We start from the raw sequence: 57,671 nt of genomic DNA on the forward strand, positions 1-57,671 counted from the left end.
TTTTTCTACTTTTTTTGCAACAATATGTATTCGCAGCAAAGGCTGATGTCATAGATATTATTGCAAAGAATTTTCAAAGTGTAGGAAATGTTACAACGATTACAGGTGATGTGAGAATCAAAAAAGGGAATGACTTACTTTATTCTGATAAAGTTGTTGTATTTACAGATAATAATCGCAAACCATTTTCTTACGAGGCAACTGGTAATGTGAAATTTACTATTATAACAACTGATAAGCGAGAATTAAAGGGAAGTGGCAATAGGCTTGTTTATGATGTGAAAAAAAATCAATATACGCTCTATGATAATGCCATAATTCAAGAAACTGGTAAAGCAAATTTGCTCAAGGGAGACGAAATAGTTTTATCTGCTGATGGTGAATATGCAAATATTGTCGGAAAGACAACGAAACCAGCGAGAGTGATATTCTCACTTGAAACCACAGAATAATAGCCCAATATAAAGTAAGGAGTTAGTATGCTAAAAACTTTTCGTGCCAAAGTTTTATTTACATTACTCTTGTTTATTGCAATTGGTTGTGGTGGTTTATATATAATTATTTCCAATGGCTATAAGAATATGGCGGCGAGAGAAGGAGAAGATGTTGCCAAAATGCTTGGGGCTTCTATTTTCCAAACAATTCGCATGAGTATGAATTTTGGTGATAGAGAAATTATGGATGCGAGTATGGAAGAAGCCAGACAGATTCAAGGAATTAAAGATGCTACAATCTTTCGTTCTGATATTGTAAATGAAATATATAGCCCCACAGAGAAACAAACGCAACGAGAGGATATTGGTAAAATATTTAAATCCAAAGAGCAAAGTCTATTGCCCGATAAATCAATTGATGGTTTTATATTGCACAAACCATTAATTGCAAATGAAAGTTGTTTGCAATGTCATGCAAATGCAAATAATGGCGATGTGCTTGGAGTGTTGGAGTTAAAGCTTTCAATGAGCAATATTTATGAGCAAATTGATGAAACACAAAATTATCTTTTATTTACGATGATTGGAGCTGGGATATTAGCAATTGTCGGGCTTTATTTTTTCTTTGATAGAGAATTGGTAAAACCATTGAATCGTCTAAAAGATATGGCACGGGATCTTACTGAAGGTGGTAGCGGTGATTTAACAAAAAGAATATCAATTAAAAGTCATGATGAAGTTGGTGTAGCTTCTTCATATGTTAATCGCTTTATTGAAACAATACAAAATACGATCTCACTAAGTAAGGGGGTAAGTGAAGAAAATACACGAACCTGTTTGCAGCTTTCGCAAATATCAACAACTTTGTCAAAAAATTCAGATGAGCAATTCAGTGCTGTTGATAAAGTAAATCAATTAACACAAAATATCGATAATCAGATTATCGTTGTCGAAACTACAACCAGTCAAACACTTAATGATATTGTAGAAACTGAAAATACTTTGGAAGATTTTGTTAAAAATCTACAAGATTCTATTGCACTAATTACAGAATCTGCAGAACAACAAGAGCAAGTTGTTCATTATGTCCAAGATCTTACTGAACATGCCAATAATATTCGTGCAATTCTCGCCTTAATTCATGATATTTCTGAACAAACAAATGTTTTAGCTCTTAATGCCTCAATAGAGGCAGCAAGAGCAGGAGAACATGGGAGGAGTTTTGCTATTGTGGCAGATCATGTAAAACAACTTGCACAACGCACACAAAAATCATTAGGTGAAATTGAAAGTAATATTGGTCTTGTTTCGCAGAGTATATCTGATGTCCAACAAACTATTACTGATGTAACAACACGAATGCATAAAATTACAGATAATACTACTCCTCTTATCACACATGCAAATAGCACAAAAGACAAGTTGCAAGTTACAAAAGATAATTCTTTAAAGCTAAAAGATATTAGTAGCACAATTGCTTATCATATTCGAGAACTTAATGAGATGATGGAAACAATTATACATTTTAGTAGTAGCACACAAGATGTAGGTCATAATGTTCAAGTTGTTATCAATGATATGACAAAAAAAGCTCAATCTTTGGAAAAATCTATTTCAAAATTTAAAACCTGACTATTAAAAAATATTAGAAGTATTAATAAATTTATTCTTATTAATACGAAGTTAATGTATTATCAGAATTGTAAAAGTTAAAACTTCTTGCATATTCTAATATGATATGAATATGCTACCCTCTTTTGAGAAATTATGTGGCTTTTCGTGTTTTGTAGATTCTGATATTTCTAATATAATTGGATTGTGTATTGGAAAACAAAATCTTTTTAGCTTTTTATTTTCGATTTATTATACTTAAGGACGAAAACTAATGTAGTAATCTATAATGCATTGATTCTTGATTGGGTGTGTCATCAATGATGAGATTATTTTTTACTTGTGTTTCAAATTTTCCAAGCACAGCATATATACATTCGCGATGTCGTTTGCTTGTTTCACAGACAGCAATATCGTGTTGCATGGTTTTGTAATCTTTGTAGATTTGATCTGGCACATGAAAGGATTGCGGTTCTTGAGTAGCAAGAAATATAAAAAATTGCCCAAAACTATAAGTATCACTTAAGAAAGGTTCGACACAAATTTGAGATTCACTAAACTTTTTACGACCGAGACAATCTAGATTAATAGGATAATTAAAATGTGCTTGAAATACACTATCTTTTAAAGTAAGTTCATAATTTGGAGATATTTCTTGAGTTTGTTGCATCTGCACTTTGCGTAGATTATTAGCAATTTTATAAGATTCACATTCAAACTCTATTGTACCATAAATATGAATCTTATCTTCTTGAATACGTATAAGTGCACTACCTATTTTACCATGTTGTGAGTCTATAATAAGAAGTTTATTTGCACTTTTACACTCTGGAACTGGTGCAAAATTTTGTTTAAAATTTGTATAGTCGTTGTAGCTCACATCACAGAGATTTGTTTTGCAATTTGAAATATGAATTCCAGTTTTAGGATTATTTGGATTATTAAAAAAACCACTAAATTTAAGAATAGGAAATTTCTCAATAAATATCATAAAATAATAATCTAATTGTTTTTGTGTTAATCCCGTAGTATATGCAGATTGAAATCCTAAAAAAGAAACAAGAAAGAAAATATATATACTTTTTTTCATATTCTAACTTTTTGTATTTGTTCGCATATTTGCACTTTTTTGAATTAAAATTGTAGCAGATTTCTCTCTGTTTGTATAAATTCCTCTTTAATTTTTATAATTTATTGAGGTTTGTTAGAATATTATTTATGCTAATTAATATTTAACGCTCCAATGAATTATTTATTAAATTAAAAAATAAGGAATGAGGGGCTAAATTGCCATTCTGATTGCATCTGAAAATGCCTCTGTATCTGTTGCAACAACAAAATATTCTATCCCTAATCCCTTACCTTCTTCGATAAGACTATATTCAAGTTTATTTGGTGTAATTACAATAAATGTTGGATTCTTCGCATGTGGGTTTTCATTATATTCACGAATAAAATCAAAAGCTAACAACCCACTATTTTTGTAATCAAGTATAACAATATCTTGTGGAGTTGTATTAAGTTTAGTTAATGCTTCGAATGGATTGTGTTCAACAGTTATTTTTAGTGTTGCATCCACCCTCTCAATCAATTGTCGTGATTTAAATGACTTAGTATCATTCTCTTGTATAATAAAAACATTACGTTTACTTGTTGTCTCAAGAGTTTTTAATAAGCTAAAAAGCTCTTTTGTTCTTGGGGAAGTAATTTTATTTTTATCAATTCCTTTGAGGAAGTATCGTAAATAGGTAACAGAATTATAACCACCATGAATATCCGCATCGCGGAAAAATTTCTTAACATATTGATTTATTTTTGCTCTCGCCCACATTTCTTTATCAAGATCATAGCCTTTTGTATTCAGAAGTTTTACAAAACGCTCCTTAATTTCCTCGGTCATAGGTGCAAACACATCTGAAAATTCTTGTAAATGTTTTTCTCTAAAAGCTTTGAGACGTTCTGTTTCTTTTGCAATGACTTCTTTTTGTCGAGCAATATAATCGATAAGATCAACAAAGCGACGACGCAAAAGTTTAACTTCTTTTTCAAATTCTAAATATTCACGACTCTTTTTGTCAGACATAAGTTTCAATGTACGTTCTTCTTCTTCAAGTCTTCTTCCAAGAGGTTCGCATTCAGCTTTTGCTCCATTCATACCAATTTTTACATCTTCAATATATTGTTCTAAATGTGTAAAGGCAACTTGTCGCACTAAGAAAATTTTTTCAAAACAATAGGGTAGGGGATATTGAATCTTTTTATTGTATTCTTCAAAATCTCGATATAGTGATGATACCTCATGTTTTACCATACGTAATTCTTTGTTTTCAAGCATAGAATCTAAATCACAAAGATCATTGTATGCTGTAAATAAAAATCTTCTCATTTTCATAAAATCGATTTCTGGGTGACCATCAATAAATTCTTGATGATTTTCTAAAATAGATTTTTCACGTGCAAAAAACTCATTAATACATTCACCTGCAGATTTTGTGACAGGTATAGCTTCTTCATCTTCGACTGAAATTTTAGCTTGAATCTTGATGACAATGCGATTTTCAACCACAAATTCAACATCTATATTGTTTGCAATCTCCTTTTCTTCTCCTTGCCATGCACTAAATGGAAATGGAAACACTCGATTGTTAAGTGTTTGTTCAACTTTTCCTTCCTTTTTTTCAACATCTATACTGATGATTTGCCCTTCTAACATAACTCACCTTTCCTTAAAATACCGAAATTAAGATTCGTAAAGTTTAGTATTATAACAAAAAACATAAACTTTTATTCAAATAAATTAGTGCATAGAGCCTAATAAATATTATTTTTCATTTTATTTTATATTTTTGAATACCTTAATTGCTTGAAATATAATTGTAAGAAGTAAGAGAACTGATTTAATTATTAAAGAATAAAAGATTGGAATGAACCTTAAAGTTGGTAAGCGAGGTTTTTGTGGTAATTCTGAAGCTATATTAGATTCTATAAAATATTAAATGATTAAAATTTTATGAGTTTAGAACAATAAAAAATAATTAGTTGAAATAAACTTCAAGTAGTGTAGTATATTAAATCCTCATTGTAAAATATACACAAAGAGTATTTATAGGTGATATTTATCATAATATTTTCTTGTTTGGTAGCTTTACAAAAGTTTGTTTTAAGATTTTTAACTTTAACTGGACAAAAGAGTAACTTAATTGATGGCTATTTCATACATTTTGCAAAGCAGATTATTGAGGCAAGAAAATTTACGCATACTCCCGAATCGAAATTCTAAAAAATGAATAAATTACTTTGTGATGCTTGAAGTTTTTAGTATTAATACTTGAAGAATTTCATATAGTTTGGAGAATATTTATCAAGAATTCTTTGAGTGATTTAGTTAGATACACTATGAAGCATCGATACTAAAATTAACTTAATGATGTAGTTTGGTAGAGTTGCATGAGTTTAAGGTAAAATTCTTCCTCACCATTATTTTGTATAATACCACTTGATGGTAAAATATCATAATATAGTCTATCTAAATCTTTAAATCTATTTGGAAATAAAGTTGAGAGCATAATTGCAGAAATTTGACGCCTTACAAGCATTGCTGGTGGCAAAAGCCCTAATCGAAAAAATTCAATTAGTGATTCTGTATTATAGTTAATATGATGATGGTTTCCATGTGGGCAGATTCTTATTGATACAAGTGTTCTACAAATATCACAATATACATATTCTGGTAAAATAGAAACATGTAAATGAATGCCCCGCAGTGAATCAAAAATTGAATGGACTTCATTGTTTAAATAATATACTGATAATCCACGATTTTTCTCACCAACAAGAATCTTTGTGCAACCAAAATTACGCATTACAATCGCGTCCATAATCATTTTGTTTTGCCCTGCGTAGAGATAGGTATCATCATGTGGAATGATAATAACTTTTTCTCTCATAAGATAATTATCAACAATAAATTCCATACATTTTAAACGCAATTCATAGGAAATAAGATCATTTCTATGTGGTTTTAAAAGAAATATCACGAGTAAATCACACTGCTCTAAAGCTTTTCGCATAATTTCTTCGTGTACACGATGCAATGGGGATGCACTCATGACAATTCCGGTAATCTGTTGTGCATTCAAGGTTTCGATTTTGTCGCTAACTTGCTGTTTAGAATAAGCAACTTCATTATGTTCTAGCTCATATTCTCCACAAATACAAAGCTCTCCAATTCGATTTTGAATTTCTTGAATATGTTTATTGGAAAAATCACCGCCCATGATTTTATGTATTCGTTCTTGTTTATTAACTCTAAAGACAGAATCTACAACAATGCTTCCAGATTTTTTCCCATCAGTAATGAAATCAAGCACTTCGCCTTTTGTTACACTCGATAAGACTTCATTATTTCTTTTTCCGCTTGGTGTCAAGAGAAATGGACATGGATAAGTTTGCTGTAGAAAAAGCCCACTTTGATTTACCGCTTTCATTTGTTCTTCATCCATGAGTTTATGTGCGGGATAAAGTAGACCTTCTTTGGCAAGATTTAGGACAGATATTGCTTCTTTATCAATGTAAAGTTGTTTATTTTTTTCTTGTGATTCCATATTTTTTCCTTTTTTCCCACAAGCTTTTTCTACTCATACCAAGCTTCTTTGCCAACTCAACATCAGGATACCTCCCTTCAAATTTTGAAATAACAATCCTTTCATAATCACGGATAGAGAGAATTTCGCTACCAATTTCTAAGTTATTTGCCATATTTGTAATATCTACGATATTTGAAAAAACAACTTTATCATCTGCAATCATCGAAATGATTATATTATAATGTACCGCTTTTTCAAGAAATTCTTTTTTTTCATGTTTTTTTAAATTCTCACAATCTATTACATAATAAGTTTTATGTTTATCAAACTCAAATTTTTCCCATGAAATATTTTTAAGACTTAAAAAGTCAAAACGCAACCCTCGTTCGATTGCATATTTCATTGCATAAATGTCGGCACTTCTTTGTGAACTTGCTTTAATAAGAAGAGGTGGGTTATATTGTGGTAAAGTTGGGGTTTGTAATTCATTTTGTATGAAAGCAAAGTAATTCTTAAAAAATTCTATATCATTTTCTAAGTCTTTAAAGGCTAAGTAGTGTTCAATTTTCCGCACAAGTTCATCCATCATAAAAGGTTTAATAATATAATCTTTCGCTCCGAGTTTGAGTGGTTTCGACACTGTATCATCACTCACATAAGATACCATAAGAATAATAATAGAATTTTTATGATATTCAATCATATCTATATAATGTATTCCAGCAGTATTTGTTGATAACAATACAATATCAAAACCATTTTTATTCATAATTTCTTCAAATGATGATGTAATGCAAGATGTATGCCCATTATCGGCAAGCTTTGTTGCAATACTCTGTGCTAAATAAGTTTCATTTTCAATAATTAATACATTCATGTTAGTCCTTTTTTAAAAAGTTAAAATGTTGCATATTTAAATGGCGTGTTATTTCTCTTGGTCGCAAAAGAACAACACATTGTGCAAATACCCCTTCTTTTCGTCCCACAAATCCAAGTTTTTCTGCTGTGCTTGCTTTAATACTAATTTGTGATTTATTGAGGTATAAGATATTTGCGAGACATTCTTGCATTTGTTGTTTATATGGTGTAATATGTGGTGTTTGTGCAATGATTGTTATATCAATATTGCCGATTTCAAGCCCAGTGCTAAGGCAATAATCATATACTTCTTGTAATAATATTTTAGAATCCATATTTTTAAATTGAGAATCTGTATCCGGGAACATTTCTCCAATGTCACCATGATTCATTGCGCCGAGCAAAGAATCAATCAGGGCATGAATTCCAACATCACCATCACTATGGGCTTTAAAACCATAAGGAGATTCTATCCTGACGCCACATAACCACATTTCTTTAGAATCTTCAAACGCATGAATATCGCTTCCCTGTCCTATTAAGATATTAGAAGTGCTTAATATATTTTTATGCGTAAAATTTAAAGAAACTACTTTTGATGATAAGAGATTCTGTCGAGGTAGTTGAAGTGTATAGGGATTTTGACTTTCTATAATCTCTTTGTAGATTGCATCAAGTAAATGTATGTCATTCATGTAAGTTAGCTTTGCCATGTCCCTATCTCCCTGAACAAGTTCTAAATGCGTATTGGGTAATGCACAAATCGCACTTGTTTCATCAGTGAAATCTTTATTTAGATGAAAAGACTCTAAAAGACAAGAAGTCCTTGAAATTTGTGGTGTTTGAATAAGTCTCAATAATTCTCTTGGAACATGTGTGTGTGTTGGTTGTTTAAATTGCAATATATCAGAATCTTTATTATGGCTCTGTATATCTTGACATAGCATAACTGTATCGGAAACATTGAGGCAAGGAGCAACACAATCACAATTTGTATGTTCTAAAACTTGTAGCATGTTATACAAGGCTTTTGTTTTTGTGTTAAATCTAGCACAATCATTAACAAGTACAAAATCAGAATCTACTTCTTGCAGAGCATTTTTTAATGACTGAAAACGTGTGTTGCCCCCCGTAACAATCAGTAGGGGAATGTGTTCTAAACATATCTGATTACAAGTTTCTGCATTAAAGCAAGAATCCTCATTTGATATAAGAAAATCTAGAGATTCTGGAGAAAGCTTTTTCATATATGATATATCTTTTGGTGATGCAGTAATAATAATTTTTTTAAGAGAAAAACAAGAATGATGCTCTGTTTGATTTAATGACTTAAAATCAGGATTAAAAGGATGTTCATTTTGTTGTGTGGGGAAAGAAGCGATACATTCGAGTGTTTTTTGTGCTAGAGATTGTGCAACATAAAGCCATAGTGGTGTTGTGTTGATTCGTATCCATTGTTTTTTTACATGAGGTTTTTGCATGGCATGAGGAATGGGATAATCATAACTCTTGCAGAAAGAATTAGAGAGAACTAAATCAGCATCATTGAAATTGTTACAAAATCGCAAGGAATCTCCCGCTGCCATTATTATGAGCGTTAAACTTTTCATCATGTTAATCTTTCTGTAAATGTTACAATTGAAATTTTACTTCTGTTTTTGGGATATTCTCTAAATTTTAGAGTGTTCCTAAGCTATCTCAATTTTGAATATTTTTTTTACAATTATATAATAAATCATCAAAATTTGTTACTAATTTATACAATATTATTGTATTTTTCTTTTTATGCCATTGAAAAACAAAGAATTTTAGTATGAATTTTACAATATTTTCTAATCTTCAATTATTCTTATTATAATTCGAATAATATTAATTAAAAATAAAGGATTTTTATGAGTGAAAATATTCGCAATACATGGGTGCAAAATAGATTAAACGATACAATACGTACACAACTTTATTATGCAAAAAATGGTATTATTACTGAAGAAATGCGATATGTAGCCAATGTTGAAAATTTGAGTCCGGAATTAATACGTAAAGAGGTTGCAAGAGGGAGGCTTATAATTCCTGCCAATATTAATCATAAAAATCTTGAGCCAATGGGGATAGGGTTAGCTTTAAAAACAAAAATTAACTCAAATATAGGTTCTTCCCAACTTGTTGAAGATATAGAAGATGAGGTAAAAAAACTAAAAACTTCAATTAAATATGGTGCAGATACGGTTATGGATCTTTCCACAGGTGGTGATTTGGATAAAATTCGTAATGCTATTATTGAAGCCTCAAGTGTGCCTATTGGCACTGTACCTATGTATCAAATTCTCCATGATGTACACAATGATATTTTGAAACTTGATATTGAAACAATGCTTAATGTATTGCGTAAACAAGCACAACAAGGGGTAAGTTATTTTACCATACATTGTGGTTTTTTGCTTGAGCACATGCCAGCAGTTTCTAAAAGGAAAATGGGGATAGTATCCCGTGGTGGTAGCCTTATGGCAAGTTGGATGTTGCATTATCATAAACAGAATCCTTTTTATGAATATTATGATGAGATTTTAAAAATCTGTCAAGAATACGATGTTTCGTTGTCGCTTGGGGATTCGCTACGACCAGGTTGCTTAGCTGATGCGAGTGATGAGGCACAATTTTCAGAATTGCGTGTATTAGGAGATTTAGCAAAACGTGCATATGAAGCGAATGTGCAAGTAATGATTGAGGGACCAGGGCATGTTCCATTAAATCAAATTGAACGCAATGTTGAGCTACAAAAAGAATATTGCAATGAAGCACCTTTTTATGTGCTTGGACCGCTTGTAACAGATATTGCTGCTGGTTATGATCATATTGCAAGTGCTATTGGTGCATGTGTTGCTGCATGGAAGGGTGTCGCAATGTTATGTTATGTAACACCAAAGGAGCATTTGGGTTTGCCAAATGCAAAAGATGTGCGTGAAGGTATCATTGCATATAAAATAGCTGCTCATGCTGCAGATATTGCACGAGGCAGGATTGGTGCACGCGATAGAGATGATGCCATGAGCGATGCAAGATACGCGTTTGATTGGAATAAACAATTTGAGTTAGCTCTTGATGGAGATAGAGCAAGAGAGTATCATGATGAGACTTTACCTCAAGAAGTATTTAAAGACGCTGAATTTTGTTCTATGTGTGGTCCGAAATTTTGTAGTTACAAAATTACTCAAGAAATTTTTAAAAATTATGTAGAAAACGAATAGATTTTGCAGTTTGCGAGAATCTAAATATTTTTAAGCAATATGCAATAATAAGCTTGTCTGTATTGAGAAAAGATTGTTTGGTTTTTCAAGAAAGCTTTATTAAGGTAAAGTATGATTAGACGCATTTTAATCAATAAGTCCCCAGCATTTTCACACCTTGAACTTTATGTGCAAAATGGTTTTAATGTGATTAGTGGTGTGAGTGGTAGTGGTAAGTCAGTTTTTTTAAATTCAATTTTAAGTGCATTTGGACTTAAAGAACCTAATGCAGATTTGATTGAAATAAGCTTAGAAATAGATTACAATAAACTAGGTATTAATCTTGAGGACTGGGGAATCTCAAATGCACTTGATGAGGATAATCAAGCAGTTGTTTCAATTTTAAAAAAACAAAATACTCGTTATTTTTTTAATCACCAATCAATTCCAAAAAAGAAACTAAGTGAGATTTCAACACATTTTATTAAGTATATTAGTATCAAAGATGGAAATGAACTGCAAAGTAATTTTTTACTTAAGATTCTTGATACTTTTATTGGTGCAAAAGATGTAAAATTTTTTCTATTGTTGGAAGAATATAAACAAATATTTTTAGAATATAAAAATTGTGGAAATGAGTTGGAAAATCTTAAACGAATGCAGAAAAATCTTGAGAATCTTAAGGATTTTGCACAATTTGAAATTGATAAAATCACAAGAATTGACCCACAGATTGGTGAGTATGAAAGACTTTTAAATGAGAAAAAACTTCTTAGTAAAAAAGAAAAAGTTTTGCAATCTTGTAGTCTTGCACTCCAAAGTATAGATTCTATGGATTCTGTAAATCGAGCACTTCAATTATTGGGACTTGATAATAGCAATTTGCAATCTTGTTTGCTTGAGGTTCGCGGTAATCTCGAAAATGCTATTGATGATTTTGAGAATCTTGATATGGAACCAGAAGAATTGCTTAATCGTATTGGTGAATTAGCAGATATTCAACGCCGTTATGGAAGTGAAGAAGAGGCACTAAAACATTTGGCAATTCAAAGAGAAAAATTAAAAGAATATGAAAATATTGAATTTGATAAAACACAATTAGAAAAAAAATATATCGAACTTGAGCGAACAATCCAAGAACTTAGCAAGAAAATTACACAAAAACGAATCGCAAATATCAAAAACTTTGAAGCACGACTTAATAATTTTGCACAGCAACTTAAGTTACAGGTTCTTTCGATCAAAAGAAGCTCTTGTTTGTTTGATGAGTTTGGGGTGGATAACTTAGAAATATTACTCGATGAAAAGTCAAAGAATATAGTTTCTTCTGGGGAGTATAACCGCATGAGATTGTGTGTGCTTTGCACAATGGTAGAAGCAAATGAAGTGAAAAATATCAATAACACAACACAGCGGAGTATAATAAAAAAAACAAAAGCAATAGAGAAAAAAAAGATGAATGTGCGAGATCAACAAAATATATTCAATAATGAATCTTTAGCGAATTTGCACTTCACAAATCAATATAATGCTCTCAATACAGAATGTGGGATACTCATTCTTGATGAAATTGATGCAAATTTAAGTGGTGAAGAAAGTGAGGGTGTGGCAAAACTCTTACATTTTTTGTCGCGAAGTTATCAAATTTTTGCCATTTCTCATCAACCATTTATGCCGTTAATGAGTGATTATCATTATCTTGTGAGTAGGGATGATGAAAATAAAGGATATATTCAGCTACTTGATAATGAGGGAAAAATTCAAGAAATTGCACGTATGATTAGTGGCTCTAATCTTGATTCTCATGCAATAAATTATGCAAAAACACTTTTAGAACAAAAAAAGCAAGAGAGAAGTAATTTATAAAGTTTATTGTTAATAACTTGAGATAATGAAGTTTTGCAGAAGATAAAATATTCTTTGTAATGTAAGATTTTTTTTTGATAAAATCGTGTGATTGTTTTTGTTGCTATGCTAGAATAATGTTTATTTACTTCCATATAAGGAGCTTTTATGCAGGTATTGCAGTTGGGTTTAATTTTTGTTATTTTAGTCGCTATTGTTGTGATTGTTGTTGAGCTACTTTGTTTTCTCATTCCTATCATATTGGGGTTAGTAGGCTTTATTGCCATAGCTGGTTTGATTGGTGTGTTCCTTTTTATTTTTTATAATAAATTGCAAGATTATTTACAGAATAGAAAATAATGATTGTTGATGATTAAGAGTGCAATTTTTAATTTTTCAGGTTGAAATCCCGATTTGTAATGCAAGAAAATAGTTACAGTCTCAACCATTGATAAGTGGATAAGGTTTCAAACTTTTAATATTTGTCTCAAAATATTTTAATATGACTTCATGTTGGTGATTCTATCTGATTAATATAAGATAAAGTTGATTAAATTTTATAAAATCTCTGCAACCTTTAAGCTATAATTACACAAAACTTAAGCAAGGAAATTCATGGGAAAAGTATGGAAATTTGGAGATAATATTGATACTGATTTAATTATTGCTGCTCGTTATCTCAATACAAGTGATGGTAAAGAATTGGCAAAAAAAGTATTTGAAGATGCAAGATTGGGTATAGCACAAGAAATTCAAAAAGGCGATATAGTTGTGGCTGGAGAAAATTTTGGTTGCGGAAGTAGTCGTGAGCATGCTCCATTGGCATTAAGAGAAGCTGGAATCAAAGCTGTTTTAGCCCCATATTTTGCACGAATATTTTATCGTAATGCTTTTAATACTGGACTTTTAATACTTGAGCTTGAAAAAAAAGATATTGAATCTATACAAGAAGGTGATAATTTGGAGGTTGATTTAGATTCTAAAAAAATTATAAATACCACTCAAAATACCCATTATCAGTTCAAGGAGATTCCTGTATTTATGCAAGAACTTTTGCAATGTGGCGGTTTAATGGAATATGCAAAAACAAAAATTTCAGTGTAGTTATAAAGGGATACTATGAAAACTTATAATATTGCTGTGCTTAAAGGTGATGGTATTGGTATTGAAGTAACAAATCAATCATTAAAAGTATTAGATTCTGTGCGTAAAAAATTTAATCTTGATATTCAAACACAAGAGTATCTTGTGGGCGGAAGTGCACTTGATAATTGCAATCAATCTTTACCAGAAGCTACTATTGAAGGTTGTAAAAGTGCTGATGCCGTGTTGTTTGGTGCAATTGGTGGTCCAAAATGGGATAATCTTAAACATGATAGCCCAGAAAAAGGTTTATTGGAATTACGTAAAACATTGCAAGTTTTTGTAAACATACGTCCTGCTTTTGTGTTTGATTCCCTTGTGATGGCAAGCACTCTTAAACCAGAAGTCATTTCGGGAGTAGATTTAGTTGTTGTTCGTGAGCTTATTAGTGGAATTTATTTTGGAGAACCACGCGGTATAGAAATACGCGATGGAGAAAAAGTTGGTTTTAATACGATGTTTTATACCGAAAGTGAGATTTCACGTATCGCACATTATGCTTTTAAACTTGCAAATACAAGACAAAAAAAACTCTGTGTTGTTGATAAGGCAAATGTATTAGAAGTGAGCAAGTTATGGCGTGAAGTTGTTGGCAGAATCGCAAAACAATATAATCACATTGATGTCTCTTATCAGTATGTTGATAATGCAAGTATGCAACTTATCCGTAATCCAAAAGATTTTGATGTGATTCTTACAAGCAATCTTTTTGGTGATATTTTGAGTGATGAAGCAAGTCAATTAACAGGTTCAATTGGCTTGTTGCCGAGTGCGAGTATCGGTGATAAATATGCACTTTATGAACCCATACATGGAAGTGCACCAGACATTGCTGGGCAAGACATCGCAAATCCAATGGCAAGTATTTTAAGTCTTGCAATGATGTTCGAAAATACTTTTGAAGAACAATGTATTGCCAAAACTATTAAAGATTGTGTTTCAAATGTGCTTGAAGAAGGTGTGAGGAGTAAGGACATTGCACAATTTGGGGTAAAAAAAGTGTTAGGCTGTAATGCAATTGGTGATTTAATTGCAACGAAAATATTAGAATATTAAAATTTGAAATTCAATAAGAAAAAGAAAGATGAGGAAAAATATGAGTAGGAAGCTACTTAATTTGGGTTATATCTATGAAATGGTAAATAAGCACAATGAGGCTTTAGTGTGTTTTGAACAAGTTTTAGAAAAGGATTCTAGAAGTCTTAATACAGAAATTATTAAGGAAGCAAGACTTGGAATAAAAGCAAATCATATGGCACTGAAATATCAGGAAAATCCGGAATTACTCACAAAAAATCTTGATATGGAAAAAATGCAAAGAAAAATTCAACAATTTAGACAAGATCCAAGAAAATTAATAGGGTGGTTTAGTCAATGGAGTTAAAAGATGTTGTATTACAAACGCTTAATGAAATTGAAAATAGCGTTGATGAAAAAGGTTTTAAAGATATTACAATTGGAATTAATACTGGTGAAGTAGAATTCTTGCAGAGCTTTAAAGAAAGAATTTTTGTGCTTTTTGAAGGATTAAAGCAAGATGATTTGTTTACTGAAGACGAGAGTGCAAAAATGCAAATTGAAGCAAAACTTGATTTAATTCTTGGTTTTTTACAATTTCAATTAGCTCTTATTGATGCGAGATTGGAGGTGCTGGATAAACGCACATTTGATTTGGTGTGATTAGTATCAATGATAATCTATATGGTGCGTTATATATTTTATATTTAAATGGGCTTATTAATTTTACTATATAGCAAGATAACTATATGGTTTGATAAAAGTTTTTCCTTTTATTGTGTAAAGAAAACTCTATGCTTTGTTTTACACAATAAAAAATATCTTAAAATAACTGAGATAGAGATTGTTTATTAACTAATCTATAATTTCTATTTGTTGAAGTATTTTTAAAATCTTTCCCTCATTTTTTATTATGTATTTTTAGTTCAAAAGATAAAAAAATACATAAGATTTAGTAATTATTATTATTTTAATTTTACTTTAAGTTTTTTTATGGTAGTATTCTATTTGTAATCAATTTACGCATTGATTATTGTTCTTATCAAAGGATATTCCTTTGATAGTTTTTGGGTTAAGTTAAGAACATTCTTTCGCATTATCTTCCTTTAGCAACTAAGGTAAGATTTTCTTCCTTAGTGTTTTGCTAGATTTCTCGCAGTCTTTAATTTTGCTTTTATCAAAGAATAAATTTTCTATATTCATTTTTATTAAAAATAATTTAAGATACTGATTTTTAGATTCTATCATTTATAAAATTATTCCTAGATGTATAAATATTATCTTGCATAAAGTAAATCAACTATATTCAATAAAACACTCATAAACTAGGTGATTGTCGTAGTTCATTATAAGAGATTTGTGATTTGAATTATATTGAACTTTTGTAAAATTGCTATTATAAGCATAATACTTAAACCACTTAATATCCCATTTAGCAATCCACTGAAAATATAACCCCCCTCGAGATTTGGTTTAAAATTATAGAATCTTCTTATAAAACTTGGTTTATAGTAGTCATAAATTCTTATAAATACACAAGCACATACTGCTTCTAAAGCATAAGTTTCTGTATTATTGAATACTAAAAAACATGCACAAAAGAGACTCGCAATAAATTGATCTATAACAAAATAGTTGCCATAATTCTTACGGATTTGTGGGATATTTTTTTTATCTACAACAAGGGTTTGTGCTGTATAACTATTTTGAGAATCTTGTTGCGACTGATTATTTTGTATTGTATCTTGGTGTGATACACAATCATTTTTAGCTATGCCTGTTCCCACATTTTTTATAGAATTTATTACTTCATAGAAAGGTTGGTTGCTTTTGTCATTAAAATTCTGTTGATCAGTACGCAAATTACGATATATAACAGCACTAATTAATAAGGATAACATAAATGCAGTTTCACGATTAAATATGATGAGAATATAAATAAATGCAAAACCAATAAGGCTTGCTAAAATTTTCCGAAGCCATAGGGGTTTAATAATATGCAATATGGCAAGATTATAGAGATTCATATTTTTATACCTCTATTTTCTCGAGCAATTTGAGATTAAATCCACTTAATGCAGTATATTCGGATTTTTTTGAACTAAGCAACTTGAAATCTTCAATCTCTAATAATCGCAAGATTTGTGCTCCAACACCAAAGTCCTTTATGGTTTCACTTTGTGTAGGATCGCTTTGTAAAAATACCATATATCCACCATCTGTCTGCAGTTTTTTAATACTTCGCATAAGATCTTCAAACTCATCATTTTGTTCAAATAATGCAATATCAGTTTTGATTGTATGAAATTTTACAAGAGGGGTTTTATTTGTATTGTTTGTTGTTGTGAATTTAAAAATTGTATGGTTACGATCCAAGTGGTCACAAAAAATATTTTTTTCACATGTAACACCTAAAAAATTTGTCTTACATGAGGATATTTTATGCACAAGATTCTCATAATTAAGACGATATTGGATAATATCAGAAACATAAAGAATATTTAGATTATTCTCATGTGCAAAATCAATTAAAAATTTATCTCCTCGTGTTGCCATTGTGCCATCTTTTTTCATAATTTCACAAATTACACTAATCGGTGCAACGCCAGCTAAGCGACAAATATCCACACTGGCTTCAGTATGCCCTGTCCGAGCCAATACCCCACCTTCTTTTGCAATAAGAGGAAAAATATGACCTGGTCGCACAAAATCCTGTGGAGCAACATTTGGGTTACACATAAGATGAATTGTCATATCTCGTTCATATGCAGAAATTCCTGTTTTTGCCTCTTTTGCATCAATCGAAATTGTAAAAGCTGTCTCATGATTGCTTGAATTATTTTGCACCATTGGAGGAAGGTCAAGCTTGTTTGCCAACTCTTTTGTAATTGAAACACAAATCAACCCTCTTGCTTCTTGTGCCATAAAATTAATTTTTTGAGGTGTAGAGAAAATCCCAGCCATTACCAAATCGCCTTCATTTTCCCTATCTTCGTCATCCATGATTATAATCATTTCCCCTTTTTTAATCGCTTCTATTGCTTTTTTTACGCGTTGTTTATACATCAATATTCCTTATCAATTTAAATATTTTATGGAAATTATATCAAATTTATTTGACTTTTTATAGAATTTTGTGGTATAATCTCATTTTCACATTTTGAAAGAAAAAATTTGAAATTGGGGTATAGCCAAGCGGTAAGGCATCTGGTTTTGGTCCAGACATTCCGAGGTTCGAATCCTTGTACCCCAGCCACTTTTCTAGGATAAAAGATTAAGTTAAAAATTCTTAGATTTTTTATTGCAACTTATTCATTCTTTTTTATAGTATTAAGCTATTAGTATATCGCGGGATAGAGCAGTTGGTAGCTCGTTGGGCTCATAACCCAAAGGTCGGGGGTTCAAGTCCCTCTCCCGTAACCAAATTATTATTTATATAGAAATTATTAAATTAACATATTGTTTTAAAATTCCCCCATCATAATCCCAATAATTTTTCTTATCATTTATAAACCAAAGATAACTGAGATTAGATTGAAATTCTAATAAATGCACGAAGCAATGTATAGTTGTTGCCTCCATAGAAATTAATTGCTGGTGTGTCATTATATACACCAATAGCACTTAAACCAAGTTTGCCTTTCATGAATGTTCGATATTGATTCCCAACGCGTTGTCTCCAGATAGGAAAATCTACCAAGCCTTTTATTTCAAAACTTACGATGTTCCCTGTAGGTAAAAAACTACCACGTACTCCAGCTTCAATTTCAAAAATGTGATTCCAATTGAATCCTGTAGCACCATAAATAGTAACAGCATTTCCCCAAAACATACCAACATTGTATTCAAAAGGAGTTGTATGTCCATAATAATCAATAAGTTCTGCACCAGCTTGAGAAGTGCCAATAACACCAACTTTTGCTTCCAATAAATCAAGATAGATTAGTTCTTGTTCCAACCATGCGATACCAGCCATATTTTGATTTGCAAGTCCAGCTTCAGCGGCTAGTTCAAATTTGTGGTTAACATTTGCAGGAAAAGTATGTGCATAATATTTAGAATATCCTAAAATATGTAGTTTTGTCTCCATTTCTACATCTTGTGCAACATGGTAAGCCATCTGCGCTTTCATACCAAAGGCAGTAAAGAATCCTGTCGCATAAACATAGGGTTGTAGTTCAATGTGATAAGGTAGTTCAAAAGTTCCACGCAAGAAATAAGTCCCAAAACTACTTAAATCTGTTCTAAAAGGTGTTACAAATTCATCAATTACCATTGCACTTCCATAAGAAGCGGTAAGATTTAATGAGGTGTGTAAAAATCCATCATAAGTTATGCCAAAGCCTTGTGAATAAAAAGTATTCCACTCTTCTTTTGCCTTATATCTTCCAGCAATCATGCTTAATTTTAATTTTTCATTAATATAATCTCCATAAATGGTATTAAAAAGAAAAATTTGCTTTACATCATTGTAGGTTTCGCTTGTGCCGTTTGTAGCAACAAAAATTGGTGCTGCAACCAATAATCCTGCAGCCGCTTTAAAGCCATAGAGTCTCCCTGTTGCATAATATCCTAAAAAAGTAGCATCAAAATAGGTTAAGTCATCTCCAAATGTTTGTTGATAAAACAACGAAGCAGAAACTTCATGAGATGCCTTATACCAGAAAAAGTCAGCCCAAGTTTTTGCAGCAGATTCGCGAGTATAACTCTCTGGTGCAGCAGCATCGAGACTAAAAGGTAAAATTCCAAATGTAAAACACCATTTTTTGATAAAATTTGTTTTATTTGTTATTTTATCGAAAGGATACATATTTATTCCTAATTAATAAGATATAAAAATATTAAACAAGATATTTCTATCGAATTTTAGAATATTTTTGCTAAAATTCAAATAAAAAAGCTAAATATGTTCCCTAAATTTGAATTTTTTATAATTTACTAACAAATAAAGGAAATTTTATGTATAAAATTAGAAGAAATCCCGTGCAACATACATTCTTAAATGCATCTGCTGGGAGTGGTAAAACTTTTGCACTTTGCACACGTTATATTGCACTCCTACTTTATGGTGCAAATGCCAATGAAATTCTAACAATTACTTTTACAAAAAAAGCTGCCAATGAGATGAAAGAAAGAATCACTATAAACCTTTATTTGCTTCATAAGAAATATAATGAAAATATTGCACTTACACATGCACAAGAAGAAAAAATACAAGATTTGTTGGATGCATTGCAAAAAGATTATAAAATTACAGAATCTTTTTTGAAAGAATCTCTTCATGAAAAATGTGTATATGTAAATTTTTTACAAGCTGATAAAAAAATTAGTACAATTGACTCTTTTTACACTTCCATCTTGCGAAAATTTGCTTTTTTTATTGGTATACGTAGAGATTTTGAGATTGATGAGGCAAATACATTTGACTTTCAGAACTTTCTTGCAAAAATTTATCAAAATGTAGATCTTAGTCAAATTGTTCGTTATTTACATCAAGTAACGCATCTTAGAACAGAATCTACGCAGTTTAATAATACTACAAGTCTCAAAGGATTGCTTGAAACATTGTATGATAAATCCATAGAATTTAAAAACCAGCAGGATTTTGCATATAAAATGAGTAGAACATATAATTTAGAACGTATGCTTACTCTTAGTTTACAAAATAATATTGATATTTCTGCATTACAATCACATAGAATACTTCAACATATTGTTATTATATCTGAAGATTTGGTGGCATATCTTGAAAGTGTAATACAAGAGAGAGAAGCAAAAAACTTAAAGAATGGAAATTTTAAGAAACTTTATGCAACATTGGCGAGTAAAAATATTCATCAGATTCTTAATAACAAATTGATACAAACAAAGCAACATAGCTGGATTCCAAATGATATTGATATAACTCAAATGTCTAAGATACAAGACTTTTGTGTAAAAATACAATCTCTTATAACACTCTATAATTATTGTCTAGAAAGTGAAACATTGCATAATATTCTTTTGCTCATTGAATCATATTCACGGAACATAGCACAAATGCAAAAAGAAACAAATGTGTTAAGTTTTAATGGAGTTACCCATAAAGTTTTTGATATTACTTCGCATGTTTTAATGCAAGAAGAATATTTTGATAGCATGTATTTTTATTTTCGTCTTGATTCTACCATTAGCCATATTCTTTTTGATGAATATCAGGATACAAGTATTGTGCAATATAGAATCTTTTTACCACTCTTTCAAGAAATTTTATCAGGAGTTGGAGCAAAAGATTTTAGGAGTTTATTTTTTGTCGGAGATTTTAAGCAAAGTATATATGGTTTTCGCGGTGCAAATATCTCTGTTTTTGAAGCAACAAAAGAAAAACTACTCGAAAAATCTGGCGAAGATAAATCACTGGAATATAATTATCGTAGCAGAAAAAATATTATTCAGTTTGTAAATGAACGATTTAATCAAGTTTATGGCAAAGATTATGTTGCTCAATATTATCCATTGCAAAAACGAGATTCTCACGATGGTTTTGTGCATACTACAACCTTTGCTATGGAATCTTATATCACAGAAAATATGCAAAAACTAAAGGGGCAAACTCAAATTGCTCAAGCAAATAAAATGTTAACAGAAACTATATACCAAAAAGTTTTATTACAATTACATAAGATTCTTTCACGAGGTGTGGCATTAAAAAATATTGCCATTTTAGCAAGAGAACGCAGAATCTTGCAAGGATTTATAGAGTTTGCAAGGATACAAGATCCTACTCTTGAATTTAATCTTGATAAGAGCGGGAAACTCATTGAGCAAAAGATAGTGCAAATTATTTATTGTGTATTCAAGATACAAAAATATAATAAAGATTTAGAACAATTACAACATACATTAATAGCATTGCAAAACGCTTCATTAATTACAGAGGAAGGTTTTGAATTATATCAAATAAATGGTATGGATCGCATAGCACCCAAATCTTTGCGATATGATAATATTGGAGATTCTAAGATTCAAGAGATTCAAAAAGCTTTGCATACTATAGAATCTTATAAAAAATTTACACAAAAAAAGCTTAATAAACTCTTGGGAAAAAGCTATTTTGATATTTATAAGCCTTTGTATATCCCTGCACAAAAAACACTGGCACAAGAAATTAAATTTGTTATAGAATCTTTACATCTCTATGATGAAGATTGTATGTATTTTTTAGAACTTGCGAGTGAAAATTCACAAATACGCGATATTGACGATCTTTTCTCAACCATTAAGATGCGCGAGTCTCGTCGTATGCAGGAAAAAGCCATTTGTGCTATGACAATACATAGTTCTAAGGGACTTGAATTTGAGCATGTCATTTTACTCGACCCCAAAAAAGAATCTTTTCATTTAGAAAAGATTCTTTATAATTATAATGGAATCTATCTTGATGAAATTCGTTTAAACGACTCTCAATATCTTACCCCTCAAGATATTCAAGATTTGCAAGAAAAAGAAAAAGCAGAGCAGATTTCACAAGAAAATAATCTCTTATATGTTGCATGCACGAGGGCAAAAGAAGGATTGTATATTTTTGCAAATACACAAAGTTATACCGCAAAAATGTTGCAACTCAATAATGAAGAAAAAGAAGCAGACTATATGCTAGGCGATTTTGAATCTCTATTTACCTTGCCATCCTGCATGAATATAGAATCTGAAAATAATAAAAATTTAGAAAAGTTTTTTATACCAAAAGATTCAAAAGTTTCTCAAATATTCCATGTTGCCAATTTGACTGCAGATTCTCATAAAATCTTGATTTCTTCCTTAGTAAGTTTATTAGGTATGCAAGAAGATTTTTCATATAAAGAAGAACAAGAGATATTGTTGCAGAATCTACACACAAAAAAGAAACAAATTATTGGCTTAAGTCAGCATTTATTTTTAGAACTTATGCTTGGGTATAATATTAAAAATCCGTTACATATTGTAAAATCTCATTATGGATTTTATATTAATGAAAATGAATTATTAAATCTTTATTATAAAGCACAACATTTTTGCGAGAAAGAACTACAAGAAAGGTTAAAACTTAATAAAAATATGCTAAAATGCGAACAATCTATTTTGCGAGAAAAGAGTGTAAAAAGACTTGATGCAGTTGCACAAAAAGATGGTAATTTTTTTGTGCTTGAATTTAAAACAAGCCAATATGCAAATAAATCATTACGAGAAAAACATCAGAAACAAATTGAAGAATATAGTGATTTTATGAGTAATATGTTTCAAAACAACGCAATAATAAAGGGTTATTTAATCTACTTCAAAAATGATATTGAAATTTATACACTACAATCGACAAGAGAATGGATTAAAATGACAGAATAAATAATTTGAAAGTAGAGCTATGGCAATAGAATTTACAAAAAATAGAACAAATTATACACTTAGAAATTTTATAACACATGAATCTTTCGGTGGTGTTTTACTTTTCTTTTGCGTATTAATTGCAATGATTATTGCAAATACAAATTTTGGTGTTATTTACAATGAAGTGTTTGCTACATATTTGGATTTTAAAATAGGGCATACAACACTCATTCATATTAGCCTTTTACATTTTATTAATGATGTATTAATGTCATTTTTTTTCCTTATGGTTGGCTTAGAGATGAAGCGGGAAGTATTGTATGGTGAGCTTGCTGGTTTTAAATCTGTCAGCTTTTCTGTATTTGGAGCAATTGGTGGATTGGTTATGCCAAGTATTATTTATCTCTATTTTAATTATGGGAGTGCTAGTCAGCATGGTTTTGGTGTGGCAATGAGTACTGATACAGCTTTTGCACTTGGTGTAATTTTATTGCTTGGCAAGAGAATACCAAATGTCATTAAAATATTCCTTGTTACACTTGCTGTTGCCGATGATTTGGGTGCAATTAGTGTGATTGCAATTTTTTATACTGCACAAATTAACTGGATATTTATCTATTTTGCATTATTTTTGCTTGTTATTTTGATTATTTTTAATTATTTAGATATTAAATATATTTCCTTGTATTTTGCTGTGGGAATTTTGCTCTGGATTTGCTTTTTCTTGAGTGGTGTGCATGCAACAGTTGGAGCTGTGCTTTTTGCCCTTACGATACCGGGTAAATCACAAATTTCACGGCATAGTTATTTAGGGTTAAAGGAAGCTTATAATAAACTTTATTTTAAAACGCGTGCGGATTTTACAAATTTTGAGCCAACAAGTATAGAGGAAACAAATAAATTTGGAGCAATTTTGAATGGATTTAAAGATTTCTTTGTAAGTGCATATAATAATGTAAAAAAATTTATTGTAAGTAAAAGTGATAGTGAACGTGAAATTGATATGCACAAAGAGCATGAACGTGTAGAGATTCTAGATACAATTGCAAGATATTCAAAATATGCACAGAATCCACTTGTTCGCATTGAATTTGTTTTGCAACCATTAAATGCTTATTTTATCGTTCCTCTTTTTGCTTTTGCAAATGCTGGTGTATCAATTGATTCTGGTCTTGATTGGCATATTGATGGAATCTTGCTTGGTGTTATTTTAGGTTTAGTGATTGGAAAACCACTTGGAATCTTTGCTTTTACTCTATTGAGCGAAAAACTACATATAGCCAAACGTCCCGAAGGTCTTACAAATGCACATATCATCTCAGTTGGTTTTCTTGCTGGAATTGGTTTTACTATGTCAATGTTTGTTGCAAACCTCGCTTATTCTTCGAGTGCAGCTGTTGATTTAGCAAAGATTTCCATTCTTATTGCTTCTTTAATTGCGGCAATTTTAGGAGTAGTGAGTCTTTTTCTCAATACAAAACCACCGATAGAAGATGATATTAAGGAAGAATATTAAATCTTTCATTAATAATATCAAGAGAGAATCTTGCGAGAGAAATCTTAATTGAATGCGAGTGTATTAAAAAGCAAAAGGATATTCTTGTAAGAGAACTATTTTCTGATATAAAAATGCAAAAATTTTAGCGTAACTACTGTATAATATTATTTTTTGTAAATATAAGGATAGTTTATGGAAAAAATATGGTTTATCTTATTTCTCGTATTCCACAATACCGCTTTCCTAGATACTCTTAAAGATTCTAATTATGCAAAATCTACTATGAAAGATTTCAACAATCTTGGAATACACATTCAATTTAATTACATAAATGGTATGCTTGATGATGATTTATATTGTTTTGATGAACCCTTTTTCTGCCCTTTGAGTGTAGGGTTTTATAAAAGTTTTGATGAAAAAGAATTGTGGTATAAAGAGGATACAGCCGATATACAATGGGCAATTCATGATGGCTTTGATAACAAAATTCCATATTGGATATATGTATATTGGGAGAAATATGATGAAGAAGGTATCATAGATAAAGAAAATAAAAGCCTTTGTTATACATTTGGATATGGTTGTTTCTTCCCTTATAATCCTCACATTAAAGTTGGTGCAGAAATTTCCTCTAGCATATCTTTTGATAACACTATTTCGACCTTTGATGAGAATGACATAGGGTTTATCATCGCACAATCAAATGATGTTTATCAAATCATTATTTTTAAAAATTATAAAGAAATAATAGCACAGATTCAAGAGACTATTAAAACAAAGAAAATCAAGCGATATGATTCTAGTTTAAAATATAACTTCAGCAATGTAGTTATTAATGGGTTTATTGGTAAAGATTCACTAAAAGAGCCATTTTTAGGGCATCATCGTTATTACAAGATTGATCCTTATTATAATAATAAATTAATATTTAGCACACCACCACAGAATATAAAAGAGTCATAAAATGAGATTAATTATATTTTCTATTTGTTTAATATTAAGTCTTCATGCAAAAGATTTATTATACGAAGAAAGTTTCTATATTAATGGATTTTGGCTTGGGTTAGAAGATCATGATATTTTTATCTCAAGTGAGGAGAAATATGCTTTTACTTATCCCAATCAAGTATTTTATTTTCCTAAAACTGACTTTACAAGCAATAATAAATCTTATATTCTTGCTAAGGGCAGTATCGTATTGAAGTTAAAAGATAAGGCTTCAGATATTATTCAGGAGGATTCCATTCTCTATAAGCAGTTTAACCTCAACGATATTGCACAAAAAGGTATAAGAGGAGGTTTTTGTGATGTTCCATGTGTTTTTCCTGCAATATTGACAAATAATAATCACAATGATCTGATAGTGAATCTTTATGAGAAACCCCAATTTAATAGTAGTAATATTTTGGAGATAGATTCTCATAAAGATATGGTTTTTGTAATTGGCAAAAGTGGTAGATTCTACCAAAGTATCATAATAAGACATAAAGCATTAGCATTTTTTGGGTATGTGAGTGAGGATTCTTTAAGTATAGATTTTATGGGGACAAAAGGCTTCAACCAAAATTTTATTCAGAATCTCGGTAACAATCAAGATTTTGATTTGCAAATAAATCTCAAATTTCTCCAGTTGCAAGCCATTACTAATCTCAAAAATATTCATAAAATCACTGCTATTGTTCACGCAAATAATAATGATACAAAGTTAGAAATAAAGCCAACACTTTATCGTTACTTGTCATTTGATGATATTAATAAATTTAGTGAAGCAGAAAAAAAGAAGATAAATATATTTGCTAGACGATTTGGCAAACGTAGTTTATGGATTAGTTTTCATCTTACAGAGAATCAAAATATTTATATAAGTGATTTTGAATTAGCAGATGAAAGACTAAGTTTGCAAGAAAGAACATTGATAAGCAATGAACAGAACCTTTGTTTATCAAATCAAATGAAAGCACATGAGTATTTAAAGGTATTTTTTGAGCCGAATAAAGATTCAAAATTTACAACAATCAATAAACTTAATGCTACTTTAGGTTACATCGTTCAGCTTGGTAAAGACGAGGAATATTACCATATTAGATTTTATGGAGATTTAGAGAATCTTGATAACAAGATCGACAATCGTAATGTTGGTAATAATAATCTCACAGGGTTTGTAAATAAAGATATGTTAATGAATTGTGAGGGTTACGATACACGAAATCTGCCAGATTATGAAGTAGCACGGTATATTCTCAACAATATGCGAAATACGACATTAAAATCTTTAAGTGATAATGTAAGTGCAGTGTTTGTAAATGGTATGTTCGTGGGCTTTAGAGAAGAAGTGCAAAATTTGCAGGCAGCAATGGAGCTTATAAATACAAGACAATTGCGTAGCACCACTAATGCACTAACTTTTAGTCAACAAAATATCGCACAAGATAGTATATTGTCATTTCAATATGATAACAGAGAAGAGGAATATCATGTTGTGGCACTTGGGGGAAAAACTTTGATTTTTGATAATTATAGTATATTTATATTTGACAATAAATCACTTATAAAAATAGGAATATTTGATTTTAAAGAAGCAATGAAAATAACTACTTCAAACTAAAAGTGTTTTGAGATAGTAGATTTTAAACTTTTTGACTATACCAAAAAGTTTAATTTCGTCAATGCAACTATAATTGACACAAACAAAAATATCAAAAGTTTTTTACAATTACAAGATTCAATTTATTGCCAAATTCAGTCTTTTTTCGAATTATCGAGAAATTGAGAATCTAGAAATTATCCTTTAAACCAGCCAAATGAGCTTTTTTGTGTATCAAGATTAGTAATAACACTTAAATCCTTCGAATCTAGTTTAAAGTCAAAAATAGCAATATTTTCTTTCATTCTGTCAATATTACTTGTTTTTGGAACAACACTAATATTTCGCTCTATAAGGTAACGTAAGCCCACTTGTGCAGGGGTTTTATTATATTTTTTTCCAATATCAAGCAAAGTTTTATTGCTAAAGAAATCATTTTTGCCCTTAGAAAATGGACTCCATGCTTGCAAAACTACATGATTTTCATTGAGAATCTTTTGGTATTTATTTCGTTGAAAAAATACATGTGTTTCCAGCTGATTGAGTACAGGTTGAATCTCACAAGATTTTATAAAACTCAAGAACTTTTCTTGACTAAAATTTGATAATCCAAGAGACTTGATTTTACCCATTTTATACGCTTCTTGCATAGCTTTCCACATAGCTTCAGAATTATCAAACTCTCTATGTAATAAAAGCAAGTCAATATACTCTAAATTAAGATTTTTTAGCCTTATATCAATTTGTTTTTTTGTTTCTTTATAATCCATATCATTTGATAGTTTTGTGGTTACAAATATATCTTTACGACTAATATTTTGTGTTTTTAATCCTGTATTTATTCCTATACCAACTTCTTTTTCATTTTCATACATTTGTGCTGTGTCAAAAAGACGATACCCTACTTTTAAAGCGTCTTGCATGGCTTTTATGCAAGATTTTCCACGCAATTCATAAGTGCCAAGCCCTATAAAGGGCATTTGTATCCCATTATTGAGCTTAAGAAATGGATTTTGTGATGGCATAGAATTTACCTCATTGTTAGAATATTCACTCTTTGATTGCTTAGAATCTGCCCCAAAAACATGAAGTGAATTTAGCCCGAAAAAGGTACTAACAACCCCAAATCTACCAGAAGTCTTTAAAAACTCTCGTCTATCGTTTTTCATTTGATTCTCCATAAAATAAAGTGTTTATATTATACATTATAAATAATGATTTTTCTATTTTCGAATATTATTTCATGTCAAAGCAGAATAGTCAAAATTTCAATAACAAATTTATTTGCAGAATGACTATGGTGTCTCTTGACTATACATACTTGCAATACATTTTAGAATTTTTAAATGAGAGAATCTTGAGCTGTTAAATATAATGTTTGTTAGTAAATTACCGCTGTATTGAAAGAAAAATGAAAATTCTTGCAAAAAATGTATTACTTTAACATTCAATATGTAAATTTTTAAGTATAATATTATTCCAGAATAGTATCAATGTTAAAACAATGTTTCTTTCTTTATTAGGATATTTATACTATAATTAAATATATTTTTAGAATCATAAGGGATATGTTATGATGAATGAGTTGTTGGATAAGACTATTGAAAATTTGCCACCATTACCTGAGACCGTGATTAAATTGCGTAATTATGTTGATAAATCTGGCTCTGAAGTTCGTATGCAAGATGTAGTGAGTATTATTTCTCAAGATCCACTTCTTACTGCTGACTTATTGCGTTTAGCAAATTCCTCTTATTATGGCTTCTCACGCGAAATTTCAACAATTAATCAAGTTGTGGCATTGTTGGGAATAAGCAATATTAAGAACATTGCTATTGCCAATTCTTTGAAGGGTAAATTTAATATCAATGTGTCACCATATGGCTTAGATACACCGACATTTCTGCGTAATTCTAACAATGAAGTGCAATTTATTACGGAATGGTTAAGTGAGGAAGATAAGAAACTTGCCCAAGAAATTGTTCCATGCACTATGTTGCTTCGTTTAGGTATGATACTTTTTTCAAGTATGTTGATTCAGCAAAGGAGAGACAAAGAATTCTTAGAACTTATTAAACAAAATAATTATAAAAACATTTCTTTTGTAGAAAACGAATTTTTTGGCACAGATCACCTATCTTTTTCGGGATTTTTATTTAATTATTGGAAATTTGATGAGGATTTGATTGAGAGTCTTGCTTACATTACCGCACCACATGCAGCCTCTGATCATGTGAAGAAAAATGCTTATGCACTTGCTATAGCTAATAGAGTTTTTGAGCCTTATGAGGGGGGTAATCCATATAATATGCACGAGGCAGTTGCCCTGATCCAAGAGGCTGCAACACAGGGGATAAAGTTTGATCTTGAGAATTTTAAAGACAAGCTCCCACAAGAAGCAAAAATTAATTTACAAGTTCAAGTATATTAGCTTATGAGGGTTTTTGCAATAAGTTTTTCCTTTCAATACCTAATAGCTACATATTTATGAAATATCTTATTTGTTGATATTTTGTTTTTGCTTATCTCTCAATAATTGTAGTTCTTGTGATTCAAGTTTAAAAGTTTAATGTAAGAAGTCTCAGGATAAAATGGTAATTAATAATGTAGGACTGGTGGTTTTACATATTTTGTGATTCATTTGATAGTAAAATATAAATTTTATGTTTGTATAAGTGATATTGCATGAAAGATACACGACAAATTGATTCTATTGAAGCAATGCTTCATAACTATAAGTTGCTTTATTCGCTTTATTCTCGTCATATTCTTGGCGATTGTTATGTGAGTCTTAGTGATGTGGCTACAACGGAGATTCGAGATACCATGCAAGTTCATAATATTCAAAATGACTTTTTACAGAATAATATAATCAATTCTCGTGGATATAATATTGATATATTAAATGCAAAGATTCAATCTTGTAAGCTTTGTGATGTATCAAAAATGGTGCGAGATAATGAGCGGTTCTGTGGATTCTATCCAATGGATTGTGAATATATCCAATCTGAAAATAGACGCACAGATAATTTCCCAAAGATAGCCTTTATTGTAGAATCTTTACATATCACGAGTATCAAGCAAAAAGATAACAATGCTCATCTCTCGCAGCTCACTATAAACAAGAGCAATGAAATGTTACTAAATATTATTGAAAAAGTCTTCGGATATAAACGCACAAGTGTATTTATTTTTCCACGATTTAAATGTGTTGAGGTGGGGCAAAATCAAGCAATTAGCACAAATATTCGTATGCGTTCTTTAGAAAATGAGAGGAGAATTTGTAAAGAATATTTATTACATCAGTTAGAATATGTTGATTATGCGGTATTTTTTGGTGAATATTTATGTCAAGATTTTTTTCAAGCAATGTTAAATGAAGTAAATGGAAAATTGCTTGATTATACAACACAAAATCATAAGAATATTCTTTGTATTTGTGTGGCAGATATATTGCAAATGATAGCAAATCCAACACTTAAGAAAGATTCTATGATTAATTTTGTATTGCTTAAAAATGCAATTAAGGCAAATTTATCACGATAATGCTAAAAAAGTTTTTTAGAGTTCGAGTATTCATCATAATCGTCTATCAAAAATAGTTTTTAAGAATTTGCTATACAAAACAATAAACCCTCATAAATAATATAATATATCTATGAAATCTTGTTCTAAGTTTTTATTTTATCATATTTTTAGGCTTCCCAAATAATACACTTTCATAAAGCCCAAGCGAAAAATGGTCGCAATAAAATTCATAATGAGGTAAGAGATTTTTTAGATAAAGTGGAATTTCGACATAATCACTCTCACTATGATAGAGGCAGATAGCAAGCTTTGGGTTGTATTTTAAGAGTGTCTTTTCTGCACCCTTGAGGGCTGGTAGTTCACTTCCTTCGATGTCCATCTTGATAAAATCCACTCGCTCTATTTTTCCCTGTTCTACCAAATCATCAATACTTGCAGTCATCACATATTCTTGTCCCTCTTGAGATTCTAGGCTTAGTTTCGCACCACCACCTTTACCTTGTGAATATACTTTGGTCTGTGAATCAATATAGAGAGGGTGTTCTAATAGGGTAATATTGTGGATTTGTGGATTGAGTGCTATATTTTTATGGAAAATCTTGAGATTCTCAGGATTGAATTCAAACGAATAAATATGCCCATTGTTTCCGACTTTATGAGCAAAATACAGTGCTGTATCACCATAGCATGCCCCGCCATCAATGACATAATCTCCTTCTTGTGCCGATATGATATGTCTATATGCATATTGCTCTAATACAAAATTTACAAAAATCCCATACGCAGAATAATATAGCTTACCCTTGCCTAAATTGAGTTCTTTAACTTGAGCTAAATCGATTAGATTTAATGTTCCAGATGGGGATTCGATACTTTCTTCAAGCATAGAATCTAAGAGAAAATGATGATATTTCCAAATATGCTCATAGTAATGAATGAGATAAAGTCCTTGAAGCCGAGTTGTTCTATACCATAAGGCATTTACAAACATCATTTTACTATATTCATCATCTAATATATTTTGTACTATAAAGAGAATCTTAGAGGTATCATATTTTCGATAGAACTTGCTTACCCCCCCCCCCCGTTTATAGCAAAAACATTATCTTGAATATTTGGAAGTGGATACCCATTTATACCATTATATTTATAAGTCCTTGACAATAGTGATAGAATCTTTAATCTTGTTTTTAATTCTGTAGGAAAGATAAAGGGGATTATAATAAGAGATTCTAATCTATCAAAAAGTCTATTATATGTATTTTTTCTTATTTTTTTATTAGGGATAAAAAAAGTAAGCAATGTTGCAACTACTTTAAGTAGATAGTAAAAAAATGTCATAATCTTTTCCTTTGAATACTGAGTATATCAAGCTAACATTATATAATAATTTTATTGAATTTTGTGAAATATCGCAATAATTTTATTGAGTCATAGAATTATATCAACAATAACTTTTTAATTTAATTCTTATTATAATTTCTATCAAAATATATAACTATAACCTACACTAACTGTTACATTTATTAGTGTTAAAGCGTATGACAGAAGAAGTTCTTGATTGAAAGGATCGAAAAGCATTGAACTTGTAATCTCTACTCTATGCTTTGCCGCAAAGCTTAAATTTATCCCAAATTGCGATCCAAGAACAAAGACAGGTTTATACAAGTTGCTAGCATTCATTCCTAAACAAACTCCATAAGAAAGTCCAAATGCTGTATTTGGCTTACTTGAAGAAAATGGAATGTCTATAAGCCCATCTGAATATACAAGCAAATTATGTGAATCAAAATATTCATTTAAGATGAAATTGAATTGATAACTATATTCTGCATAGAATCTTTCACCGAGAAATCTGTTTTTTTCTTTAAAATGTTGGTACCCAAGTTTTACTTTACCACCACGAAATCCCCCATCAATAAATCTTTCCATTAAAGGTGCAAAAGTAAAACTTGCACCAAGCAATACACCTGTTTTTTGTTGATTATACAATGCTCTATTTCTTAACATTTTCTCAGTTATTACTTTATCTTTTGTAGTGATTTTCTTGCTCCTATTTTGTGTTGCATTATTTACATTGTGGTCGATAATGCCATTGTTAATGGTTGTATTAAGGATATGATTGCTCGGATCATATTTTCTTGGTGTTGGCACATAGATTCTATTTGGGTCATCATCATACCACTGAATATCTTCCCCACCTTTGATTGCCCCATATTCATTTGCCGTGATGAATATGGGAAAGAAGTAAATGAAAAGAGAAAAGAGATGAGTGTGTAAAAATTGCCTTATATTCATTTTTTTCCAAAATTATAAGTATAGCCAATGCTAAATGTAATATTCTTAGCAACAAAGCTTTCTGCTTGATATGTTGTTCCGCTTGCTAGGAGAAGGTGTAATTTCCCATATTCTGCTAAATCAGGTTGATAACCGATTGGAAGAAGCCATTGAGTGAAAAATTCAATTCTGTGTTTTGCTGCAAAGCTTAGATTTACCCCAAAATTCAATCCGAGATTAAAACCAAAAGGTAAATTATAGATTCCATCATAATATGTTGCTCCACCTAATGTTGCACCAATTAAGATTCCAATTGCTGAGCTTGGTTTTTGAAAATTAAAAGGAATATCTATCAAGAGATCTGCATTAAAAGTTATGCTTTGTGATTGCAATTTATGCTCTGTATCTTTTATTTTTCCCCCAACATATTTATAATGGAGATAATAACGTGTGCCAAGCATTGGCATTAAGAAATTCTGTGATCCAATCTTTAAGCCTACACCAGCGAGATTCCCAGAGATATTATAACTAGTCGATCCCCTTTCCATAGTAGAATCTATCGTAATAAATGGGATCTCTATACCGAGTAAAAAGCCACTTTTGAGTTTATTATACACTTCATCACTATTTTGTTGATTCTGATTTGTCTGTGAATATGGATTTTGCGGATAATTTTGTGTCGGATAGTTCCCGTTCTCATACATAGGCACAAAATTTTGTGAATCAAAGTTCTGTTGTGCCAACAAAAGTCCCCCATTGTTCTTATTTCGCATAACTTCTGAATCACTTGAACTTATATTTACAAAAGATTCTAAAGAATCACTTTTTGCATTTGCATATTGCCCCAAAAAAATACCACATAACATAAGGCTTATCGCCATTTTCATGATTTTCCTTGATATATTGCTTATCATCAATTATCCTCCAGTTAAAAAAGATAAGCGTATATTACAAAAAAAAAAAAAAAGAAATCAAGGATTTTTAATTAAATTGGAAAAATCAAAAGAAATTCGATATTATCTGTGTTTCGACAATAATAAAAACATTTAAGACAAACATTTGAGTATTATGTGATAAAAATATGGATGATGAGCATACAAATTATATATTATGTAATTAAGGGAAATTTGGACTTGTGAGTGCAAATTGAATCTGATATATCAATATATAGATATGAGTTTATAAAAATAAATGAGATTATATGGTTTTAATACTATCAACAACAAAATAGACTGATAGAATAGAGAATTTTAGATTCTCTACCTCATAGAATTTATTTTTTATATTGATTGATAACCATAGATTATGATTTTACCGCAATATATGGTTCTTCACGGAGTGGGTATTGACATTTTCCTTGATTGCATTGTCGTGCTATGCGGATAGACTGGAATAACACAAGAATTGTAACACACATAAAAAACACACAAAGAATTGCATTTATCGTATTATTGATAACACCTTGTTTCATAATTGCAACTTCTCTTGCTTTAGATTCTATTTGTTCTGCACGGATTTTCTCAATTACTTGTTCTTTTTGTGATTCTTCAAGTTCTTGCAATGTAACTTCCGAGATCTCAGGTACAACTTTACCGCTTTTTAAATCCTCTAAATATGCTTCTAATGTTTCTATTTTCTTGCTTGTATTTTGCACAAATGCCACATGGCTTACTGCATCATGCACTCGTTCCCCATTTGCTGGGAGAACTTTTTGTGTTCCTGCATATATAGTAGCAATCATTACAAATGTTGCTGGTAGTGCAACAACCCATGCATATTTTCCTCGTCCCATTTTAAAGAGGATTGCCATGACAAGTAGTAGTGCAATAACAGCTAACATTTGATTGCTTACTCCAAAAAGTGGCCAAAGACTATAGATCCCACCATTTTCATCTATTGCACCTTGATAAAGGAAATATCCCCACCCGGCTACACAAATGGCAGTAGCCAACATGCCAGCAGGAAGAGAATCTAGATTCCCCAAAGGCTTATAGACATTTCCTAAAATATCTTGCACCATAAAGCGACAAGTCCTTGTCCCAGCATCAACAGCAGTTAAAATAAAAAGTGCTTCAAATAAAATTGCAAAATGATACCAAAATGACATAGAACCAGCAGAAAACAATGGCACTTGCGAAATGATTGTTGCTAAGCCAATAGCAAAAGTGGGTGCACCACCTGTGCGACTAAGTATCGTATTCTCTCCAATGTTTTTTGCTAAATCGGTAATATCTTGTGGATTAATGACAAATCCCCAGTTAGAAATAGTTTGAGCGACACTCACTGCATCTGTCCCAATAGCAACAGCAGGAGAATTGATTGCAAAATAGAGACCAGGGTGTAGAATACAAGCAGAAATGAGAGCCATAATAGCAACAGCTGATTCCATAAGCATAGAGCCATAACCTACCATTCTTGCATGAGATTCTTTCTCAAGCATTTTGGGAGTAGTTCCAGAGCTAATTAAGGCGTGAAATCCGCTGATTGCCCCACATGCAATCGTAATAAAAAGAAAAGGAAAGAGCTTACCAGCAAAAACGGGACCGGTGCCATCTGTATATTGAGTAAATTTTGGCATTTGTAATTCTGGTGCAACCAATAAAATTGCGATTGCCATAACGACAATAACACCAATTTTTAAAAATGTGCTAAGATAATCGCGTGGTGCAAGTAAAAGCCATACAGGCAAGATTGCTGCTACAAAGCCATACGCCATGATGATTAATGCTAGAGTGGTTTCCTCAAAATGAAAATAACTTGCCCAAACCTCATTTTCTGCGACAACTTGTCCATAATATAATGCAAACATAAGGAGAATAAAGCCAATAATACTTGCCTCACCTACATGACCAGGTCGTAAGAATCTCATATACACACCCATAAACATTGCAATGGGAATAGTCATTGCGATTGTGAATGTCCCCCAAGGAGAATCAGCTAATGCTTTTACAACAACCATTGCTAAAATTGCAATAATAATAAGCATGATTCCAAAAATGGCAAGCATAGCAAAACTCCCAACAGCATTTCCCATTTCTTCTTTAATCATTTCACCTAGTGATCGCCCTTTGCGTCTTGAAGAGATAAAAAGAACAACAAAATCATGCACTGCACCGGCTAAACAACCACCAACAAGAATCCAAATCATTGAAGGTAAATAACCCATTTGTGCTGCAAGCACAGGACCAACTAAAGGACCGGCACCTGCAATGGCTGCAAAATGATGACCAAAAAGAACTGCTTTATGCGTGGGGACAAAATTCTGTCCATCATTATGGATAATAGCTGGAGTCGCACGTTTATCATCAAGCCCTAAAACTTTATTTGCAATAAATCCACTATAAAAACGATATGCAATAGAATAAATACAAATCGCAGCTACAACAAGATAGAGAGCAGAAATCTTCTCTCCATTATGCAATGCCAACACACCAAAGCAACATGCACCAATAATAGCTACGATAAACCAAAACAATTTATTAAATGGCTTCATTCTTCTCCTTTTAAAATGATTCTCTCTATTACTAAAGCTTACATAATTCATATCATTAAATTATTACTGCGATAATTATTTATAAGTGAGCAGTGAATAAGATAAGTTGAAACGCATATTCCCTTAAATTACACTACATAAATAAAGAGCTATTTATATCATAACTTATCAAAATGAAATCTTTTAGACTAAAATGATAGAAATGATAAAAAAAATCAAAAGTGTATAAAAAAGTAATCACTTTATTCTATATAAATATTATGTAAGTTTCATATATGCAAACTTAAAGACGGAATGTCGAATCTTTTTATAAAGTGTTTTTTAGTATAAAGTAAGAGTAATATAGAAATTTTTAGAGAATTAAAAAATAATTGCTTAATGAATTTAAAAAGTAGAGTTATTTTGCAATATATGTAGAATTGTTACTTATTGTGATAATTTTTTGTATTATATTGTAATTTTAAATTTTTATGAAATAAAAATAATAAATTCCTTAAGAATATAATATAATTTCATACTCTAACATGCAAGGTTTGAATGTGCTAAACTGCGTTATAAAATTCTTAGAGGTTGCATATATTGCATGTAAAATCCCTTTTTTTTCAATACAGATTATTTTTTATAGAGTATTCATTTTTATAATATTTTATTGTCTATTTGTGTTCTCATTTAAGAATCTTTTAATTGCGGAAGTTTTGCACGGAGAATTACAAAAAAGAGATTCTCAACAGAATCATTTTATCCATCAAGAAGTAGGGCAGCATGAAACACAATTTCATGATTTCGTGCAAGATTCTCAAACAAATGTTTTTCTTCCTTCGCATTCCACAGGACTTTCTTCTACACAAAATCAAATGCAAAAAAGCAGTTATTCTATTCTTGCTGATTTGCGTGAAGCATTTAAAGAGTATTCACATCTCCATAAGGAATATACTACTTTTCTGAAACAACTACAAAAAAATAACATTATAAGTAATCCCTTTAGCGATACAGAATCTCATAGGGAGAATTCACTTGCACATACAGATCTTTCTTCGCAGCATACCATCTCTCCTTTTCACAATCTTTTATTGCATAGTAAAAATTCAATTAATAGTTTTGATATGGGATTAAGACATAAACAAAAGCATTTGACATTTAATGGAGAAACTTTCAATGCTTCTATACACACAACAAAACCCCAAGAACCAAAACAAGCTCATGATTCCTCAAAGTTTTTAGCACAAAACAAGCTAGATAATCCCAATCCTATACAAACACAGCAGGATTTAAAATCTCCTTTTGATATTGCTACTCTTGCACCAAAATGTCTCAATCGAAAGTTCAACCTAAAAAAAGAGGAAAATATTAATGCACTTACTATCCTCAATGCACTTGCAAAAGATTGTGATTTTTCGATTCAATACCAAAAGCAATCAAGTTTAAAGCGAGATTCTAAAGAAATATTCGGCGATATAAATATGCTGAATATTCACCAAAAAGAACTTGATTTTATTCTCAATTTGCTCTTATACGATATTTTTTATGAAGTCAAACCACATAGGCTTATTCTTAAAGATCATGGTATGCAAATTTTTGAGATAAATTATATTTCAAGTACACGTATGGCACAAAGCAACACAGATGTATTATTCTCACAAGAACAACACAATCAAAGTATGGGATATGGTATTGGTGGTTATAGTGGAAGTTATAGTTTAGGTTTTGGCGGATTAATGTCAAATAATGGGGCAAATTCCATGCACAATAACTCTCTGTCAAATCACAATCTTTCACACTATCTTGACAATCTTTCAGTAAAAAATCAACTTCGTAATCAAATGAATTATGCAAACAATCAGTTCGGAAAAAGTGGAACAAAAATTTATTCTGTTGATGAGATTAATTTTTGGGCTGATATAGAATCTAAATTGAATATTTTGCTTGATTCTAAGCATGGTGATAGATTTATGATTGATAAGGGTGCTGGGCTTATTTCTGTATGGACAACAAAGAATAAAATGGAAGAAATTGCACATTTTTTACAAAATTTAGAAAGAAAAATCAATCTCCAAGTAGCCATTGATGTTGAGATTCTGTCCTTGACACATTTTAACTCAAATAATGTCGGGATTGATTGGCAGGAAATCTTTAGTATCCTTAATCCAACTCAATCAAAGTTCAATGTTATGTTTGGTGGTAGTTCTAGCTTTACGCTTAGTAATTCAAGTATGGATTTACGTTCAATTTTTAATCTCTTGAAAACTTATGGGGACTTGCGGAGTTTGAGTAATCCAAAGATTATGGCATTGAATAATCAACCAGCAATTATTAGTGTTGGCTCTGTTTTGCGATATTCACAGAATCTTGTTTTTCAATCTAATAATACTAATAATACAATTCAAAATACAAGTACACAATATCCAAGTGTTTTTGCAGGAATCTTACTTGATATTACTCCATCAATCAGTCAAGATGAGGTGATTTTACGCATTAATCCTTCAATCACAAAAACAAAAGATCCTGAACTAGAAAACATGGCTCAAGCCCTTACTTCACCACCAAATCTTAGCACAAATCAACTTTCCTCTATTGTGAGATTAAAGAATGGGCAACGAGTGATTATTGGAGGATTATTAAGCAATATTACACAAAATACTACGCAAGCCATTCCGGGCATCGGAGAAGTAAAGGGACTAAAAAACATTTTTGGTAAAACCAGCAAGATTCAAAGAAATGAAGAACTAATCATTATTATAACACCACATATTATTGAATAATTTTGTAATATAAATGATATTTGGTTGGAAAATACAAATGATATTATTTGTTACATAAATAGAATCGCATTAAAGTTATCTCATGTTTTGATGACTTCATAACGAGAATCTTATAATTCTGATGATTTTATTGTATAATACAAAATTTTAATCTTACCCAATCATTTTGATAAATAAGGAATACTATGGACATTCGCGCGTTATATTTGGATTATTTTAAGAGTAAGAATCACCTGCCTTATTCCTCTATGCCTCTTGTGCCAGATGATGCGAGTTTGCTTTTTACGAATGCGGGAATGGTGCAGTTTAAGGATATTTTCACAGGCAAAATCCCTATCCCTACTCCACCGCGTGCGACAAGCTCCCAGCTGTGTATTCGTGCAGGTGGGAAACACAATGATTTGGAAAATGTCGGCTATACGGCGCGTCATCACACGCTTTTTGAAATGCTTGGCAATTTTAGCTTTGGGGATTATTTCAAAAAAGAGGCGATTGCTTATGCGTGGGAATTTGTTACACAAGTTTTGGGCTTTGATAAATCCGTGCTGTATGTAACCATACATGAAAGCGATGATGAGGCTTATGAGCTATGGTGCGAACATATAGAATCAAGCCGTATCAAGCGTATGGGCGATAAAGATAATTTTTGGCAAATGGGCGATAGCGGACCTTGCGGACCTTGCAGTGAAATCTATATCGACCAAGGGGAGCAATATTTTCATTCAAGTGAGGATTATTTTGGCGGTGAGGGCGATAGATTTTTGGAAATATGGAATCTTGTCTTTATGCAATATGAGCAAAAAGATGGAATCCGCACGCCCCTACCAAAGCCTAGCATTGATACAGGTATGGGGCTGGAGCGAGTGATTGCGTTAAAAGAGGGTAAAATCAATAATTTTGATACTTCGCTTTTTGCTCCATTGATGAAGTGCATAGAGAATCTCACGGGGCAGAGATATTATGGCGATGACGAAAAAGAAAAGAGGATTGGGACAAAAAGAGTAGAAATTGTAGATTCTATGGAGAACACCAATCATTCAATGAGTGTTATGGAGCTATCGGGCGATGAGGTTGTGGCGAGTTTTCGCGTGATTGCTGATCACGCGCGCAGTGTGGCTTTTCTCTTAGCGCAAGGCGTGAATTTTGACAAAGAGGGGCGAGGCTATGTCCTGCGGAGAATCTTGCGTCGTGCGGTGCGACATGGGTATCTTTTGGGACTAAAAAAGGCGTTTTTGTATGAAGTCGTGGGAGTCGTGTGTGATTCTATGGGGACACATTATGAGTATCTCAAAGAACGCAAAAAAGCGATACAAGAGCAATGCAAGAATGAAGAGGAGCGATTTTTTGAGACTATAGAATCTGGTATGAATCTCTTTAGCACGGAGCTTGAAAAAATTATAGAATCTCAAAAGACAACAAAAGCAGATTGTGCATCACAGGACGATGAGAGAGCCACGCAGCCTTTGGATTCTCACACGAAGTATTTTGATGGCGAGATTGCCTTTAAACTCTATGATACCTATGGTTTCCCGCTTGATTTGACACAAGATATGTTGCGCGAATATGGCTTAGAAGTGGATATGGAGGGCTTTGAAGTATGTATGAATGCGCAAAAAGCGCGTTCAAAAGCAAGTTGGAAAGGCAGTGGCGATAGTGCAAAAGAGGGCGACTTTAAGGAGATTCTCGCTGAATTTGGTGAGAATGAGTTTGTCGGCTATGAGTGTATGAGTGCGGAATGCGCTATCCTTGCGTTGTTAGATTCTGACTTCAAACGCGTAGAATCCTTAAAGGCAGGGAGTGAGGGCTATGTCCTACTTGATAGGACGCCATTTTATCCCGAAAGCGGAGGACCTATCGGCGATAGGGGTGCGTTGTATTTGCCTTTGGATTCTGATTCTAAGAAGAGAGAATCAAAAGTGTTGCACTCTCACTCATCTCATCATAGAGACGATTGCAAAAATAATGCAAATCAAGTCGCTCAAGTCCTTGATACCAAAAAATATTTTGGCTTAAATCTCTCTCAAATCAAAGCCCTTACGCCCCTCAAAATGCAACAAAAAGTATTCGCGCAAGTAGATTGCAATCGCCTAGAAATTATCAAACATCATAGTGCGACACATCTCTTGCATTATGCACTGCGAAAGGTTTTAGGCACACATATCGCACAGGCGGGTAGTCTCGTAGAAGCAAGTCGTTTGCGTTTTGATTTCTCGCACCCTAAAGCTTTGAGTGATGAAGAAATAGAATCCATAGAGGCGTTAGTCAATACGCAAATTCGCAGTGCAAATTCGCAAATATGTGAGAATATGAGCCTTAATGCGGCGAAGCAAAAGGGGGCTATGGCGTTGTTTGGCGAAAAATATGGCGAAAATGTGCGTGTGATTAGTTTTGGTGATTCTATCGAGCTTTGTGGTGGAATCCATGTGAGAAATAGTGCTGAAATAGGAAGCTTTTATATCACAAAAGAAAGTGGCGTAAGTAGCGGTGTGCGGAGAATCGAAGCGGTATGCGGTGTGGCGGCTTATGCGTATGGCAAAAATGCACTAGAGATGATAAAGAGGGCGAAAGAGGAGCTAAAAACGCAGGATTTGACACAGGGCATACAAAAGCTTAAAAATGAGTTCAAAGAGCTAAAGGAGAAGGCAAATAAAGCAAGAAGTAGCGTGAAATCCTTTGGCTATGAAATGATAGGCGGGGTGAAGCTCATTATCGCTAGTGTGGATATAGAATCAAGCGAAGCAAAAGAGCTTGTCGATAGGGCAAAAAATGAAAGTCAAAATGTCGCTATTATGCTTATTACCACTCAAAATGACAAGGCAACGATTATAGCAGGTGTGAAAGCAGATTCTCAACATTCAAGCAAACTCAAAGCAGGGGCATGGGTCAAAATCGTCTCTCAAAGTCTTGGTGGGAATGGCGGAGGGCGAGATGATTTTGCCACCGCAGGAGGCAAACTCCCAAGCGATGAGACACAAGCAAAAGCCATGATAAAGCAAGGCTTAGAAAAAGCAAGGGCGTATGCGAAGTCTGCGCTGGGGGATTGAATTTTGGTTAAAATACGATAAAAAGGATATTGAGGTTTAACAAAATTTAATAAAAAAGAGGAGTTATATATATATATGAGATTCTATCAATGCCTTTTGTAAGCCTTTTGGTTTGGCGTGTGGGTGGATTCTAAGTGTTTGGGCTGGAATCTTCTCGCTCCACACATCTCGGATATTGTGCGATTTCCAAGTGCCTTTTGCTTTGATAGGCTTTTTTTGCAAGACAAGCAGATATTCACTCTGCTTCCGTGTGCGATAGCCCATACCCATTTTGCCCTTATCCCAAGTGATTAAATCCACGATTTGTAAGCTTGTTTTTATAAGCCACGAATGCACCCCCTCGCAGAGATGAAATTTATCAATCCACAGCATACAATATGTGCTAGGTTTTAGCACACGATTGATTTCTGTGATAAAGCGACTAATCTTCTCTTCGCTCATTTGCGTAAGCTTCGTCCGCTCCCTCTGTCGCTCCCCCTCATTGCCATAGCTCATCTTATCAAGCACGCCACGATATTGCGGGTCAAAAAAGCATAAATCTATACTGCTAGATTCTATCTTCCCCATTAGTTCTAAGCCATCGATATTAAGGCGTTTGTTGAGTAGGTGTTGCAAACTCTATTCCTTGAATTATTAATGGCAATATTGTAGCACAAATTGTATTGCAACCCGCCATTGCACCTAAAATCACACTTGAAACTATTATTCATAAGAAAGGGGATAAACTTGGTAAAATGGGAGTATTAATAATGCAAGATATATAGTATAATGAAATTAGATTTTATACCAAAAAAATCAGGCTTAATTAAGCCTTAATATAAAATATAAAGGAGATAACTTTATGAAAAAATCTATTTTATTTGTATTAATGATAGTATTTCTATCAACAAATCTTTATGCAGAAGAACTGCATTATCACAAAGAAATGTGGTGTTTAAAACCAGATGGAACACCTAATGGCACAAAAGAATTTGATGAAGATGGTTATGGGCGTATAATGAATAAAGAAGGTGGTGACGAAGGTTATGATAATTATCAGAAAGCATCATTACAAACTTTATATACACAAACAGCTATAGAGTATGGTATACCTACAAAAATACCATCTAAAAAAATAAAATATGATAGTGAAAAAATTGCTGGTTCAGTCACAGTAGAGCCAATATCTAACACTCAAATATATATGTCCACATGGCAAGACGGTGGTGAAAACCATATATTAATGACATATAACCCTGCTACAAACATAACCCATAAGACAATATGTGTGTCACTACCATAGAAGTCCTGTATATTAATAAAAATTAACTTTATTCCAAGCCTGTGTAATTAGCTATCAGGTTTGTGAATAATAAAATTAATTAACTACTGCAAGGGAAAATGATGGAAGTGCAGAAAAGCAAACAGATTAGAATAAAAGATATACGAGATGAGCATGATAAGTTTAACTCAAGTAACAAATTATGAGAATCTACCAATAGTAAGATAGCAATCATTACTGCCCAGCTCATGCCACTCCCCAAAAGTCGATTTATATTTATTATAAAAAATATCGCAAGGATAGCGATATAAAGTTATTATCACGGCAAATGGCAATATCGCTCTTTATCATATCAAAAAGCAAGGCGATTAAGAGAAATGAAGCAAGTATAAATCCAATACTTGCGAGATGAAGCACGATGATAGAGATAATCTTTACCCATTTGGAACGCAAACTCTCATAGTAGATAAATTCTATTACCTTTATTTGCTTGTTGTGTTGATGAAAATTTTGATTTGGAGAATCTTGATTGCTATATTTTTGATTGATAGATTCTTTAATTTTGAGATTCCACAATCTTAGAATCTAGCTTTGTTATCATAGTTTTGATAGTGATTTTGCATTATTTCTCCTTATTTTTGGATTGAAATATATGAAAGCTAGAATCTAGCATTGTATTCTCCAAGCTTCTTTGTGAAAACAAAAATCGCCCATCACACACAAAGCCAAGCTCCTGCCAATCGGTATTATTAAGCTTATCACACACATCTTGCAATATTATAGAATCCACTTGAAATGTTGGAAAAATCGCTAGAATCGAGCCATCATAAGCCTTACACGAATGCAAGAAAAAGGCTTAGTATTGCGTGTTTTGGTATTGACATAAATGCGTGGCAAATCGCTTTTAAAATAATCTCTCCCCCATTCCCACCAATTTGTTTCACTAAACTTTTTGATTTTTCGCTGCATAAGACGCGCTTTGAACCCTTGCAAATACTCGCACTCCTTGCCATATTCGCCATAAATCATTCTTTTAGTTGTGCCATTTTTGCAAGTTTGTGAGCCTACAAACTCTACATTCCCCCATTTTTCACTCACAAAGATAGAATCTGCCCCACTCACCGCCCCAACTTTCACGAAAAATAAAGAATAAAAAGGGATTGTATAGGATTTCTTAGTGAAGAGAATCTGCCCATTTATGCAGGAGAAATCCTTTAGGCATTGCGTTTTACGCATAAAATTACCCTTTTCAAATCGCCATATTATGCAGTTTGGCTGGGCTTTGTGAAAAATCTTTTTATCTCCTAGCTCGATATAGTGCGTGATACTTCCTTGCTGATAGAGGAATTCATTCAGCTTCACACTTGCAGTGCTTTTTAGAAAGTCTCTTGGCGTGATAAAAATAAGCTCCCCGCCATTATTTAAATGCAAAATACACTTATAAATAAAAAATAAATAGAGGTTGCTCCTCTCATCAAACAAGGACATATAAGGCTCTAAAAGCTCTTTTGTAGATTCTATAATATCTTGGAATCGCACATAAGGAGGATTGCCGATAATAGTGTCAAATTTTTCACTTACAGGATAGCTAAAAAAATCAAGCCGCAAAGATTCCTTGCAAGCGATACGAGAATCTAGCTCAAGTCCTATTGTATTGCTACTAGGCAGATTCTTCAAAAACGCTCCATCTCCGCAGCTAGGCTCTAAAAATCGCCCATTATTTTTCACAAGGGCGAGCATATCACTTACAATATGTGGCGGGGTAAAAACCTGCCCTAAGCGTTCGATATTACGATTCATAAAAGTATTTCTTAAAATGCAAATACGCATCAGCCCGAAGCTTTAGCGACTGCTCAAATGTGCCTAATAAAAATTTTTTTGCCATTTCAAAATCTCGCTCTATAAGATTACGATTATTGTCCCATTTTGCTTGAAAGGGCAGATTATTGCCATTTGGCAAAATAGATTCTAAACATTTAAGAGAAGTGGCAAACACATCACTAGGATTGTCTTTATTGATGATTAAAAAATAGTAATCCTTGTCATTTGAGGCTAAATTCTCTCTCAAAGTTTTGAAATATAGCTCCCAGCTTACTCCATTACCAAAACTTGGAATCTTGCCCGTCAAAGCATAATAGATTCCAAGTTTGCAGTTGAGATTATCTGTCGTTTTTGTCGTGCTTACCTTGATATTGACAGGATAGAACATATCATTTTCATCAAAGCTAAAATCTACCTAATCACGCATATTTGGACGATTGATAGCAAAACTTGATTCTAAAAGATTAAAAATTTCATATTCATTAAAGGCGGAGTTGATTCGCCCATCACGGCTTTGTTGGCTTAAATGCAAATTCTTCTTTTTCAAAAATTCCACAATTTCACAAAGCATTTTAGGTAAATTCATTTTGGATTCTCACAACTCCGTTTTTAGCACCGCACCATTTGCCGCATTGCTTACAAGCAAAGCATAGCGTTTGAGCCACTTGCCTTGCACCTCCTTTTTGATAGGCTTCCACTTCGCTTTGCGAGATTCTATGGTTGCAGAATCCACGAGCAATTCAAGGCTTCCTTGCGATACAGATATGCGGATAGTATCGCCATCTTGAATAAGTCCTATCAAGCCTCCTTCCGCAGCTTCCGGGCTGATATGCCCTATACACGCTCCCCTTGTCGCTCCGCTAAATCGCCCATCGGTGATGAGGGCGACAGATTCGCCAAGCCCCATTCCCATAATAAGGCTTGTTGGGCTTAGCATTTCTTGCATTCCGGGTCCCCCACGCGGTCCCTCATAGCGGATAACCACGACATTACCCGCCTTGACTTTTCCCCCTGCGATACCTTTAATCGCCTCATCTTGCGAGTTAAAGCACACGGCTTTGCCCTCAAATTCCTTCATAGATTCTGCAACTGCAGCGACTTTGAGCACCGCACCTTGTGTGGCGAGATTGCCATAGAGGATTTTTAATCCGCCCACTTGCGAATATGCCTCTTCATTGTGGCGGATAATATGAGAATCTAGAATCTCCGCGTTTTTAATCCGCTCCTCCAAAGTCTCGCCCGTGATAGTGAGGGCGTCAAGGTGGAGGATAGAATTTCCTCTTTTACTGACTTCATTCATGACGGCATTCACTCCCCCCGCACGATTAATATCCTCCATATGCACGCTACTTAGTGCCGGTGCGATTTTGGCGATATGGGCGACTTTTGTCGCGATGTCATTAATGTTTGATAGCTCGAAGTCTGTCTCTGCCTCTTTGGCAATGGCAAGCATGTGAAGCACGGTATTGGTGCTTCCGCCCATCGCCATATCCACGACAAAGGCATTGTGAATGGCTTTGAAGTTCAAAATATTGCGGAGTTTGAATTTCTCGCTTAAAGTAGAATCTAGGGCGATTTGGACGATTCTTCTTGCGGCTTTGCGGAGCAATTCCTCACGCTCTTTCGTAAGGGCGGGAATCGTGCCATTGCCCGGTAGGGCGATACCCATCGCTTCACAAAGCGTATTCATTGAGTTTGCAGTAAACATTCCGCTACAACTCCCACCACTCGGACAGGCTTTGCATTCTATCTCATGCAGTCTTTTTTCATCAATCTTGCCACTTGCAAACTCACCTACTGCCTCAAATGCAGAGTTCAAATCAAGTGCAGTGCCGTCCTCTAAGCGTCCAGCGAGCATAGGACCGCCACTCACAAAGATTGTCGGCACATTCACACGCAACGCACCCATAATCATACCCGGCACGATTTTGTCGCAGTTTGGGATACAAATCATCGCATCAAGTGCGTGGGCATTCATTACAGATTCTATACTATCGGCGATGAGTTCGCGACTAGGGAGCGAATAGAGCATTCCACTATGCCCCATAGCGATACCATCATCGACACCAATCGTATTAAACTCAAATGGCACAGCTCCTGCTTTGCGGATTTCCTCTTTGATAATGCGTCCATATTCTTGCAAAAAGAAATGTCCCGGAATAATGTCAATGTAGCTATTTGCCACACCGATAAAAGGTTTAGAAAAATCCTCATCTTTCAAACCTGTGGCACGCAATAAACTCCTGTGCGGGGCTTTTTGGTAACCTTTTTTGATAATATCACTTCGCATGGGTTTCTCCTTAATAATAGCAATATTTTTTGTTTCATGTCCAAAGGCTAACATTCTAATATAGAAAAGTTAAAAATAATAAAAAATTAAGATAAAAACACAAAAACTAATGCCATGCAATCATTTTTAATTTTTTATGTTGAAATCTTCCAAATTTTCCAATAATATGTAGCTTTATTCTTGAACGATGTGCTATTCTCTTGAGTGCAGGAATATTTTTTTGGGAAAAACTTATGAGTAATTCATATTCTTCGCCACTTTGATATACAGAATCTTTAAGTTTCTTAAAAGCATAAAATTGCAAATTATTCAATTTTTCCAATCGAGTAATTTCAGTTGCTAAACCATCACTAATATCCATACAAGCATGAATATATTTATATGCTTGGAAAATAAATTTCTCTCGCGTAACTGGTAAGCAAAAACGTGCATAAGGGTTCTTAGATTCTATACAATTATATGGTATTTTATTGATTGTCGCACCATATCGCAAGAGACTTTTTAATATCTTGAGGCTTCCACCCAAATTCGCATTCCGACGGCTTGTATAAGCAAGATAATCTCCTTTTATGAGATGATTCCTATGTAAATATTTACTTTTAAGTTTTCCAATCAAAGTAATATGAAAACCAAGTTTATCGCCTTTTGTTGTATCTCCTCCAATAAGGGCAATGTTGTATTTTTTGCAAATTTCTTGTATCCCTTGCACAAGTTCAATAAGCATTGTTTTGTGTGAATCTCTTGGTAAAGTAATGGCTAAAAGTGCATAGAGAGGCTCTGCTCCAGAACTTAAAATATCTGAAATATTAACTAAAAAGGCTTTTTTTGCTACATTTTTGTAACTTAGCCAATGATGTGAATGAACATAGCGAAACAAAGTATCGTTTTGATATAGCGTTTTCTCTTGTTGTATGAACACATTTTTTGTTTGTAAGGAAGATGGTTGTATGCGAAAATGAACATCTTCAATGAAGCTATCCATTGCGATAATATAAGGAGATTCTTTGGTTTTTTTGCTGGTATGTAAACAGCGAAGTCGAACACAATCATCACCTAATTCTTGAGTGATGCCACTTTTTTGTAATAATGTCAAGAAAAAAGATTCCATATCCATAGCACCCTCTCCATGCAATCTATATTAGGGTATTTTACACTATTTTTGAGAAAAGTTTAAGCTTTTTTCTTATGTTATCTATTTGGTCTTGATTCATGTTATAATTATACAAAAACTATATAACTTTTTTGGAGAAAGATTCTGAATGTCAAATACCAAAAAATCAGATAATCATCAGCAGATAAATCAGATTTCAGAGTTAGATAATTTACAACCAATATCACAAAAAACACAAAATATGAAAAAAGAGGAAAGTGTTTTAGAAGAAAGTGTAATTCCTGTTGATATTTTCAATGAAGTTTCAGCAATTACATTTACCCATAACAATACTAATAATCTTATCCAGACAAAGCAACAACTTCTTCCTGAACAACAAATAAAAGAAGAATTGATAGAGCAATTAGAATCTCAAAGTAAATCTTTTGTAGAACAAGATGAACAATCTAAGCAAGATGTCCGAGAATTAAATCAATTACACGGACAAAATGTGCAAGAAAGTAGTGATATTGCTCATTTAACTAATCAGATTCAACATGAAAACAATGAAGACTTCATAGAACAACAAGATATGTCACAAATTCAAAATCCACATCAAGATTCAGTAAGTGAAATACCTGAGAACATGATAAACAATTTTGAAGATTCTCATATTATACATAATCAAAATATAGATAATAAAGATGAAAAACACGAGAATACAGAAGAGTTTTTTGATAAAGATAGCAATGAAGCTATACAGAATCAAACACAAGATTCTAATAAACACACTAACCAAGAGACATCTAATCCTGACAATCTGCAAGAATATACTTCTCGACAATGTATATCCGATGAAGATAGAGAATCTCTCATGCAAGAGATTCTTGAGGATAAGACAAGCAAAAAAAGAAAAAAGAGTAAAAAAATTAAAAAAGCATTCAAATATAAACGACATTGGGGTTATATTCTTTATTCTAAACGTCTTCTTGGTAGTATTATTGTGCTTGCATGTTTTATTGGTTTATATACAGGATATTTACTCTTTGGAACAACTTCGCTCCAAGTATTGTGGGGACTAAACCAACAAAAAAAGACACTTGAAGAGAGGGTTGAACAAAGTCGCATAGAAAATGCTCAATTACAAAAAAAAGTCTTAGAATTGCTTAGCCTTGAGCCAGATTAGAGTGTATCTAAGAAGTGTTTCCTTAGAAATATATTTAAAGATGTAGTACAAACTTTCAACGAGTGTTCAATTTATTCATGATAAGAATCATGTGTTGTAAGAAAAATAAATGGTTGCATTGAGTAAGTAAATAATCTTTCAGCTTCCTCATTCCATGATAAATAGATAAATATTTTAAATTTGGAAAGTTTAATAAAATATCTAGTAATTTTGTAATATTTTCATAGAGCTTCAAAAAATTACAAAAAAACATTTCTTAATTTACTCTTTTTGTATTAGAATATAGTGTTTATCCTTACTGCTACAAAAGAATTATAGTGATAAGTAATTGTTGTTATATGATTTAGGAGAAGAGAGTGTTGTTATACACAAATTTGTTTATAAAAGTATTGTGTTGGATTTTTGTTTTCTTTGGTGTAGGGTGGACACAAACTTTAGATTTAAAAGATGTTGTAAAAGCTATTGAAAAAAATTCTTTAGAGCTAGTCAATAACAAAGCACAATTTGAATCTCTCTTGTCAGAAGGTAAATCAAATCTTGCATGGGAATACCCCTATCTGGATACAGAAGGTGGCACAGCACAGGAGAATGGTCGTATTGGTGGCGAATGGAGTGCAGTATTTCTAGTGAAACCAAAACTTTGGTGGGTTAATCCTCTCTTGCGTGATAGTCTAAAAAGTAAAAATATGCAATATCAAAAATCACATATCCTTATTCGTAATATTAGTTTTATTGGAGTAAAGAGAATTTATCTTACTTATATTGCAACAAAAGAGAAATATCAATACTATCTCACACGCGAACGTAATTTCTTGCAACTTTTAGGAAATGCTAAGAAAAGATTAGAGGGTGGGAGTATTAGTCGTAAAGATTATGTGAGTTTTGAATCTGCTTACATAGATTCTACGCTTGCGAGCCTTGCAGTTCAAAACGAATTGATAGAATTGCAAAGAATGTTGTTTATGATTTTAGGACTTGATAAGCAAGGTTATGTTTCTCATTTTGAGCAAGGTGTGGGGCTTAATAATAGTCTTGATTCTCTTGGCTACTCAAATGTTACCCTTAGTAATTGGGAAATAGCGAAAGATACTAATGTGCAAAATGTTCCCTCACAAACAATGAGTGAAGATTTGCAAAGACGCAATCAAACTGATGCAAACCTAAATAATATCATGGCATTACAAGGCTATAATTTAGAAATATTAAATTCTAATACTTCAGATTCCAATCTACAAAATCAAAATAATAATTTAGACAAAAAAACTTCCTCGCTTGCTTTGAATCAACAAGATATTGTTATTAACGATTTACAATTCAACTATATAGAAGTGGGGCGAAGCATACTAGAAGAAAAATTGAAAAATTCACTTTATACAGAAATATTAGATCTGCAAGCGAAAGAATATCAGTATCTTGGGCAATATGAAGGAAGAAATCACTGGAATGCTTTAGAATTTGGTGCAGGAGTCAATTATTCTCTCTCAAGATATAATCCAACATTTCAATTATCTGTTCCTTTGCCTGTTACAAAAAAACAATCCCACTTAAAAGCAAAATATATGGCACTTGAGAATGGAGCGGTAAGTAAATCTATGATTACAAAAAAACAAATTGCTATCAAGGCACATGCCTATTTGAAAGAGCTATCATTGCAAAAACACTATATTAATATAGCAAAAAATAATACTGAAGTAAAGCAACATTTAGCTGAACTGAATCGCCTTGCCTATGAAACACAACAAGTAACACTTTTTGAATATATTACACAAGCGAACGCATTTGTAGATTCTCAAATTGAACTTGTCAATTCACAGATTAAATATATTAATCTCGTTGCATTCCTGGAAGAAACACTCGGTGAGAGCTTTACGGATATTAATAATTAGGAGCAAATAATGTTATATATTCAAAGATTTTTTATTAGCCTTATCTTTTTATTGGTAATTTTATACCTCCTAATGCATAATCTCTATGCACAAAATTATGATGTAATTAAGCTTACAGAAGCTGAAAGGGAGGCAACTGAAATTGGAATTTTTACAGTTACAGATAAATCAAATGAAAAAGGAACTCCTTTTTCTGCAGTTGTTGATTTTGATGATATGGGAGGATATACACAAAACTCAAGTTTAGAAGTTGTTGTTGTTGCACTTTATAAGCGAGCGGGGGAAAATGTAAAGCAAGGAGAGCCAATAGCTGAAATCAGTTCCAATGTTTTAAGTGAACTTTATTTTTCATTGCAAAATACACGCAGTCGTTTTGAAATAGCAAGTCAAGTAGAAAAAAAAGATAAAGAATTGTTAAAGCAAGGGGTTATTTCGCAACGAGCTTATCAAACAAGTTATCTCACAATGAATGAATTAAAACTCAAAATGAATGAAATTCGCTCGACTTTCACAATCTTTGGTATTAGTCCAGATAATCCCAGAGGGCAATATGGATTTCTTGTCAGAGCACAAGGAAGTGGCATTTTAAGTGTTGCACCTACACAGATTGGGCAAAAAATACCAGCTTTTACTCCTTATATTCGCATTAAAAAACCAAATAGTAATAGTATTCTCTTGCGAATTCGTGTTCCACAAAATCGTAGCGGAAGTGTGAAACAAGGTTTCGCGGTCTTTGATATACATGGAGAAAAGATTGGAAATATTGAAACAATTTCGAATGTTGTTGATTTGCAAACAAATACAATGAGTGCAGTAGCAAGGGTGGAATCTAAGAATTTCCGTGTAGGCGAAATTGTGGAAATCTACATAGCAGGGAATATTGGAGATAAAGCAGTTATTGTCCCAGATGATTGTTGGATTAAATACTATGATGATTATATTGCCTTTATCTTAACAAAAGAAGGTTTTCAGCCCATTTCAATTCAAATTCTTGAAGAAAGAGATTCCCATTCTGTTGTAACTTCAAATGATTTGCAAGTCGGGGCAAAACTTGCTCGAGGTTCTTTAGTGATCCTCAAAGGCATTATGACAGGCTTAGGTGGAGATGGGGGCGGTGGACATGCTCACTAAAATTATTGAATTTGCACTACGACAGAAAATTATTGTCAGTATTCTAGCAACTTTATTGCTATGTTTTGGTATTTATAGTTTTGTTCATATCCCAATAGATGCTTTTCCAGATGTAAGTTCAACACAAGTAAAAATTATCATGAAAATGCCAGGTGCTTCTCCAGAAGAAGTAGAGAATCGTGTTGTTCGCCCATTAGAATTAGAGTTATTAGGCTTACAAGGACAAACTTCGTTGAGAAGCACAAGTAAATATGCAATTGCAGATATTACCATTAATTTTGAAGATTCTGTTAATATGAATATTGCACGACAAATGGTAAGCGAACGGATGACTACGGCTATGTCAGAGCTTCCTGCCGGTGTAACTGGTGGTTTAGCACCGATTGTAACACCCTTAAGTGATATGTATATGTTTACTATTGAGGGCAATATATCGGAAGTTGAAAAAAGGCAATTGCTAGATTTTACAATCCGACCAGCGTTGCGAAGTATTAAGGGTGTAGCTGATGTAAGTAGTTATGGAGGATATGCAAAAGCATATGTTGTAATTCCAGATTTTCATGATATGGCAAAGCTTGGAATATCCATTTCGGATTTAGAATCTGCCCTCAAAGAAAATCTTAAAAATGATGGAGCAGGAATTATTAATCGTCCTGGTGAAATGTATCTTGTTAAGATAGAATCTGCCGCTAAAAATATACAGGATTTGCAAAATATTTCGCTAAATACAGGACAAGGTTATGTGAGAATTAAAGATTTTGCACAAGTTATTGAGAATCATAAAACGCGTTTAGGATTTGTAACTATTGATGGAAAGGAAGAAACCACAGAAGGAATTGTGTTAGGACTGCGTGGAGCAAACTCAAAAAATACTATTACTATGGTAGAAAAAAAACTTGATGAAATCCGAGCAAAACTTCCACCAAATGTAACAATTAACACATTTTATAATCGATCAGATTTGACACAAAAAGCTGTTGATGCTGTAATTAAAGTATTGGCAGAGGCAATTATCTTGATTGTTGTCGTGCTTTTCTTATTTTTAGGGGACTTACGAGCAGCTGTGGCAGTGAGTGTAATTTTGCCTCTTGCATTATCGGTTGCATTTATTTTAATGCAAAAATATGGTTTAAGTGCAAATTTAATGAGTTTAGGAGGACTGATAATTGCAGTTGGAATCTTAGTAGATTCCGCTGTTGTTGTCGTGGAAAATGCGTTTGAAAGACTTAGTCACGAAAAAAATTTAACACAGATTCACACGATTTATCGAGCATCTAAAGAGATTGCACCTTCTGTTGTCAGTGGAATTATTATTATAATTGTGTTTTTTGTGCCAATTCTTACATTAGAAGGATTAGAAGGTAAAATGTTTGTTCCACTCGGTGAAACAATTGTTTTTGCATTACTTGGTTCACTTGTCCTTTCAATTACCGTAATACCTGTTATGTGTTCTTTTGTGTTAAAATCAAAACCGCATAAAGAAACTTTATTGCTTCGTGGTATTGAATATTTGTATTATCCAATGCTTAGATTTTGTCTTAATCATGGAAAGATTGTTATCGCAGGTTCTCTTGTATTTTTAGTTTTTACATTTTCTCTCTTCCCGCATATAGGAACAGCTTTTATGCCAACACTTGATGAGGGGGATATTGTTTTAAGTATTGAGACAACTCCTTCCACTTCGCTTGAAGAATCCAAAAATATTTTACTAAGAGTTACAAAAAAAATCAAAGAAGAAGTTCCTGAAATCAAAACGATTGTTACTCGTGCCGGTGCTGATGAATTGGGACTTGACTTAGCGGGATTATATCAATCAGATTCATTTATTATTCTTAAGCCACAAGAAGAGTGGGAAGTAAAAACGAAAAAAGAAATTTTAGATAAAATTAATGCAATTACAGAACAATTTAAGGGTATTACCTTTATAATGACACAACCAATAGATATGCGTATTAGTGAAATGGTAACCGGTGTACGCGGGGATTTAGCAATTAAAATTTTTGGTTCTGAAATCGATGACCTTAATAATATTAGTATGCAGATTGCAGATATTTTGAGGGGTATTCAAGGAAGTAAAGAAGTTTATACAGCACTTAATAAGGGAGTGAATTATTTTTATGTAACACCATCACGTGAGAAAATGGCTCGTGCTAATATTAGTGTTGAAGAATTTGCAAAGTTTATGAAAAGTTCATTAGAAGGTTTATTTATTGATTATATTCCACAAGGATTCGCCCGCACTCCCGTATATATTCGTCAATTAAGTGATATTGCTAATGATGTTTCGCGTTTTCAAGGCTTAGAACTTAGTTCAGAAAGTGATCTTGTTGTTCCAATCAATTCCGTAGCCGAAATCAAAGCAGTTGATGGTCCGATCAGCATTATGCGTGAGCAAAGTAGTCGTGTAGGTGTTGTGCGTAGTAATGTGGAAGATAGAGATTTGGGAGGTTTTGTGCAAGAAGCTATGGAAAAGATTAATTCTCAAGTTAAGTTACCAGATGGATATAGCATTACTTATGGTGGGCAATTTGAGAATCAGCAAAGAGCAAATGCTCGTTTTAGCACTGTTATCCCCCTAAGTATTTTGGTGATTTTTTTTATTTTATTTTTTACATTTCGTTCGATTACACTTTCACTTATGATTCTCCTTAATATTCCATTTGCTGTTACAGGTGGTTTGGTGTCTCTTTATTTATCAGGAGAATATATGTCTGTTCCAGCAAGCGTTGGTTTTATTGCACTGTTTGGTATTGCTGTACTCAACGGGCTTGTTATGGTAGGATATTTTGTGCAACTTATTAAACAAGGACATAATGTTGAGGAAGCAGTCGAAATGGGAGCAAAAAGACGATTGAGACCAGTATTAATGACTGCTAGCATTGCTGCATTGGGACTCGTTCCTATGTTAATTGGTGGTGGTGTAGGTAGTGAAGTGCAAAAACCTCTTGCCGTCGTTGTATTGGGTGGTCTCGCAACTTCTAGTGCACTTACACTGCTTATTTTACCTCCAACTTTTAAAATGATTGCAAAACGATTTAATATTATTGGTGGAAACTAAAAGTATAATTTTACTGAAAATAGAAATTTATCAAGTAACTTCATTAACAATTATATAGAATTGAAGTATTAATAATTTGTAGGTTTTTTATTTCAGTGTTGTTTTACTATCTCTAAAACATTTGATAACAATTTAATTAGTAATAGATGTGTATGTATACCTAAATAAACCCAAAATTTGATGAATTTAGCCACTATCAAATACAATAATGGAAACATGTATGGAGATACAAAAATTTGATTCCAAAAGTTATAATATTGACGCATCAAAAATGGATTAAATTATGGTATCGAATCATCACTACTTTTATTGTGTGTTTGCGAATGATATGAAATGTTTTTAGATTCTAGAATTTGATAGAATTATGATTGATTGTCCCGATAATAATAGAAACAAGCTTTATAGTAGCGGAAGTTTATATAATAGGAGTAATCTTAGTTTTATTAATCCTAAGTTAGGAATCTATGAAAGGATTCCATAAACAATAATTTGTGATTATTCAAAGGGAGTAAGGGTTTGTAAAAATCCCCATAAGGAGATTTATGCTAATCTATAAATGAGCTTACAATACAAATTCTAATAGCATAAATAATTGAGAATCTTTTATGTAATCTGATATAGGTCATAGGCATTGAGGTAGTATGTAATCCAAAAATTTCAACAATTGAGGCTTGTTCTAAAGATATATAAGACATGATATTATCAAGCATAATTCTATTGACACGAATATCCAGAGATTACAAATGCTGTGTAGGCGGTGTTTAATAAATGTTTTATGTTGTGCTATACAATATTGATATACAACAAACATTTGTTGAATTTAAAGCTTAAATATAATTTTTAAAGGAATGTTATGAATCGAAGACAATTTTTTACTTTTAATGCTGTGATGTTAGCAAGTGCAAATTTTGCTTCAAGTGCAGAATCCAAACATCACAATCATGCAAATATGAACCATAATATTATGAGTCATACCTCAAATCATAATATGCCAAAGCCAAATGTTGTTTCAAATAACATTCAGCTTTTAGATAGAAAACTATTCCCTTCGAATAATACTCTACCAAAACTTACTTTACTTAAAAACGAATCAGAAAAAAAAGGATTTTTTCGTGGAACAATTGTAATAAAAGAATCTAAAATTGAGATAGTAAAGGGAAAGCCAACAACTTTTTATACCTATAATGGCTTAATACCTGGTCCAAAAATCGAAGCTTATGAAGGCGATACAATTGAGATACTAGTCCAAAATCACTTAAATGAGCCAACTACAATACACTGGCATGGTATGCCTGTGCCACCAAATCAAGATGGCAACCCACATGATCCAATCCTCCCACACCAAGAGAGAATCTATCGTTTTAGTTTGCCAAATGGAAGTGCTGGGACTTATTGGTATCACCCACACCCACACTACATTACTGCAAAGCAAGTGTATATGGGACTTGCAGGAACATTTATTGTGCGCGCAAAAGATGATAAACTCGCCCACTTACAAGAACAAGATTTAGTAGTTAGTGACTTGAGATTAGATATTAACGCACAGATTCCAGGTAATAATATCTATGATTGGCTTAATGGTCGAGAGGGTGAATTTGTGCTTGTGAATGGTGCATTAACACCAAAAATTAGCATTACAGGCACACAACGTCTTAGAATCTATAATGTGTGTGCCGCACGATATTTACAGCTTTACCTTCCACA

General features: G+C 32.4%; 41 protein-coding genes, 2 tRNA genes and 2 pseudogenes (2 of these 45 running past the window's edge). 25 read left to right on the top strand and 20 right to left on the bottom strand.

The window, feature by feature from the left end; translation table 11 throughout:
• Together lptA and CQA53_RS00495 are read left to right on the top strand one after the other, a co-directional pair.
• A protein-coding gene (gene lptA / locus CQA53_RS00490) for a lipopolysaccharide transport periplasmic protein LptA (protein WP_115542060.1) crosses the window boundary here: on the top strand, nt 1-452 show its 3' portion. It extends 22 nt beyond the left edge of the window; the window shows 452 of its 474 coding nt (coding positions 23-474); the start codon falls outside the window, past its left edge; the stop codon is at nt 450-452.
• 27 nt (nt 453-479) lie between these two features.
• A complete protein-coding gene (locus CQA53_RS00495; protein WP_115542061.1) occupies nt 480-2,066 on the top strand; it encodes a methyl-accepting chemotaxis protein in 1,587 nt (528 codons plus the stop codon).
• 250 nt (nt 2,067-2,316) lie between these two features.
• Here the strand turns inward: CQA53_RS00495 and CQA53_RS00500 are convergent, their stop codons facing one another.
• The 5 genes from CQA53_RS00500 to ispF form a co-directional block, all read right to left on the bottom strand.
• The gene (locus CQA53_RS00500; protein WP_115542062.1) at nt 2,317-3,135 is read right to left on the bottom strand and encodes a hypothetical protein; all 819 of its coding nucleotides are present in this window, start codon (nt 3,133-3,135) and stop codon (nt 2,317-2,319) included.
• Between the two features lie 192 nt (nt 3,136-3,327).
• Nucleotides 3,328-4,758: a response regulator gene (locus tag CQA53_RS00505; RefSeq protein ID WP_115542063.1), complete on the bottom strand. Its 1,431-nt coding sequence runs from the start codon at nt 4,756-4,758 to the stop codon at nt 3,328-3,330.
• 703 nt (nt 4,759-5,461) lie between these two features.
• Entirely contained in the window at nt 5,462-6,649 is a 1,188-nt protein-coding gene (locus CQA53_RS00510; RefSeq protein ID WP_115542064.1) for a sulfate adenylyltransferase, read from the bottom strand.
• Complete coding sequence (locus CQA53_RS00515; RefSeq protein ID WP_115542065.1) at nt 6,627-7,508, bottom strand: response regulator; 882 nt, start codon at nt 7,506-7,508, stop codon at nt 6,627-6,629. Before CQA53_RS00515 ends, CQA53_RS00510 begins: the two co-directional genes overlap by 23 nt.
• 1 nt (nt 7,509) lies before the next feature.
• Entirely contained in the window at nt 7,510-9,102 is a 1,593-nt protein-coding gene (ispF, locus tag CQA53_RS00520; RefSeq protein WP_245945538.1) for a 2-C-methyl-D-erythritol 2,4-cyclodiphosphate synthase, read from the bottom strand.
• 279 nt (nt 9,103-9,381) lie between these two features.
• Here ispF and thiC point away from each other — a divergent pair, with 279 nt between their 5' ends.
• The 7 genes from thiC to CQA53_RS00555 all read left to right on the top strand — a co-directional run bounded on the left by thiC (nt 9,382) and on the right by CQA53_RS00555 (nt 15,381).
• Entirely contained in the window at nt 9,382-10,734 is a 1,353-nt protein-coding gene (thiC, locus tag CQA53_RS00525) for a phosphomethylpyrimidine synthase ThiC (RefSeq protein ID WP_115542066.1), read from the top strand.
• 111 nt (nt 10,735-10,845) lie between these two features.
• Nucleotides 10,846-12,579 (top strand): AAA family ATPase, encoded by a 1,734-nt coding sequence (locus tag CQA53_RS00530; RefSeq protein WP_115542067.1) that lies wholly within the window; start codon nt 10,846-10,848, stop codon nt 12,577-12,579.
• Nucleotides 12,580-12,726: 147 nt separating this feature from the next.
• Nucleotides 12,727-12,918, top strand: coding sequence for a hypothetical protein (locus tag CQA53_RS00535; RefSeq protein ID WP_115542068.1), 192 nt, complete (start codon nt 12,727-12,729; stop codon nt 12,916-12,918).
• A 255-nt stretch (nt 12,919-13,173) separates the two neighbouring features.
• Nucleotides 13,174-13,662 (top strand): 3-isopropylmalate dehydratase small subunit, encoded by a 489-nt coding sequence (locus tag CQA53_RS00540; protein WP_115542069.1) that lies wholly within the window; start codon nt 13,174-13,176, stop codon nt 13,660-13,662.
• A 15-nt stretch (nt 13,663-13,677) separates the two neighbouring features.
• On the top strand, nt 13,678-14,757 hold the full coding sequence (gene leuB, locus CQA53_RS00545; RefSeq protein ID WP_115542070.1) for a 3-isopropylmalate dehydrogenase: 1,080 nt from the start codon (nt 13,678-13,680) through the stop codon (nt 14,755-14,757).
• A gap of 40 nt (nt 14,758-14,797) precedes the next feature.
• Nucleotides 14,798-15,085, top strand: coding sequence for a tetratricopeptide repeat protein (locus tag CQA53_RS00550; RefSeq protein WP_115542071.1), 288 nt, complete (start codon nt 14,798-14,800; stop codon nt 15,083-15,085).
• Nucleotides 15,076-15,381, top strand: a complete 306-nt coding sequence (locus CQA53_RS00555; RefSeq protein WP_115542072.1) for a CiaD-like domain-containing protein — start codon at nt 15,076-15,078, stop codon at nt 15,379-15,381. Before CQA53_RS00550 ends, CQA53_RS00555 begins: the two co-directional genes overlap by 10 nt.
• 683 nt (nt 15,382-16,064) lie before the next feature.
• Here the strand turns inward: CQA53_RS00555 and CQA53_RS00560 are convergent.
• Nucleotides 16,065-16,745, bottom strand: a complete 681-nt coding sequence (locus CQA53_RS00560) for a hypothetical protein (protein ID WP_115542073.1) — start codon at nt 16,743-16,745, stop codon at nt 16,065-16,067.
• Between the two features lie 4 nt (nt 16,746-16,749).
• The gene (locus tag CQA53_RS00565; RefSeq protein WP_115542074.1) at nt 16,750-17,784 is read right to left on the bottom strand and encodes a bifunctional 3,4-dihydroxy-2-butanone 4-phosphate synthase/GTP cyclohydrolase II; all 1,035 of its coding nucleotides are present in this window, start codon (nt 17,782-17,784) and stop codon (nt 16,750-16,752) included.
• A 115-nt stretch (nt 17,785-17,899) separates the two neighbouring features.
• Here CQA53_RS00565 and CQA53_RS00570 point away from each other — a divergent pair.
• Together CQA53_RS00570 and CQA53_RS00575 are read left to right on the top strand one after the other, a co-directional pair.
• Nucleotides 17,900-17,974: transfer RNA gene (locus tag CQA53_RS00570), tRNA-Gln, on the top strand.
• Nucleotides 17,975-18,065: 91 nt separating this feature from the next.
• Nucleotides 18,066-18,141: transfer RNA gene (locus CQA53_RS00575), tRNA-Met, on the top strand.
• Nucleotides 18,142-18,247: 106 nt separating this feature from the next.
• Here the strand turns inward: CQA53_RS00575 and CQA53_RS00580 are convergent.
• Complete coding sequence (locus tag CQA53_RS00580; protein WP_245945540.1) at nt 18,248-19,528, bottom strand: hypothetical protein; 1,281 nt, start codon at nt 19,526-19,528, stop codon at nt 18,248-18,250.
• A 149-nt stretch (nt 19,529-19,677) separates the two neighbouring features.
• Here CQA53_RS00580 and CQA53_RS00585 point away from each other — a divergent pair, with 149 nt between their 5' ends.
• From CQA53_RS00585 to CQA53_RS00600, 4 genes are all read left to right on the top strand, one after another.
• A complete protein-coding gene (locus CQA53_RS00585; protein WP_115542075.1) occupies nt 19,678-23,079 on the top strand; it encodes a UvrD-helicase domain-containing protein in 3,402 nt (1,133 codons plus the stop codon).
• Between the two features lie 19 nt (nt 23,080-23,098).
• Nucleotides 23,099-24,577, top strand: a complete 1,479-nt coding sequence (nhaA, locus tag CQA53_RS00590; protein ID WP_115542076.1) for a Na+/H+ antiporter NhaA — start codon at nt 23,099-23,101, stop codon at nt 24,575-24,577.
• A 174-nt stretch (nt 24,578-24,751) separates the two neighbouring features.
• Entirely contained in the window at nt 24,752-25,522 is a 771-nt protein-coding gene (locus CQA53_RS00595) for a hypothetical protein (RefSeq protein ID WP_115542077.1), read from the top strand.
• Between the two features lies 1 nt (nt 25,523).
• Nucleotides 25,524-27,164, top strand: a complete 1,641-nt coding sequence (locus tag CQA53_RS00600) for a hypothetical protein (RefSeq protein ID WP_115542078.1) — start codon at nt 25,524-25,526, stop codon at nt 27,162-27,164.
• A gap of 176 nt (nt 27,165-27,340) precedes the next feature.
• Here the strand turns inward: CQA53_RS00600 and CQA53_RS00605 are convergent, their stop codons facing one another.
• Nucleotides 27,341-28,312, bottom strand: a complete 972-nt coding sequence (locus tag CQA53_RS00605; protein WP_181882298.1) for an aldo/keto reductase — start codon at nt 28,310-28,312, stop codon at nt 27,341-27,343.
• A gap of 407 nt (nt 28,313-28,719) precedes the next feature.
• Here CQA53_RS00605 and CQA53_RS00610 point away from each other — a divergent pair, with 407 nt between their 5' ends.
• Both CQA53_RS00610 and CQA53_RS00615 read left to right on the top strand, forming a co-directional pair.
• The gene (locus CQA53_RS00610; RefSeq protein ID WP_407918834.1) at nt 28,720-29,574 is read left to right on the top strand and encodes an HDOD domain-containing protein; all 855 of its coding nucleotides are present in this window, start codon (nt 28,720-28,722) and stop codon (nt 29,572-29,574) included.
• Nucleotides 29,575-29,828: 254 nt separating this feature from the next.
• Entirely contained in the window at nt 29,829-30,689 is an 861-nt protein-coding gene (locus CQA53_RS00615; protein ID WP_115542081.1) for a hypothetical protein, read from the top strand.
• Between the two features lie 133 nt (nt 30,690-30,822).
• On the opposite strand, the gene CQA53_RS00620 is transcribed toward CQA53_RS00615, so the two are convergent.
• The 5 genes from CQA53_RS00620 to CQA53_RS00640 all read right to left on the bottom strand — a co-directional run bounded on the left by CQA53_RS00620 (nt 30,823) and on the right by CQA53_RS00640 (nt 36,441).
• On the bottom strand, nt 30,823-31,665 hold the full coding sequence (locus CQA53_RS00620; protein ID WP_115542082.1) for an FkbM family methyltransferase: 843 nt from the start codon (nt 31,663-31,665) through the stop codon (nt 30,823-30,825).
• A 77-nt stretch (nt 31,666-31,742) separates the two neighbouring features.
• On the bottom strand, nt 31,743-32,012 hold the full coding sequence (locus CQA53_RS00625) for a hypothetical protein (protein ID WP_115542083.1): 270 nt from the start codon (nt 32,010-32,012) through the stop codon (nt 31,743-31,745).
• A gap of 144 nt (nt 32,013-32,156) precedes the next feature.
• Nucleotides 32,157-32,969: an outer membrane beta-barrel protein gene (locus CQA53_RS00630; protein ID WP_115542084.1), complete on the bottom strand. Its 813-nt coding sequence runs from the start codon at nt 32,967-32,969 to the stop codon at nt 32,157-32,159.
• Nucleotides 32,966-33,835, bottom strand: coding sequence for an outer membrane beta-barrel protein (locus CQA53_RS00635; protein WP_181882299.1), 870 nt, complete (start codon nt 33,833-33,835; stop codon nt 32,966-32,968). Before CQA53_RS00635 ends, CQA53_RS00630 begins: the two co-directional genes overlap by 4 nt.
• Nucleotides 33,836-34,251: 416 nt before the next feature.
• Nucleotides 34,252-36,441, bottom strand: a complete 2,190-nt coding sequence (locus tag CQA53_RS00640) for a carbon starvation CstA family protein (protein WP_115542086.1) — start codon at nt 36,439-36,441, stop codon at nt 34,252-34,254.
• 539 nt (nt 36,442-36,980) lie between these two features.
• Here CQA53_RS00640 and CQA53_RS00645 point away from each other — a divergent pair.
• Entirely contained in the window at nt 36,981-39,200 is a 2,220-nt protein-coding gene (locus CQA53_RS00645) for a pilus (MSHA type) biogenesis protein MshL (RefSeq protein WP_245945542.1), read from the top strand.
• A 185-nt stretch (nt 39,201-39,385) separates the two neighbouring features.
• Nucleotides 39,386-42,244: an alanine--tRNA ligase gene (gene alaS / locus CQA53_RS00650; RefSeq protein ID WP_115542087.1), complete on the top strand. Its 2,859-nt coding sequence runs from the start codon at nt 39,386-39,388 to the stop codon at nt 42,242-42,244.
• Between the two features lie 63 nt (nt 42,245-42,307).
• On the opposite strand, the gene CQA53_RS00655 is transcribed toward alaS, so the two are convergent.
• Nucleotides 42,308-42,811 carry a site-specific DNA-methyltransferase gene (locus CQA53_RS00655; protein WP_407918835.1) on the bottom strand — a complete coding sequence of 168 codons (504 nt, stop codon included), beginning with the start codon at nt 42,809-42,811 and terminating at the stop codon, nt 42,308-42,310.
• A 274-nt stretch (nt 42,812-43,085) separates the two neighbouring features.
• Between CQA53_RS00655 and CQA53_RS00660 the strand changes: the two genes are divergently transcribed.
• The gene (locus CQA53_RS00660) at nt 43,086-43,526 is read left to right on the top strand and encodes a hypothetical protein (RefSeq protein WP_115542088.1); all 441 of its coding nucleotides are present in this window, start codon (nt 43,086-43,088) and stop codon (nt 43,524-43,526) included.
• Nucleotides 43,527-43,784: 258 nt separating this feature from the next.
• On the opposite strand, the gene CQA53_RS00665 is transcribed toward CQA53_RS00660, so the two are convergent.
• From CQA53_RS00665 to CQA53_RS00685, 5 genes and pseudogenes are all read right to left on the bottom strand, one after another.
• Nucleotides 43,785-44,081: a hypothetical protein gene (locus CQA53_RS00665; protein WP_115542089.1), complete on the bottom strand. Its 297-nt coding sequence runs from the start codon at nt 44,079-44,081 to the stop codon at nt 43,785-43,787.
• Nucleotides 44,082-44,127: 46 nt separating this feature from the next.
• A pseudogene (locus CQA53_RS00670) lies at nt 44,128-45,335 on the bottom strand (Eco57I restriction-modification methylase domain-containing protein).
• Nucleotides 45,295-45,912, bottom strand: a pseudogene (locus tag CQA53_RS00675) (restriction endonuclease). Before CQA53_RS00675 ends, CQA53_RS00670 begins: the two co-directional pseudogenes overlap by 41 nt.
• A gap of 9 nt (nt 45,913-45,921) precedes the next feature.
• Nucleotides 45,922-47,616, bottom strand: coding sequence for a dihydroxy-acid dehydratase (ilvD, locus tag CQA53_RS00680; RefSeq protein ID WP_112051686.1), 1,695 nt, complete (start codon nt 47,614-47,616; stop codon nt 45,922-45,924).
• 106 nt (nt 47,617-47,722) lie between these two features.
• On the bottom strand, nt 47,723-48,730 hold the full coding sequence (locus CQA53_RS00685; RefSeq protein ID WP_115542090.1) for a thiamine-phosphate kinase: 1,008 nt from the start codon (nt 48,728-48,730) through the stop codon (nt 47,723-47,725).
• Nucleotides 48,731-48,875: 145 nt separating this feature from the next.
• Between CQA53_RS00685 and CQA53_RS00690 the strand changes: the two genes are divergently transcribed.
• The 5 genes from CQA53_RS00690 to CQA53_RS00710 form a co-directional block, all read left to right on the top strand.
• Nucleotides 48,876-49,892: a hypothetical protein gene (locus CQA53_RS00690; protein ID WP_115542091.1), complete on the top strand. Its 1,017-nt coding sequence runs from the start codon at nt 48,876-48,878 to the stop codon at nt 49,890-49,892.
• A gap of 356 nt (nt 49,893-50,248) precedes the next feature.
• Complete coding sequence (locus tag CQA53_RS13185; RefSeq protein ID WP_245945544.1) at nt 50,249-51,778, top strand: TolC family protein; 1,530 nt, start codon at nt 50,249-50,251, stop codon at nt 51,776-51,778.
• Between the two features lie 9 nt (nt 51,779-51,787).
• Nucleotides 51,788-52,909: an efflux RND transporter periplasmic adaptor subunit gene (locus tag CQA53_RS00700; RefSeq protein ID WP_245945545.1), complete on the top strand. Its 1,122-nt coding sequence runs from the start codon at nt 51,788-51,790 to the stop codon at nt 52,907-52,909.
• Nucleotides 52,899-55,967 (top strand): efflux RND transporter permease subunit, encoded by a 3,069-nt coding sequence (locus CQA53_RS00705; protein ID WP_115542092.1) that lies wholly within the window; start codon nt 52,899-52,901, stop codon nt 55,965-55,967. The genes CQA53_RS00700 and CQA53_RS00705 overlap by 11 nt, the downstream gene beginning before the upstream one ends.
• Before the next feature lie 853 nt (nt 55,968-56,820).
• A protein-coding gene (locus CQA53_RS00710; protein WP_115542093.1) for a multicopper oxidase family protein crosses the window boundary here: on the top strand, nt 56,821-57,671 show its 5' portion. Its footprint extends 700 nt past the window's final position; the window shows 851 of its 1,551 coding nt (coding positions 1-851); its start codon is at nt 56,821-56,823; its stop codon lies off the right edge, out of view.

Source organism: Helicobacter didelphidarum, assembly GCF_003364195.1.
Lineage (GTDB): Bacteria > Campylobacterota > Campylobacteria > Campylobacterales > Helicobacteraceae > Helicobacter_A > Helicobacter_A didelphidarum.

Coding starts and splice junctions, on each gene's coding strand:
- CQA53_RS00495 (WP_115542061.1), top strand. CDS start 480: ATGCTAAAAACTTTTCGTGCCAAAGTTTTATTTACATTACTCTTGTTT.
- CQA53_RS00500 (WP_115542062.1), bottom strand. CDS start 3,135: ATGAAAAAAAGTATATATATTTTCTTTCTTGTTTCTTTTTTAGGATTT.
- CQA53_RS00505 (WP_115542063.1), bottom strand. CDS start 4,758: ATGTTAGAAGGGCAAATCATCAGTATAGATGTTGAAAAAAAGGAAGGA.
- CQA53_RS00510 (WP_115542064.1), bottom strand. CDS start 6,649: ATGGAATCACAAGAAAAAAATAAACAACTTTACATTGATAAAGAAGCA.
- CQA53_RS00515 (WP_115542065.1), bottom strand. CDS start 7,508: ATGAATGTATTAATTATTGAAAATGAAACTTATTTAGCACAGAGTATT.
- ispF (WP_245945538.1), bottom strand. CDS start 9,102: ATGATGAAAAGTTTAACGCTCATAATAATGGCAGCGGGAGATTCCTTG.
- thiC (WP_115542066.1), top strand. CDS start 9,382: ATGAGTGAAAATATTCGCAATACATGGGTGCAAAATAGATTAAACGAT.
- CQA53_RS00530 (WP_115542067.1), top strand. CDS start 10,846: ATGATTAGACGCATTTTAATCAATAAGTCCCCAGCATTTTCACACCTT.
- CQA53_RS00535 (WP_115542068.1), top strand. CDS start 12,727: ATGCAGGTATTGCAGTTGGGTTTAATTTTTGTTATTTTAGTCGCTATT.
- CQA53_RS00540 (WP_115542069.1), top strand. CDS start 13,174: ATGGGAAAAGTATGGAAATTTGGAGATAATATTGATACTGATTTAATT.
- leuB (WP_115542070.1), top strand. CDS start 13,678: ATGAAAACTTATAATATTGCTGTGCTTAAAGGTGATGGTATTGGTATT.
- CQA53_RS00550 (WP_115542071.1), top strand. CDS start 14,798: ATGAGTAGGAAGCTACTTAATTTGGGTTATATCTATGAAATGGTAAAT.
- CQA53_RS00555 (WP_115542072.1), top strand. CDS start 15,076: ATGGAGTTAAAAGATGTTGTATTACAAACGCTTAATGAAATTGAAAAT.
- CQA53_RS00560 (WP_115542073.1), bottom strand. CDS start 16,745: ATGAATCTCTATAATCTTGCCATATTGCATATTATTAAACCCCTATGG.
- CQA53_RS00565 (WP_115542074.1), bottom strand. CDS start 17,784: ATGTATAAACAACGCGTAAAAAAAGCAATAGAAGCGATTAAAAAAGGG.
- CQA53_RS00580 (WP_245945540.1), bottom strand. CDS start 19,528: ATGTATCCTTTCGATAAAATAACAAATAAAACAAATTTTATCAAAAAA.
- CQA53_RS00585 (WP_115542075.1), top strand. CDS start 19,678: ATGTATAAAATTAGAAGAAATCCCGTGCAACATACATTCTTAAATGCA.
- nhaA (WP_115542076.1), top strand. CDS start 23,099: ATGGCAATAGAATTTACAAAAAATAGAACAAATTATACACTTAGAAAT.
- CQA53_RS00595 (WP_115542077.1), top strand. CDS start 24,752: ATGGAAAAAATATGGTTTATCTTATTTCTCGTATTCCACAATACCGCT.
- CQA53_RS00600 (WP_115542078.1), top strand. CDS start 25,524: ATGAGATTAATTATATTTTCTATTTGTTTAATATTAAGTCTTCATGCA.
- CQA53_RS00605 (WP_181882298.1), bottom strand. CDS start 28,312: ATGAAAAACGATAGACGAGAGTTTTTAAAGACTTCTGGTAGATTTGGG.
- CQA53_RS00610 (WP_407918834.1), top strand. CDS start 28,720: ATGAATGAGTTGTTGGATAAGACTATTGAAAATTTGCCACCATTACCT.
- CQA53_RS00615 (WP_115542081.1), top strand. CDS start 29,829: ATGAAAGATACACGACAAATTGATTCTATTGAAGCAATGCTTCATAAC.
- CQA53_RS00620 (WP_115542082.1), bottom strand. CDS start 31,665: ATGATGTTTGTAAATGCCTTATGGTATAGAACAACTCGGCTTCAAGGA.
- CQA53_RS00625 (WP_115542083.1), bottom strand. CDS start 32,012: ATGACATTTTTTTACTATCTACTTAAAGTAGTTGCAACATTGCTTACT.
- CQA53_RS00630 (WP_115542084.1), bottom strand. CDS start 32,969: ATGAATATAAGGCAATTTTTACACACTCATCTCTTTTCTCTTTTCATT.
- CQA53_RS00635 (WP_181882299.1), bottom strand. CDS start 33,835: ATGAAAATGGCGATAAGCCTTATGTTATGTGGTATTTTTTTGGGGCAA.
- CQA53_RS00640 (WP_115542086.1), bottom strand. CDS start 36,441: ATGAAGCCATTTAATAAATTGTTTTGGTTTATCGTAGCTATTATTGGT.
- alaS (WP_115542087.1), top strand. CDS start 39,386: ATGGACATTCGCGCGTTATATTTGGATTATTTTAAGAGTAAGAATCAC.
- CQA53_RS00655 (WP_407918835.1), bottom strand. CDS start 42,811: ATGGGGAAGATAGAATCTAGCAGTATAGATTTATGCTTTTTTGACCCG.
- CQA53_RS00660 (WP_115542088.1), top strand. CDS start 43,086: ATGAAAAAATCTATTTTATTTGTATTAATGATAGTATTTCTATCAACA.
- ilvD (WP_112051686.1), bottom strand. CDS start 47,616: ATGCGAAGTGATATTATCAAAAAAGGTTACCAAAAAGCCCCGCACAGG.
- CQA53_RS00685 (WP_115542090.1), bottom strand. CDS start 48,730: ATGGATATGGAATCTTTTTTCTTGACATTATTACAAAAAAGTGGCATC.
- CQA53_RS00690 (WP_115542091.1), top strand. CDS start 48,876: ATGTCAAATACCAAAAAATCAGATAATCATCAGCAGATAAATCAGATT.
- CQA53_RS00700 (WP_245945545.1), top strand. CDS start 51,788: ATGTTATATATTCAAAGATTTTTTATTAGCCTTATCTTTTTATTGGTA.
- CQA53_RS00705 (WP_115542092.1), top strand. CDS start 52,899: ATGCTCACTAAAATTATTGAATTTGCACTACGACAGAAAATTATTGTC.